At 51.3% G+C, this 55,016-nt stretch carries 59 protein-coding genes, 2 pseudogenes and 1 riboswitch (1 of these 62 only partly in view); of the genes and pseudogenes, 14 read left to right on the plus strand and 47 right to left on the minus strand.

Annotated elements, in window-relative coordinates:
* The 4 genes from Q3F21_RS13255 to Q3F21_RS13270 all read right to left on the minus strand — a co-directional run.
* Positions 1–250: the 5' end (the start) of a GTP pyrophosphokinase family protein gene (locus Q3F21_RS13255; protein WP_340253325.1), read on the minus strand. Its footprint begins 566 nt before the window's first position; 250 of the gene's 816 nt are visible here — the first part of the coding sequence; the start codon lies at positions 248–250; its stop codon lies beyond the left edge, outside the window.
* Between the two features lie 18 nt (positions 251–268).
* The gene (locus Q3F21_RS13260) at positions 269–1,141 is read right to left on the minus strand and encodes a M23 family metallopeptidase (protein WP_340253505.1); all 873 of its coding nucleotides are present in this window, start codon (positions 1,139–1,141) and stop codon (positions 269–271) included.
* Between the two features lie 82 nt (positions 1,142–1,223).
* A complete protein-coding gene (locus Q3F21_RS13265) occupies positions 1,224–1,490 on the minus strand; it encodes a hypothetical protein (protein WP_340253328.1) in 267 nt (88 codons plus the stop codon).
* A gap of 195 nt (positions 1,491–1,685) precedes the next feature.
* Positions 1,686–1,892, minus strand: coding sequence for a small, acid-soluble spore protein, alpha/beta type (locus tag Q3F21_RS13270; protein WP_340253331.1), 207 nt, complete (start codon positions 1,890–1,892; stop codon positions 1,686–1,688).
* A gap of 250 nt (positions 1,893–2,142) precedes the next feature.
* Here Q3F21_RS13270 and Q3F21_RS13275 point away from each other — a divergent pair, with 250 nt between their 5' ends.
* Together Q3F21_RS13275 and Q3F21_RS13280 are read left to right on the plus strand one after the other, a co-directional pair.
* Positions 2,143–3,021 carry a 5'-3' exonuclease gene (locus Q3F21_RS13275; RefSeq protein WP_340253334.1) on the plus strand — a complete coding sequence of 293 codons (879 nt, stop codon included), beginning with the start codon at positions 2,143–2,145 and terminating at the stop codon, positions 3,019–3,021.
* Between the two features lie 15 nt (positions 3,022–3,036).
* Entirely contained in the window at positions 3,037–3,168 is a 132-nt protein-coding gene (locus Q3F21_RS13280) for a hypothetical protein (RefSeq protein WP_340253337.1), read from the plus strand.
* A gap of 129 nt (positions 3,169–3,297) precedes the next feature.
* Here the strand turns inward: Q3F21_RS13280 and Q3F21_RS13285 are convergent, their stop codons facing one another.
* A complete protein-coding gene (locus Q3F21_RS13285; RefSeq protein ID WP_340253340.1) occupies positions 3,298–5,022 on the minus strand; it encodes a hypothetical protein in 1,725 nt (574 codons plus the stop codon).
* A gap of 17 nt (positions 5,023–5,039) precedes the next feature.
* Positions 5,040–6,341, minus strand: coding sequence for an AAA family ATPase (locus Q3F21_RS13290; RefSeq protein ID WP_340253343.1), 1,302 nt, complete (start codon positions 6,339–6,341; stop codon positions 5,040–5,042).
* A gap of 190 nt (positions 6,342–6,531) precedes the next feature.
* Here Q3F21_RS13290 and Q3F21_RS13295 point away from each other — a divergent pair, with 190 nt between their 5' ends.
* The 3 genes from Q3F21_RS13295 to Q3F21_RS13305 all read left to right on the plus strand — a co-directional run bounded on the left by Q3F21_RS13295 (position 6,532) and on the right by Q3F21_RS13305 (position 9,421).
* Positions 6,532–6,678, plus strand: coding sequence for a hypothetical protein (locus Q3F21_RS13295; protein ID WP_340253346.1), 147 nt, complete (start codon positions 6,532–6,534; stop codon positions 6,676–6,678).
* An 88-nt stretch (positions 6,679–6,766) separates the two neighbouring features.
* On the plus strand, positions 6,767–8,164 hold the full coding sequence (locus Q3F21_RS13300) for a hypothetical protein (RefSeq protein WP_340253349.1): 1,398 nt from the start codon (positions 6,767–6,769) through the stop codon (positions 8,162–8,164).
* A gap of 222 nt (positions 8,165–8,386) precedes the next feature.
* Positions 8,387–9,421, plus strand: coding sequence for a hypothetical protein (locus Q3F21_RS13305; RefSeq protein ID WP_340253352.1), 1,035 nt, complete (start codon positions 8,387–8,389; stop codon positions 9,419–9,421).
* A 45-nt stretch (positions 9,422–9,466) separates the two neighbouring features.
* On the opposite strand, the gene Q3F21_RS13310 is transcribed toward Q3F21_RS13305, so the two are convergent.
* The 4 genes from Q3F21_RS13310 to Q3F21_RS13325 form a co-directional block, all read right to left on the minus strand.
* A complete protein-coding gene (locus Q3F21_RS13310) occupies positions 9,467–10,942 on the minus strand; it encodes a protein adenylyltransferase SelO (protein WP_340253355.1) in 1,476 nt (491 codons plus the stop codon).
* A gap of 278 nt (positions 10,943–11,220) precedes the next feature.
* Positions 11,221–11,463 (minus strand): YoaP domain-containing protein, encoded by a 243-nt coding sequence (locus Q3F21_RS13315; RefSeq protein ID WP_340253358.1) that lies wholly within the window; start codon positions 11,461–11,463, stop codon positions 11,221–11,223.
* A 122-nt stretch (positions 11,464–11,585) separates the two neighbouring features.
* Positions 11,586–12,257, minus strand: coding sequence for a helix-turn-helix transcriptional regulator (locus tag Q3F21_RS13320; RefSeq protein WP_340253361.1), 672 nt, complete (start codon positions 12,255–12,257; stop codon positions 11,586–11,588).
* A 12-nt stretch (positions 12,258–12,269) separates the two neighbouring features.
* Positions 12,270–12,884, minus strand: a complete 615-nt coding sequence (locus Q3F21_RS13325) for a superoxide dismutase (protein WP_340253364.1) — start codon at positions 12,882–12,884, stop codon at positions 12,270–12,272.
* A gap of 313 nt (positions 12,885–13,197) precedes the next feature.
* Between Q3F21_RS13325 and Q3F21_RS13330 the strand changes: the two genes are divergently transcribed.
* Positions 13,198–13,926, plus strand: a complete 729-nt coding sequence (locus Q3F21_RS13330) for an EAL domain-containing protein (RefSeq protein ID WP_340253367.1) — start codon at positions 13,198–13,200, stop codon at positions 13,924–13,926.
* A gap of 125 nt (positions 13,927–14,051) precedes the next feature.
* Here Q3F21_RS13330 and Q3F21_RS13335 read toward each other — a convergent pair whose 3' ends face one another.
* The 4 genes from Q3F21_RS13335 to Q3F21_RS13350 all read right to left on the minus strand — a co-directional run bounded on the left by Q3F21_RS13335 (position 14,052) and on the right by Q3F21_RS13350 (position 17,479).
* Complete coding sequence (locus Q3F21_RS13335; RefSeq protein ID WP_340253370.1) at positions 14,052–14,789, minus strand: MBL fold metallo-hydrolase; 738 nt, start codon at positions 14,787–14,789, stop codon at positions 14,052–14,054.
* Positions 14,790–14,851: 62 nt separating this feature from the next.
* On the minus strand, positions 14,852–15,583 hold the full coding sequence (locus tag Q3F21_RS13340; RefSeq protein ID WP_340253373.1) for a class I SAM-dependent methyltransferase: 732 nt from the start codon (positions 15,581–15,583) through the stop codon (positions 14,852–14,854).
* Positions 15,584–15,742: 159 nt separating this feature from the next.
* The gene (locus Q3F21_RS13345) at positions 15,743–16,018 is read right to left on the minus strand and encodes a CD3324 family protein (protein WP_340253376.1); all 276 of its coding nucleotides are present in this window, start codon (positions 16,016–16,018) and stop codon (positions 15,743–15,745) included.
* Positions 16,019–16,318: 300 nt separating this feature from the next.
* Positions 16,319–17,479, minus strand: a complete 1,161-nt coding sequence (locus Q3F21_RS13350) for an MFS transporter (protein WP_340253508.1) — start codon at positions 17,477–17,479, stop codon at positions 16,319–16,321.
* Positions 17,480–17,778: 299 nt separating this feature from the next.
* On the opposite strand from Q3F21_RS13350, the gene Q3F21_RS13355 reads away from it, so the two are divergent.
* The 4 genes and pseudogenes from Q3F21_RS13355 to Q3F21_RS13370 form a co-directional block, all read left to right on the plus strand.
* On the plus strand, positions 17,779–18,360 hold the full coding sequence (locus tag Q3F21_RS13355) for a TetR/AcrR family transcriptional regulator (protein ID WP_340253379.1): 582 nt from the start codon (positions 17,779–17,781) through the stop codon (positions 18,358–18,360).
* Positions 18,361–18,456: 96 nt separating this feature from the next.
* Positions 18,457–19,344, plus strand: a complete 888-nt coding sequence (locus Q3F21_RS13360; RefSeq protein ID WP_340253382.1) for a YwqG family protein — start codon at positions 18,457–18,459, stop codon at positions 19,342–19,344.
* Between the two features lie 56 nt (positions 19,345–19,400).
* Positions 19,401–19,598: a hypothetical protein gene (locus Q3F21_RS13365; RefSeq protein WP_340253385.1), complete on the plus strand. Its 198-nt coding sequence runs from the start codon at positions 19,401–19,403 to the stop codon at positions 19,596–19,598.
* Between the two features lie 142 nt (positions 19,599–19,740).
* Positions 19,741–19,878 (plus strand): annotated as a pseudogene (locus Q3F21_RS13370) (DUF6138 family protein); the annotation flags it as partial.
* A 37-nt stretch (positions 19,879–19,915) separates the two neighbouring features.
* On the opposite strand, the pseudogene Q3F21_RS13375 reads toward Q3F21_RS13370, so the two are convergent.
* The 9 genes and pseudogenes from Q3F21_RS13375 to Q3F21_RS13415 all read right to left on the minus strand — a co-directional run.
* Positions 19,916–19,978: pseudogene (locus Q3F21_RS13375) on the minus strand (hypothetical protein); the annotation flags it as partial.
* Positions 19,975–20,943: a helix-turn-helix transcriptional regulator gene (locus tag Q3F21_RS13380; RefSeq protein ID WP_340253388.1), complete on the minus strand. Its 969-nt coding sequence runs from the start codon at positions 20,941–20,943 to the stop codon at positions 19,975–19,977. The pseudogene Q3F21_RS13375 and the gene Q3F21_RS13380, both read right to left, overlap by 4 nt.
* A 408-nt stretch (positions 20,944–21,351) precedes the next feature.
* Positions 21,352–22,563, minus strand: coding sequence for an MFS transporter (locus Q3F21_RS13385; RefSeq protein ID WP_340253391.1), 1,212 nt, complete (start codon positions 22,561–22,563; stop codon positions 21,352–21,354).
* Positions 22,564–22,798: 235 nt separating this feature from the next.
* Complete coding sequence (locus Q3F21_RS13390) at positions 22,799–23,131, minus strand: metalloregulator ArsR/SmtB family transcription factor (protein ID WP_340253394.1); 333 nt, start codon at positions 23,129–23,131, stop codon at positions 22,799–22,801.
* Positions 23,131–23,565, minus strand: coding sequence for an SRPBCC family protein (locus tag Q3F21_RS13395; protein WP_340253397.1), 435 nt, complete (start codon positions 23,563–23,565; stop codon positions 23,131–23,133). Before Q3F21_RS13395 ends, Q3F21_RS13390 begins: the two co-directional genes overlap by 1 nt.
* A gap of 301 nt (positions 23,566–23,866) precedes the next feature.
* Positions 23,867–24,061, minus strand: a complete 195-nt coding sequence (locus tag Q3F21_RS13400) for a hypothetical protein (RefSeq protein ID WP_340253400.1) — start codon at positions 24,059–24,061, stop codon at positions 23,867–23,869.
* Positions 24,062–24,546: 485 nt separating this feature from the next.
* Positions 24,547–25,434, minus strand: a complete 888-nt coding sequence (locus Q3F21_RS13405; protein WP_340253403.1) for a putative RNA methyltransferase — start codon at positions 25,432–25,434, stop codon at positions 24,547–24,549.
* A gap of 753 nt (positions 25,435–26,187) precedes the next feature.
* Positions 26,188–27,606 carry an amidase gene (locus tag Q3F21_RS13410; RefSeq protein WP_340253406.1) on the minus strand — a complete coding sequence of 473 codons (1,419 nt, stop codon included), beginning with the start codon at positions 27,604–27,606 and terminating at the stop codon, positions 26,188–26,190.
* The gene (locus tag Q3F21_RS13415; protein ID WP_340253409.1) at positions 27,599–27,781 is read right to left on the minus strand and encodes a hypothetical protein; all 183 of its coding nucleotides are present in this window, start codon (positions 27,779–27,781) and stop codon (positions 27,599–27,601) included. The genes Q3F21_RS13410 and Q3F21_RS13415 overlap by 8 nt, the downstream gene beginning before the upstream one ends.
* 269 nt (positions 27,782–28,050) lie before the next feature.
* Here Q3F21_RS13415 and Q3F21_RS13420 point away from each other — a divergent pair, with 269 nt between their 5' ends.
* Positions 28,051–30,348, plus strand: coding sequence for a transporter substrate-binding protein (locus Q3F21_RS13420; RefSeq protein ID WP_340253412.1), 2,298 nt, complete (start codon positions 28,051–28,053; stop codon positions 30,346–30,348).
* 72 nt (positions 30,349–30,420) lie between these two features.
* On the opposite strand, the gene Q3F21_RS13425 is transcribed toward Q3F21_RS13420, so the two are convergent.
* The 6 genes from Q3F21_RS13425 to Q3F21_RS13450 all read right to left on the minus strand — a co-directional run bounded on the left by Q3F21_RS13425 (position 30,421) and on the right by Q3F21_RS13450 (position 35,379).
* Positions 30,421–31,539, minus strand: coding sequence for a PAS domain S-box protein (locus tag Q3F21_RS13425; RefSeq protein ID WP_340253414.1), 1,119 nt, complete (start codon positions 31,537–31,539; stop codon positions 30,421–30,423).
* A 110-nt stretch (positions 31,540–31,649) separates the two neighbouring features.
* A complete protein-coding gene (locus Q3F21_RS13430; protein ID WP_340253416.1) occupies positions 31,650–32,342 on the minus strand; it encodes a DUF2294 domain-containing protein in 693 nt (230 codons plus the stop codon).
* 120 nt (positions 32,343–32,462) lie between these two features.
* Complete coding sequence (locus tag Q3F21_RS13435; protein WP_340253419.1) at positions 32,463–33,164, minus strand: Na-translocating system protein MpsC family protein; 702 nt, start codon at positions 33,162–33,164, stop codon at positions 32,463–32,465.
* A gap of 194 nt (positions 33,165–33,358) precedes the next feature.
* Positions 33,359–34,282, minus strand: a complete 924-nt coding sequence (locus Q3F21_RS13440) for an aminoglycoside phosphotransferase family protein (RefSeq protein ID WP_340253422.1) — start codon at positions 34,280–34,282, stop codon at positions 33,359–33,361.
* Positions 34,283–34,488: 206 nt separating this feature from the next.
* On the minus strand, positions 34,489–34,692 hold the full coding sequence (locus Q3F21_RS13445) for a cold-shock protein (protein WP_340253425.1): 204 nt from the start codon (positions 34,690–34,692) through the stop codon (positions 34,489–34,491).
* 498 nt (positions 34,693–35,190) lie between these two features.
* Complete coding sequence (locus Q3F21_RS13450) at positions 35,191–35,379, minus strand: hypothetical protein (protein ID WP_340253428.1); 189 nt, start codon at positions 35,377–35,379, stop codon at positions 35,191–35,193.
* Positions 35,380–35,610: 231 nt separating this feature from the next.
* Here Q3F21_RS13450 and Q3F21_RS13455 point away from each other — a divergent pair, with 231 nt between their 5' ends.
* Complete coding sequence (locus tag Q3F21_RS13455) at positions 35,611–35,946, plus strand: rhodanese-like domain-containing protein (protein ID WP_340253431.1); 336 nt, start codon at positions 35,611–35,613, stop codon at positions 35,944–35,946.
* 126 nt (positions 35,947–36,072) lie between these two features.
* On the opposite strand, the gene Q3F21_RS13460 is transcribed toward Q3F21_RS13455, so the two are convergent.
* Positions 36,073–36,726: a helix-turn-helix transcriptional regulator gene (locus Q3F21_RS13460; RefSeq protein ID WP_340253434.1), complete on the minus strand. Its 654-nt coding sequence runs from the start codon at positions 36,724–36,726 to the stop codon at positions 36,073–36,075.
* Positions 36,727–36,861: 135 nt separating this feature from the next.
* On the minus strand, positions 36,862–37,569 hold the full coding sequence (locus tag Q3F21_RS13465; RefSeq protein WP_340253437.1) for a threonine ammonia-lyase: 708 nt from the start codon (positions 37,567–37,569) through the stop codon (positions 36,862–36,864).
* 102 nt (positions 37,570–37,671) lie between these two features.
* Positions 37,672–37,827: riboswitch (cyclic di-AMP (ydaO/yuaA leader) on the plus strand.
* A gap of 7 nt (positions 37,828–37,834) precedes the next feature.
* On the opposite strand from Q3F21_RS13465, the gene Q3F21_RS13470 reads away from it, so the two are divergent.
* Positions 37,835–38,611, plus strand: coding sequence for a CAP domain-containing protein (locus Q3F21_RS13470; protein ID WP_340253444.1), 777 nt, complete (start codon positions 37,835–37,837; stop codon positions 38,609–38,611).
* A 294-nt stretch (positions 38,612–38,905) separates the two neighbouring features.
* Here the strand turns inward: Q3F21_RS13470 and Q3F21_RS13475 are convergent, their stop codons facing one another.
* From Q3F21_RS13475 to def, 3 genes are all read right to left on the minus strand, one after another.
* The gene (locus Q3F21_RS13475; RefSeq protein ID WP_340253447.1) at positions 38,906–39,049 is read right to left on the minus strand and encodes a hypothetical protein; all 144 of its coding nucleotides are present in this window, start codon (positions 39,047–39,049) and stop codon (positions 38,906–38,908) included.
* Positions 39,050–39,139: 90 nt separating this feature from the next.
* The gene (locus Q3F21_RS13480; protein WP_340253450.1) at positions 39,140–40,156 is read right to left on the minus strand and encodes a homoserine dehydrogenase; all 1,017 of its coding nucleotides are present in this window, start codon (positions 40,154–40,156) and stop codon (positions 39,140–39,142) included.
* 58 nt (positions 40,157–40,214) lie between these two features.
* The gene (def, locus tag Q3F21_RS13485; protein ID WP_340253453.1) at positions 40,215–40,739 is read right to left on the minus strand and encodes a peptide deformylase; all 525 of its coding nucleotides are present in this window, start codon (positions 40,737–40,739) and stop codon (positions 40,215–40,217) included.
* Positions 40,740–40,906: 167 nt separating this feature from the next.
* On the opposite strand from def, the gene Q3F21_RS13490 reads away from it, so the two are divergent.
* On the plus strand, positions 40,907–42,202 hold the full coding sequence (locus Q3F21_RS13490) for an aminotransferase class I/II-fold pyridoxal phosphate-dependent enzyme (RefSeq protein WP_340253456.1): 1,296 nt from the start codon (positions 40,907–40,909) through the stop codon (positions 42,200–42,202).
* Between the two features lie 137 nt (positions 42,203–42,339).
* On the opposite strand, the gene Q3F21_RS13495 is transcribed toward Q3F21_RS13490, so the two are convergent.
* The 13 genes from Q3F21_RS13495 to Q3F21_RS13555 form a co-directional block, all read right to left on the minus strand.
* Positions 42,340–43,035: a membrane protein gene (locus Q3F21_RS13495; protein ID WP_340253458.1), complete on the minus strand. Its 696-nt coding sequence runs from the start codon at positions 43,033–43,035 to the stop codon at positions 42,340–42,342.
* 261 nt (positions 43,036–43,296) lie between these two features.
* Positions 43,297–44,196, minus strand: coding sequence for a DMT family transporter (locus Q3F21_RS13500; protein WP_340253461.1), 900 nt, complete (start codon positions 44,194–44,196; stop codon positions 43,297–43,299).
* 189 nt (positions 44,197–44,385) lie between these two features.
* A complete protein-coding gene (locus Q3F21_RS13505; protein ID WP_340253464.1) occupies positions 44,386–45,564 on the minus strand; it encodes an acyltransferase in 1,179 nt (392 codons plus the stop codon).
* A gap of 233 nt (positions 45,565–45,797) precedes the next feature.
* Complete coding sequence (locus tag Q3F21_RS13510) at positions 45,798–46,982, minus strand: DUF418 domain-containing protein (RefSeq protein ID WP_340253467.1); 1,185 nt, start codon at positions 46,980–46,982, stop codon at positions 45,798–45,800.
* Between the two features lie 223 nt (positions 46,983–47,205).
* A complete protein-coding gene (locus tag Q3F21_RS13515; RefSeq protein WP_340253470.1) occupies positions 47,206–47,586 on the minus strand; it encodes a hypothetical protein in 381 nt (126 codons plus the stop codon).
* Positions 47,587–47,656: 70 nt separating this feature from the next.
* Entirely contained in the window at positions 47,657–48,967 is a 1,311-nt protein-coding gene (brnQ, locus tag Q3F21_RS13520; protein WP_340253473.1) for a branched-chain amino acid transport system II carrier protein, read from the minus strand.
* A gap of 241 nt (positions 48,968–49,208) precedes the next feature.
* A complete protein-coding gene (locus tag Q3F21_RS13525; protein WP_340253476.1) occupies positions 49,209–49,979 on the minus strand; it encodes a 5-oxoprolinase subunit PxpA in 771 nt (256 codons plus the stop codon).
* Between the two features lie 13 nt (positions 49,980–49,992).
* The gene (locus Q3F21_RS13530) at positions 49,993–51,000 is read right to left on the minus strand and encodes a 5-oxoprolinase/urea amidolyase family protein (protein ID WP_340253479.1); all 1,008 of its coding nucleotides are present in this window, start codon (positions 50,998–51,000) and stop codon (positions 49,993–49,995) included.
* Entirely contained in the window at positions 50,997–51,734 is a 738-nt protein-coding gene (gene pxpB, locus Q3F21_RS13535) for a 5-oxoprolinase subunit PxpB (protein ID WP_340253482.1), read from the minus strand. Before pxpB ends, Q3F21_RS13530 begins: the two co-directional genes overlap by 4 nt.
* Positions 51,731–52,519, minus strand: a complete 789-nt coding sequence (locus Q3F21_RS13540) for an IclR family transcriptional regulator (protein ID WP_340253485.1) — start codon at positions 52,517–52,519, stop codon at positions 51,731–51,733. The genes pxpB and Q3F21_RS13540 overlap by 4 nt, the downstream gene beginning before the upstream one ends.
* Positions 52,520–52,669: 150 nt before the next feature.
* Positions 52,670–53,491 (minus strand): YheC/YheD family protein, encoded by an 822-nt coding sequence (locus Q3F21_RS13545; RefSeq protein WP_340253511.1) that lies wholly within the window; start codon positions 53,489–53,491, stop codon positions 52,670–52,672.
* The gene (gene panD, locus Q3F21_RS13550) at positions 53,398–53,790 is read right to left on the minus strand and encodes an aspartate 1-decarboxylase (RefSeq protein WP_340253488.1); all 393 of its coding nucleotides are present in this window, start codon (positions 53,788–53,790) and stop codon (positions 53,398–53,400) included. Before panD ends, Q3F21_RS13545 begins: the two co-directional genes overlap by 94 nt.
* A gap of 58 nt (positions 53,791–53,848) precedes the next feature.
* A complete protein-coding gene (locus tag Q3F21_RS13555; RefSeq protein WP_340253491.1) occupies positions 53,849–54,910 on the minus strand; it encodes an Ldh family oxidoreductase in 1,062 nt (353 codons plus the stop codon).
* Between the last annotated feature and the right edge of the window lie 106 nt (positions 54,911–55,016).

A 55,016-nucleotide genomic window follows, 5' to 3' on the forward strand; every position in this document is an offset into this window, starting at 1 on the left:
CGCGAGCGAGATCTTCTTCCCAATCGTTCCGCGTAAAGTCTATCCCTTTTTCTTGAGCCTTTTTTATCAGGCTGTCCACTTTTTTGACGCGACCTACCACAAACTCGATCGGGGAATAGCGCCCCCGCTTCATAAAGCCGTATTTAATTCCTTTTAGCTTTAATTTCAATTCATCAACAGCTTGTTCATAAGGTGCCAAAAAATGAACAAGGTTATTTAATACTCGATTTGGTACTTGTGTGCTTTTCATTCAAAAAACACCTCCATGTCACTCCCAGAGGAAAGGTGATGCATCCAGAAATGGTTGCGGATTGACATACGTATTTCCAATCAACATGCCAAAGTGAAGATGCGGCCCGGTAGAGAAACCCGTGCTGCCGATGCGGCCGATTTGCTGTCCGGCTTTCACCAGATCGCCTGTTTTCACATCAATCTTGGACATGTGTGCATAGATGGAAAATACCTGGAGGCCGTGGTCAATGATAACCGTGTTACCGGTCAAATACAAAGACTCCGCCAGAACGACTTTCCCGTGGTTGGTTGCCGCGATCGGCGTGCCTGTTTTGCCTGCGATATCTATAGCTGCATGTCGATTGGCCGGTACTCCGTTAACCACTCGTTGATATCCGTATGGGGTTGTAATGCGGCCTTGTGCAGGCCATTGAAATTTGTCGGTGAAATACGCCGTCTCCGCTGACTTCGACCGGGCAGCGTTGATTTTTTTCTGATCGGCATCAATCCTGGCCGAGTCTTGTCTCATCTGGTTCAGCTGCTTGGAAACGGTCAGCTTGTCCACCGCGAACTGTTTTGGTACGATCGTCAATTCAGCTTTCAGTTTATTATCTATTGTTTGAACAGTATAGGTCATTGGCTTTGCGTCAAAGGGAACCGGAATAAACCGGATGTACTCGCCGTTTGAAGGCTGCAACCGGTAGGTTTTCTGAAAAAGGGTTACTGACGTAGCCTGCTTGCTCTTCACCAGAACGGCGTCGCCCGGACTCGCATGAGCGGGTGTGATCGCCAATTGCGGTTGTTCAAGCACAGTCTGGGCGCTCTCTTTTACCTCCTTGCCCAGACTGCTGGTCCCTGCAGAAAAGACCAGAGCGGCTATTAGCATCAGACTGGAAAGCTGCTGGATCATCACGTATTCCCTCCCATTTTCCAGTATAACAAATCATAGCGGGAATTGAAAAAGAAAAAGAAGGCTAAAATTCATCAGCCTTCTACTGTTTTTCCTGTTTTTTACTATATTCCGACATCATTTCCATGAATGATTGCACATTGGTCAGCATTTCGCTGGCCTTTTTCGTTTTCTCTGTAATGTTTTCAAAGTCGATCTTCCCTTTTTTTCTGTCACTCCAACGCTTGAACAATTGGCTGGCAGCTGCCGGGTTGGCGCGGATCGATTCAATACGGGATGCGTCCTGCCTGAGCCATGCCTCAAAATCGGGATTGGTTTTAAACAAACGTTTAAGCTCCTTCTTTTTCACGGCCGGCCGTCACTCCTCTCCATCGCAAACAAGAATGGGTTGCTGTCGTCACACTACACCATATGACTAGTCCGCTCATGTGGATTGTGCATTCGCACACTTGGAAAAAAAAGGGCGAACGTTTAGAGACAAGAAGAAGACCCCTGCATAAAGGGGTCCTCCGCCATTCACATATTTACTTGTAGCTGCACGGAATTAACCGCGGCCTGCCAGTTGTTGTTCAGCAAAGCTAACCAGACGTTTCGTAATTTCTCCTCCGACGGAACCGTTTTGGCGGGAGGTCGTATCAGCGCCCAGATTTACACCGAATTCTGCAGCAATTTCATACTTCAGCTGGTCCAGGGCCGCATTTGCTTGAGGAACTAACAGATTGTTGGTACCACCTTGGTTGTTGTTCGCCATGTGTGATTCCTCCTATCGCTTTTTTCTCCCGGGACGGAATCGAACCGCCAGCTAAAAGCTCCTCTCCAGTGAGACCGAGAGACGTTGGGAAAAGAGGCTTGCTGACCTCTTGTGATAGTATCTTCCCTCCGGCGTTTGCGTCCCATTCGCAATTCGGCGATGTAAAATCTGACAGGCGCAGCGAAAAGAACTCGACCTTTTTTGTGTTATAATGAAGCGAATAGTTTGGATGATGAGAGGAGCCGCCAATTTGAACGAGCCGCAAAAAATTTTGCTCATTGACGGAATGAGCTTTCTGTTTCGAGCGTTTTTCGCTTCCGCCTGGGCGGGGGGATACCGTCAAACGTCTCAGGGCGTATACACGAATGCCGTCCATGGATTTACCAAAATGATGCTCGACTACGTCGATCTGATCCAGCCCACACACGTGGCTGTCGGGTGGGATGTCGCAGCCAGAGAAACGCTTATCCGCAGTCAGTGGTACGACGGCTATAAAGCAAATCGCAATGCTCCTCCCGAGGAGTTAATCCCGCAGTTTGATCTCGTCAAGGAGGTCACCGAAGCATTTTCTGTGCCGAATATAGGATGCCCCGGATATGAGGGGGATGATGTACTCGGGACACTCAGCTCCATGCTGGCTGCTAACGGACATGAAGTGGTGATTGCAACAGGCGATTACGACAGCCTTCAGCTCGTGTCAGATAAAGTCAGCGTAAAAATATTGAAAAACGGCGGCAAACACGAGCATTACACCCCCGCCAGTCTGCTTCATCTGCGCGGGATTACCGCGGAGCAGGTTATCGACGTGAAGGCCCTGATGGGCGATGCTTCCGATTGCATTCCCGGATGTCCCGGCATTGGCGAGAAGACCGCTCACAAGCTGATCTGTGAGCATCAAAGCCTGGACAATCTGTACAGCCGTCTGGAGGCCTGCACGCCCAAAATGAGAGTCAAGCTGGAAGAAAACCGCGAGCAGGTGTATTTAAGCAAAAAATTGGCGACGATCATCCGCGATGTCCCGATCACCTTTGATCCGAATGAAGCGAGATGGGCATACGAAAGCGCTCGGGTACGTGAAAAATTTGACGAACTCGAATTTGGCCGAAGTCTGTTGAGCCGTGTCAACTAGAGGAGGAATAACACCATGGGAGAACGAAACGGCAAGCTTCCGCTCAAGGAAGGCCATCAAGCGCTGGTGCTCCATTTCCCTGAGGGTTTTGAAGCAGAACTGCTTCGGCTCCCGGAAAAAACGGTTGAACGGCTTTCAGCGGCTTAATAAAAAATGGGTAAAAGTCGGAGTGACGAATTGCCTATGCGAAGAACGGGAGATAATAAAAAGACCATCTGTTGGCATTCCATTGCCTGGATGGTCTTTTCGCCATTTTTGCGGGATAGGCTTAGACAATTACGGCTGTTTGTTCGCTGAGAAGACGTCGAGCAACAATCCCGTCTGCTCCTCCCCCTTGCTCTCCCAGGTGGAGGCAAACCTCACTCGATGAGAGACGCCGAGGATATCGTACTCTTGCACGAGATGCTGCCTGGCGGAGCCTACGATCAAGGTGTGCAGCCGGACCTGTTTTTTCTCGGCCAAATGAGCGAGCATATCCCGAACGTAAACAGAAAGCCCCCCGACGCCATCCGTCGCCATCACGAGATCGGCACCTTGAAAACGGCTGTTCTCCTCCAGTATCGCGATCGCACGCTTCATTGGAGAATCAAAGTGGGTACCTCCGCCAAAAGCAGTCTGCGCCAAGGAGTAGAACCCGGGCCAATCCGGTCTGCGATGATACAGCGCCCGCTCCAGGACTTCGCCTTTGGCGCCGAACAACAGCAGGATGAAATCCCGCTTTTCCAGCAGGCAAAGAGCCGCGAATGTCATGACAAACACCTGCGCGAGCCGCAGCTTTCCTCCCCTCATCGAATGAGAGGTGTCCAGCATGCAGATGACAGGCCCTTTGGGCGGCTCCTCATACCAGCCTGCCGTATCGTAGGTCATCAGCTTTTGTTCCAGCCATTTCAGCAGAAAATAGCTTTCGTACTCGGGATCAGCAAGCAGAACCGCTTCGCTCGGCAGCATATGCCCGATATCTCCCGATTGCCTGAGGTTATCGTATTCTTCCGGTATCAGGCGCGTCCGCTTCTCCTTCTTTTTCATCCGGAAATGATGGACATTGCGCCCCACTTCCTCCAAAAAGGAGAGCAAATCGGGATGCCGCTTGAGCTTGTCCACCCACTTCAGGTACTGGTCGAGCGTTTGCCTGCGAAGCTTGCCCAGGTCGCTTCCCCAGCGGCGATTCGCAAAACGCTGGCTGGCCTCAAGGAGCTCGCGAACAAACAGAGTGTCGACCTCCTCATCGGCAAGCGTCTCTTTCAACGACCGATCCAGCCAATGGCCCAGCTCCTGCTCGAACCGCTCGATGGCTTCCCGCTCCTGACGCGAGAGGCGCTCATGCTGTTTTTCCCGTTGCGACAGCTCGTCCTCCAGCTTTTTTACCTTTTGCTGGAGTTTCGAACGCTTTGTAAATTGCACGCGCATTTCCTCCCGCAACTCCACGATTCGGTTCTTCAGCGACTGGATTTCCGCTTCTACCAATGGGCGGGAGTCGATCGCCTCCTGCTTTTCTTCCACGAGCCGTTTTCCCTGCTGCAAGGTATACCCGACTAATTGAAGCTTTGAAATCTGTTTCTCTGTCAAAAATTCGGAGAGCTTGGCCTGCTCATTTCCCTCGCCGTCCTGCTTTTGATTCAGTCCAGCCACCAGCGGCGTGATTTGCTGCTCGCGTTCACGCTTCCTTACCTCTTCCGAGAAGCTCTCGGTCAACCACATCAGAGCCTTGATCGCTGTTTTGAACGATGGGCTCTCCTGACCGACGGTACGCGGATGTATCGTTTGGTAAAAGTACTGCTTGCGGAGCGTCTGAACCATCCAGCGGTGGAACGGTGTCGCTTCCCGCGTTTGGTCGATCTCGGGTGCCGGGAGAAAGAAGCTGAGAAAAAAGTCGGCCAAAAGCTCGCGGGAAAACCACGGCGCCCGTTGCCTCGCTTCCTCCATCCATTCCGTTGCCGTACGCGATGAGTAGCAGAGTCCGTCAAAAACATAGCGATCAACCCTGCTGGCGCGAATGATCATGATGTCCCGCAGCCTCCTCAAAGGGTGTAATCATATTCGGCACCTGCAATTTCGCGATCGAACACCGTTCGATATACCCCTTGGATCATCTGTAGAATCCGTTCACCCTCGACCCGCAGATGAACGTATTTTACCGCGTACTTCTCTACTTGATCGATGAGCCTGTTTTTCTCATGGATGTAGGGGTTCAAGTTTTTCTCCTGCTGCTGAAAGGCGAGCAAGCGATTGCGCAGATCGCGGCCTGTTTCCTCAAGCTCCATCCGGCATTCTTCCAGCAAGGAGCGATACTCCTCCGCTTTTGCCGCCCCCATTTTGTGTCCAATTTCCTTTTTGAACTGGAAAGCGTGCAGCTCCGATTCCTTTTCCAGCCAACGCTGAGCGACCTGCTGGAATCTCCGCAAAGGCAGCTCTGCTTCCAGCTCCACTTTTACTTGCTCTGTAAACCTCTTCTCAAACAGCTCCCGCAGCACAGGCAAATCCTCCGGCACCTCCCAGAGCATATGAGGGGTAAAGACGGTATCCCAAATCGACACGTGATTCCGGCCGTTGATCACTGCGGATGTTTTCCAGATCCGGACGATCTTGTTCCACCTTCTGTCGGAGATGACAAACTCCTTTTCCTCCAGGTCCTTTTTCAGACTGTACAAAAAGTAGATGAAGCCTTCTGAGATGCCTGCCTCTTTGGCGGCGGTCTGAACGTCTTTCACATCGTACAAGGAGAAGACCACCGGTATTTCTTTCGCCGGCGGATCGAACATCTTCTCATAGCTGGAGGCATGCTGCAGATACCTTACCTCGTAGCGGATGAGAAACCGGTCGTACAGGGCGGTCAGCTGCTCTTCTTCATCCGGCAGTTCATTGGAAGCGGCCACGAGAAATAGCAGCGGCACTTCTTCTTTTTCTCTTCCGTTAAAGTAAATCCGTTCATGCAGGATCGACAACAAGGAGTTTAAAATCGCGCTGTTGGCTTTGAAAATCTCATCGAGAAAGGCGAACTGAGCCGACGGCAAATAACCGGCTGTCTTACGCACGTATTGGTCTTGCTTTAGCTGTTGGAGTGAAACCGGCCCGAAAATCTCATCCGGCGTCGTAAAACGGGTGAGCAAATAATCAAACCAATGCTCCGCACCAAACAGCTTGGAGACGGAACGGGCCAGCTGAGATTTGGCCGTTCCCGGCGGACCGACCAGCAGCGCGTTCTCGCCGCTCATGATCCCGAGAATCAGCAGCCTGATCAGCTCGCTTCGCTCTAAAAACCGGCGCTCCAGTACTTCGATCGCTTGATCTATTTTTTGTTGAAGCTGTGCAGTATTCAGCATGGTAAATGGCGCAGGCAGGCGCCGGTCCCCCCTCTTGGCCTTACTTGGTGAAAAAAATGCTTCCTTCCTATCCTCGCATAAATAGCCGGGCATTTCCAGTTATCCGGCACCCCGTGATAGACCAGGTCGGTATACCGGCCGTAAAAATTGGGATAAAATGGTTATCAACGACACTGAGAGGAAGATTGGGATGCCCCAGGTACAATTGACTGAAGAGGAATACGAGCAGCTCATGGAACGCATTTACAAAATTCTGAACCGGACCGAAGAGCTTGATCACGTCACCCATCACTGGATGTGGGAAGTCTGGAGAACGATCCGCTACAACAAATTGTAAGCCCCATTCCACCTTCACCCATGCCTGTTCCTTTGCATAGTGTGTCAGCAGAGGCATTCTCCTGACCCGATCAAGGAGGGGGATTGGCATGGGTGTAGAACTGTTCTGGATTCACGGCGTCTATGTTTTGTTTGTCATCGTCATTATCGTGACGATGGTGATGAGACGCGACACAAGTCTTCTTTGCATGATCGGAATCGCCGCGCTTGGAATGACGGCTACGGGCTCGGTCACAGCAGCGGTAGGGGGATTGTTCGGTAGTTTTGTATTCGCCATTACCGAGCTGTTGCCGACGATTCTCGTCATTTCCATTATCGTCGCGATGAGCCAGGTCTTGTCCGAGACCGGCATTAACGAAACCATGATCAAACCCGTTTCTTCTCTCATCCGTACACCTGCGCTGGCGTTTTGGGTGATTGGGCTCGCGATGATGACCATCTCCTGGTTTTTCTGGCCTTCCCCTGCCGTTGCGCTGATCGGAGCCGTTCTCCTCCCTGCCGCCATCCGCGTAGGACTTCCCGCGATCGGTGCAGCCGTCGCGATGAACCTGTTCGGACATGGCATTGCCTTGTCCGGCGATTTTATTATTCAGGGTGCACCCACACTGACAGCGAAAGCGGCCGGCCTGCCGGTTGCAGACGTCATTTCGGCGAGTGTTCCGCTCGTTATCGTTATGGGATTGGTGACGACGGTTACCGCATTTTGGTATTTGCGAAAGGATATGCAGAACGGTCTTGCTGCTGAGTCTATCCAAGAGACCGAAAATTCGGACTTAAATCCAAAAAACGCGTTTGCACCACTCCCCGCTGGCCTGCGCAATTGGCTGGCTGCAGCTGTGATCCTGCTTTTTCTCCTCGATGTATGCGCGATGTTCCTCCTTCAATTAAAAGGAGGAGATGCCACTGCGCTTGTTGGAGGGACCGCTCTGTTCATCCTCGTAGCCGTCACATTGATCGCTCACAAGCAGGCAGGTCTGGAGAAGGTAACGAACCACCTGATTCACGGCTTTCAATTCGGTTTTAAAGTATTTGGTCCGGTCATTCCAATCGCTGCCTTCTTTTACATGGGGGACAGCGGTTTTCTCAAAGTCTTTGGAGAGACGCTACCCGCCGGCTCGCAAGGTATTGTAAATGACTTGGGAGTTGCCTTGGCCCATACGATTCCGTTAAGCAAGGAAGTGGCCGCTCTCGCCTTGACATCCATCGGTGTCATTACGGGTCTGGATGGTTCCGGCTTCTCCGGAATTACCCTCGCAGGCTCGCTTGCCCAATTGTTCGCCACTGCTCTCGGAACGGGGGCAGCCACATTGACGGCATTGGGTCAGGTCTCGGCGATTTGGGTCGGGGGCGGCACCATTATCCCGTGGGCGTTGATTCCTGCCGCAGCCATTTGCCGCGTTGACCCATTCGAGCTGGCGAGACGCAATCTTTATCCGGTCGTCATCGGGCTTTTGGTAACGACACTTGTCGCGATGCTTCTCATTTGACATGGACAGCTTTTCTGCTGTCCTGCAAAATCAGCGGAACCCCTTTGAGACGCGTTTTGTCAAAAACGAAAATCCTCCGAGCATGATCGAAAACCATGTCAGGAGGATTTTTTGGCGCTTTGCGCTGCGCCTTTCTTCATCATCGCTTCTTTTTTCTTCTGATTTTGACCAAGCCTCCATAAAATGGTAAAAGCAAGCTGGAGGAAAGGTCGGGCATCGTTTATGAGACTGTGGATCAAAAGTGTGCAGGTGGCTGCCACCTTCGTCGGAACCATTGTCGGGGCCGGGTTTGCCAGCGGCCAGGAAATTGTTGCTTTTTTCACTGCTTACGGCCATGCGGGGACTTGGGGCATCTGGATATCGACCGGCCTGTTCATGTGGCTCGGTTACCGCCTAATGGTTCTGGCCCATCAACTTGGAACGCCCTCTTATGAATCGTTTAATCGTCAGCTATTCGGTTCCATCCCGGGACGAATCATTAACCTATTGGTATTTTTGACCTTGCTAGGAGTCACCACTGTCATGCTGGCCGGAGCGGGCTCGGTGTTGGAAGAGCAATTCGATTTTCCGTACTTCTTCGGGATCCTCGCCACAGCTGTAGCCGCTGCTCTTTTGCTCCGGAAAGGCTTGGAGCGGCTGCTTGCGATCAACTCCATCGTTGTGCCCTCGATGCTTCTCTTTGCCTTCTTGATCCTCATGGATGGCGACGTCGTCTCCCCGATCCCCGAAACTCCGCCGGATTCGCTCGAATTTTTGTGGCAGGCGGTCTTGTACGTCTCGTTTAATCTGGCGATGGCCCAAGCCGTACTCGTTCCGATCGGACATTCCATTAAGGAACCCATCGTCTTGAAACGGGCCGGGATTATCGGCGGCGGCAGTCTGGGTTTCCTGATGCTGAGCTCCCATATCGCCATGCTCGCCAACTGGGAGCAGATTCGCTATATGGAAGTGCCGATCATTTTCATCACGGGACAGTGGAATGACTGGCTGCAGCTGTTTTTTGTCTTCGTCCTCTACTCCGAAATCTTCACTACCCTCATCTCGAACGTCTTTGGAATCGGGCAGCAAATCCGCGAGCTTGTCAACATCCCGGTGACGAGTGTCTATTTTGCCTTGTTTACAGCAAGCTCCTTGCTCTGCTTTATCGGATACTCCGACCTGCTGTTATTTCTGTACCCTCTGTTCGGGTATCTCGGCCTCGCTACGTTTATCAAAATCATGCTGCCAAAACGGTCAATATCCGCTCTCTGGAAGTAAAGGTGGAACAGCCTCTCTTGGCATGGTGCGAATCCGCTCATCCAATCAGGTCCCGCAATAGGTTACGTAAGGACGGTCCGATTGGGGAGGCGGTGCGCAGTATTCTTCCTGCTCGGGGCTGTGAGCGAAAGGTTTGGAAAGTACATCGAGCAGCCGCTCCATCACGCTGTAGTCCCCCCGGCTCGCCGCCGCTTCCAATGCCTCTTCCACCAGATGGTTGCGCGGAATTACCGCTGGATTGCTGCTGCGCATCAACTGCTGCGAAACGTCCATTGCCACCTGCTGCCGGTCCAGTCTCGCCTGCCACCGCTCATGCCACGGAGCAAATTCCGGCGTCCCAAACAAGGCCGTATCCTCCGGCTTTCCAAGCGTGAATGCCCGGAAGGTGCTGGTATAGTCCGCTTGATATTTCTGCATCATAGTAAGGAGGTCTGCAATCAGCTCTTCATCCTCCTTTTCTTCATTGCTGATGCCGAGTTTTGCTCTCATTCCCGCAAGCCAATTTTTGTGATATAGCTTCAAGTATTTGGAAATTTCATCCTGAGCGAGCTGGACAGCCTGGTCTTGGTCCTCGTGCAGCAGTGGCAATAAGGCTTCGGCAAATCTCGCGAGATTCCATCCGCCAATATACGGCTGATTGCCATAGGCATAGCGGCCTTGCACGTCGATGGAGCTGAAAACCGTCGCGGGATCGTATGTATCCATAAAAGCGCAAGGGCCGTAGTCGATCGTTTCGCCGCTGATCGCCATGTTGTCGGTGTTCATGACCCCGTGGATAAAGCCGACCAATTGCCATTTTGAAATGAGCGCCGCCTGACGCATGATTACTTGCCGAAGCAGCGACAAGTATCGGTTCTCTTCCGCCTCTGCAGCTGGAAAATGACGGTGGATGGCATAGTCGGCCAGAGCCTTGAGCTGCTCGACGGTACCCCAATTTGCCGCATACTGAAAAGTGCCGACACGCAGATGGCTGGACGCCACCCGAGTGAGAATAGCGCCAGGCAGGTCGGTCTCCCGGATCACTGGCTCGCCGGTCGCGACTACAGCCAGACTGCGGGTGGTCGCAATCCCGAGTGCATGCATGGCTTCGCTGATGATGTATTCCCGCAGCATCGGCCCGAGTGCCGCCCGACCATCGCCTCCGCGGGAGAATGGGGTCCTTCCCGAACCCTTGAGCTGAATATCGACCCGTTCTCCCTGAGGAGTGATCTGCTCTCCAATAAGCAGCGCCCGGCCGTCTCCCAGCATGGTAAAATGGCCGAATTGATGCCCCGCATAGGCTTGGGCTAGCGGCGAAGCGCCTTCGGGAATCCGGTTGCCCGCAAACACCTCTACGCCGTCCTCGCTTCGGAGCTCTTGAACATTCAACCCTAGTTCGGTTGCCAGCGACTCATTGAGAATGATCAGCTTCGGCGAGCGAACAGGGGTCGGTGTGAGGCTGGCATAAAAAAAATCCGGCAGCCGCGCATAGCTGTTGTCCAGGTTCCATCCTGTATCCTTTCTTGCCGATTCCTTTGTCATTGTATCTCCTTTTTTGCTTCATGAGATTTTTTTATCCAAATTCCAGCATTGCTTGGTCAAGCTCCTTGACCCATCCGGTCCGGAACAATGCATGGGCAGGGCCTTTTTAGTGTCTGCTTCTGCCATTTTATTATACTCTTTCCACTCCAAGATGGGGTCTTTTTAGCGATGCCGGTGTGCAATACAGAAGTACCGGTTTCCTGGATAGCAGGGTACGGAAAGTCAGCCCAGACGTACGACAGGCCCGTTTTTCCTTTGATTGCCGTCTCAAACGGATGCTACTCTCCCGATTTTTTTAAAAGGGCATCAAATTTTTTCATGTTCAGTATTTCGTGCGTTAAAAATTTTCCGTTAAAGAAGGCGCTATATGTCGTAAAAGCGGTGGGAGCATTTTGAGCCTCTTCCTTCGTCGTGATTTTTCTCCTTTCCACGGAAATCTGGAATTCTTTTTGAATTTCATCGAGTTCATCGTTTACATAAATGTGACCAGGATCGCGAAACAAACTGGCGCCGTGCAGCATGCCAGCGCCAGATAATTACGCAATGATGTTTTCCATGTCCGCTTATTCGCAGGGGACCATTTGGTCAGCTTGGTGGAATGTTTTGAATCCCATACGGAATCTTTTCGTTGCGATAGGTTGAACTAAGGTCTTCCGAGTCCGTCTGTTTCCCCCATTTTTTCCCTTACGAGATAGCGGCATTTCCTGTTTCCATCGGCTATGCACTCCGTCCTCTCTACATGGGCGTCAAGCAAAGCCGCAAACATGATCAGCTCGCATCGACAGGCCTGGCGATATCGAACAGCTATGTGGGAAATGGGGCAATTCGCTTCCTCCAGCAAATACAAGCCGTCCTTTCTTTTTTCTACCTTGACCATGTACCCGTCCTCATCCTGAAGTTTTGCCAAAGTCAGCAAACGCTCTTCAAACTCTTTCCCTGCCATCTCCTTTCGGTACTTTTGAGCGCTCCTCTCCATTCTTCGCTCAAAGAGCTTGTCGACGAACGAGTTGCCGAAGAGGCAGTCGATATCATCCATCATTTCAATGGCCAACCCGTCGTAATGACTCGGGAAAAACTTGTCGGCCGCAGGAGTCAGACGGTAGACAAAAGTCGGTCTCCCCATTTGCTTGCGGCGGATATTGGCGTCAATATACCGGTCTTTTTGCAATACATCTAAATGCTTGCGGATGGCGGCTTTTGTTATCCCGAAATATTCTGCCAACTCCAAAACACTGATGGAGCCTCGTTTCTTGAGCAACCACAATATTTCGAGTCGTCTTGCCTGTTCCCGGCGAGGAGCTCCCTGTTTGTCCATGGATAAACTTCCTCAGAGAATCGCCTCGTTGTACAGGCGATTGACTTCTTCCCAGTTGACGACATTCCACCAGGAAGAGACAAAGTCCGGTCGCTTGTTTTGATACTTGAGGTAATACGCATGCTCCCAAACATCGACAACCAGGATCGGCGTTTTCTTCTCCATAAAAGGCGTATCTTGATTGGCGGTGCTGGTCACTTCCAATTTGTCCCCATTGACAACGAGCCATCCCCATCCGGAGCCGAAGCGGCTGACAGCCGCTTTTGTCAACTCTTCCTTCATCTCCTCGAAGCTGCCGAAGTGCTTGTCAATCGATTTGGCGATGTCCCCGTACGGTTTTCCACCCCCGGTCGGACTCATGATCGACCAATACAAGCTGTGACTGTAGTGCCCGCCCCCGTGATTCCGGACAGCGGTGCGAATATCTTCCGGAACATCATCCAAATGGCTGATCAGTTCTTCGATCGGAGCGTGATGGAACTGGGGGTATTGTTCCAACGCTTTATTCAAGTTTGCCACATAGGTTGCATGATGCTTCCCGTGATGGATTTCCATTGTTCTGGCATCGAGGTACGGTTCCAGCTCATCGTATCCATACGGCAATCTTGGTAAAGAAAATGGTTCCATTTGAATCTCCTCCTATCTTGATTGAATATAAGCCCAGTGTACAGGATAAAAAAAGTTTTGTACATATACAACTTTGTTTCCTTTGGCAAACTTATCTTCTTGCTGCTCTCCTGTATACAATCTGAATGCCTTATTGTGACTGGCGAGAGGAAATTGCTATAACGTCTTGTTTGTTGTAAAATGTCGACAATTCATTTTTTCTGCAGGAAACAATTTTTCCTGCATCAAATTTTCTTGTCCACTCAAGAGCATCATAGCTCTGGATAAGTGGAGAATAAACAAGGCTGCTCGATCAAAAGGGATTTTAATGACGATGAACGACTTGATGCAAAAGGAATGGTATTATCCCGTATTTCAGCCTCTCGTACAGTTGTCAACGGGACGTTTTGTCGGGTACGAAGCACTTCTTCGCTCAACGGCGAATCTATCTCCTGAAACGATCTTTCTAACCGCTCGTACAGAGAATCGCCTGTTCGAATTGGATACATTCTCGATGAAAGGGGCGATTGCCTCATACTTTTCGGAAACGCCCTCTGCATCCGTGGCTCCGCTGCTGTTCATTAACGTGTTTCCTTCCACTTTATTGAACCCTGCTTTTCACGACTTTCTACATGGCGAACTGCGGGAGTACCAATCGCTGAGCGGGCGGATTGTTCTGGAAATAAACGAGGCCAACGAGGAAGATAAAATGTGGGAGATACGGCTTTTGGGGCAGAAAATTCGCAAGCTGCGTCAATACGGCTTTCTGATTGCGCTTGATGATGTCGGCTCGGGGGCCGCTTCTTTAAAGAAGATCGTGGAGTATGAACCGGACATCATCAAGCTTGACCGTTATTTTGGCAGCCGTCTGGCTTCAAGCGGGTACAAGCAAAAACTCGTCTCCCTGTTCGTCGACTTTTGCATAGGCCAAATCCGCCTTGTACTGGAAGGCTTGGAAGAGCCGGAGGATTTAGCCATCGCAGAATCGTTAGGCGTTCCGATCGGACAGGGGTTTCTATTGGGGAGGCCGGATTCACTGCACAAGACATGGGATAACGGTTGACGGCAACGTCCTTCTCCGGAAAGCGGGAACACCAACGCAAAACCCGCCTCGCAGAACTGAGACGGGTCAGACTGATGATATCTTGGACTCCAATCTTATATGGAACCACACTTCACAGCCGGGAATTACGGCTTATATTGCCGAAGGAGATCCATGAGCGCTTCCTTTGCATTTCCGGAAAATAGGCCTCCATGGTAGCAGATCAACTGTTCCATGTCGTAATCGAGCAACCGCTGAACGGAGCCGATAGCCTCGTCCAAGTCCAATGTATACTGAGGATTTGCGATATTCAGCTTTCCCTGTTCGATGACGACCGCATCTCCCGCGATCAGTGTCTTGGCCGAAGCCAGATACAGGGAGATATGGCCTGGCATATGTCCCGGTGTATGGACGATGTCAATACCGCCGCACCATGGCAGCCTCTCGCCACTAGAGACCGTGCGATCAACCGGAACCGGCTCCATTGACCGCAAGAAGCGAATAAACTGTTCCGCGTGTGGTTTCGCTTCATCCGGCAGCTTATCAAACGTTGACTCTGCCTGTTCAAGCCGCAACGACTTCTTTGTTCCGTCGATGTGAGGGACTTCCCGTTCATGGGCAATGATTTCGATCTGAGGGTACTTCCGCTTCAGCTCTGCCAGCGAACCGATATGGTCCATATCGTGATGCGTCACGATCAGCCTGGTGATCGAATCAAACGTGACGCCATTTTGAAGAAGCGCTTTTTCAAGAAGCGGCGTAAAATCTGGATAGCCGCAATCGACGAGAACCGTTTCCCGCTCATCTTGAAGCAGAACAGGCGTGATGCTCTGTATTTGTCCGTTATACGCAAACTCGATGTCGAGCAGATGACAGTGATTCATTGACATGATCTCCATTCTTCTATTGGCGATTTTTCCAGACATAACGTTTGGAGTGCGATAGATTAGGCTTTCCCGGCCGAAATCAGCAAAAACATGGGACGATGAAGCTCTTCTTCCCACTCGGGATGAGCGTCAAGCTGTTCTTTGGAGGGCCCCCACTCTACAACGCGGGTTATCGAAAAACCAAGCCCGATCAACAAATTCAGGTATGTGCCAATCGTTCGATGCTGCTTGACCACTCCTTCGACCAGCCAATTCGTTTTTCGTGCCCCCTCGTGGTGATAGTTGTCGACAGGCCAGGCCCTGTGGCCGTCAGGATGCTCGATCCATCCCGGCCCGCTGGAAGCTGTATAGATCGGATGCTCAACCGAGCATACTAGACTTCCACCCGGTTTGAGAGATTTGTACACTTCCTTCATCAGGCCAGGCAAGTTTTCAACATAGTGGAAAGCGAGCGAACTGTACACCAGGTCATATGATCCTTCCTGCAATTCGAGGTTTTCCATGTCCGCTCTCAAATAGGCAATCTTTGAATCTCTCGTTTCCCTTTTCCCCCTTGCCAGCATGTTCTCGGAAACGTCGATTCCGACTACACTTGCCGCTCCATTTTGACTGGCCCAGCGGCAGAACCATCCGAATCCGCAGCCCAGATCAAGCACGCGGGCACCATACAAATCAGGGAGCAGCGCTCGCAGCGCAGGCCATTCCGGCGCACCATCCAGCCCCAGGACAGAACGGCTCAATTGACTGTAGCCTTTGAAGAACTCTTCGTTGTCGTATATGTTTTGAGTCAACTCTTGTCCCTCCTTGTTCAGTCAGTGTTTGCTACCAAACTTACCATCTGCTCGAACGCTTCTCAAGCTCATGAACGCTTCTGAATGAAACAGGATCGTAAGCCAGCAAAAAGCGACATCAGAAGTATCGCAATGGATATCTTCCCATGTCGCCCCAAGCTACCCTTTTTTCTTTTCTTCCCGAATGATTCTTCGGATCGATTGCTCCGTCAAATGATGCCGCTGTGAAAGCTCACTAATGGAATCGCCCTTCAGGAAGCTTTTATAGATGTGCTGATTGCGGATTTTCAGATCGGTCTTGGCGCCGGTCAACTCTCCCCACGCCTTGCGGTTCTCAGACTTTCTGGGTATATAAACATACGTACCGTCGATATACTGCTGAATGAATTCAACTACGTGCTTCGGCAAAATATTTTGTGCTTTTTCGTGTTTCATCTTCGCCTCTCCTATCTACATTTTTCCGTGCAAATAGTGAGCAAAGCCCGCACAAGATATATCAGCCTTTATGGTATAGAGGTCGGCTCCGAACAAAAAGCATTGTCCTATATCTCCGTGCTGGTTTGCCCGGAGCCCGACGCATCCACTTGAACCGTTGTGCTTCTTTCCTTTGACATGCGTTTCACCTCGCCTGAAAAAACTTGAAAGCCATTCAGATCTATTATAACGGATGAGTGGCGGCAGAGAGTCATTCTTCTGGCGAAAACGTCCCCATTTCTCAGAAGCTGGACCGCGCCCTCATCCTGAAACCTGCCGCCGCGTGAACGCCCACAACAGGAGAGCCGTCGCGCTGACAGCTGCTCCAAGCAAGCATACGCCACTCCAGCCTGCATACGCGTATGTGCTGGTCGAAGCGATCGAACCGGTTGCGCTGCCGACGGAATAGAAAACCATGTAGCCGGCAGTTAGTCGACTGCGCGCGTCGGGGCGTACCGCAAAGATCATGGTCTGGTTGGTGACATGAACGGCTTGCACCGCCAGGTCCAGAGTAATCACGCCAACAATCAAAGCGAGGAGCGACTGTTCGGTAAAGGAGATCGGCAGCCATGACACAATCAGCAAGGCGAGCGCGATACCGGTGGTACGCTCGCCGAAGCCTCGATCCGCAAGCCGTCCTGCTCTGGCTGCCGCCAACGCTCCGGAAACTCCGGCGAAGCCGAACGCCCCGATGGCGGTATGCGACAGAGAAAGCGGCGGCGAACCGAGGGGCAGCACGAGTGAAGTCCACAATATGCTGAATGCGGCAAAGATCAACAGGGCAAGCGCGGCCCGCATCCGCAAAATCCGTTCCTGCGCGAATAGGTCAAAGACGGAGCGCAATAGCTGCATGTACGTCATCGGCGCTTTTTCGCGTTCGTCGCGAGGCAGCACCCTCGCTAACGCGGCGACCATGAACAGCATCAGTGCTGCGGAGACGAGATAGACCGAGCGCCATCCGGCCAGGTCGGTCAGTATGCCCGCAAACGTTCTCGCCAGCAAAATGCCGATGACGACCCCGCTCGTGACCAAACCGACGACTCGTCCCCGTTGGGAGGGGGCAGCCAAAATCGAGGCGTATGCGACGAGCGTCTGCGTCACGACGGCCAATAGTCCGACGGCAGCCATGCCTGTCAGGAGGACCGCGCCAGTGGGAGCAGTTCCTACCACGGTTACAGCAAGTACAGACAGCAGCATGTGGCCCAAAATAAGTCGGCGTCGGTCCAACAAGTCGCCGAGCGGCACAAGTAAAACAAGCCCCAGCGCATAACAAAGTTGCGTAACGGTAATGACAATGCCAATCGTAGACTGGCTGAGTCCGAATTCGCCAGACAGAGAGTCAAGCAGCGGCTGAGCGAAGTAGATGCTGGCTACAGCCATCCCGCAGGCAGCCGCGAACAAAAGAGCAACAGAGCAGGACATCGAGGAATCCGGCGTGCACGAGGCTTTCGCGAGCTTTATTTCCCCTGCGCTCGCTATCGCTTCGCGTTTCTGATCAACAGCCAGTTCTGCTTCATGTGAGAGTACCCCTCTTTTCAACGTGCACCCTTCCCTATTCAAAGCAAGCCACCTCTTTTCATACTGATCGGTACAAAATTTCCTTTCATAATTTATACAACTTCTGAACTTAAAATGTCAATACATCACTCTCCCATTTGACACTTTCCCAGCAAAAACATAAAATAATATCATACCGTTCGATACGAAAAGGGGTTGTTGTTATGGCTCGCACACGTGAATTCGATGAGGAAAAAGCATTGGACGCAGCGATGCAAGTTTTTTGGACAAAGGGGTACGAAGCGACGTCGCTCAGCGATTTGACGGCTGAAATGGGCATTCAGCGGCCAAGCATCTACTCAGCCTTCGGGGACAAAAAGGAATTGTTCGAAGCTGCGCTGAGGAAATATACGCGCTCTCACGCTTCCCGGGTACGGGCCGTGCTTCAAAAGCATCCGTCTGTAAGAGATTCGTTTCGGTCTTTTTTTGAAAGCCTGGCTTCTGCAGATTATCACCAGCATCCAAGCCGGGGATGCTTTTGCATCAATACAATGGTCGAGCTTGCGCCACATGATGAGAAATTTGAAGTGCTTACAAGAGAGCATCAGATGTATCTTTCCGCTATTTTTCAGGAAACGCTTGAACGGGGGATAAAAACGGGAGAACTGCAAACGGATATGAACGCGAAAGCTCTGGCGCAAACGCTTGTCGTGTCGGTCATCGGCCTTACTGTCATGATGAAATCCCGTCCGGACCGCTCCTTTATCGATCATGCCGTCGAGGTAACTCTCTCATTGATCAAATAGGGTAGAAAGTACGGTTTCAGGTTAAAAGTATTATGGAAGCCGCTGGAAGGAGCTTATATAATAGGACTGTCGCTTCGAAATCGAAGGAGGGTTATCGTGAACCTGAGTGCACCGAATCGTACGAAACTGGAAAGCCTGATTCTGGAACACCAGTTTACACATGCGTCACAGTATTTGCTGGAAAACACGCAGCAAGGAATAAGATGCGCAAAAGCCAAACCGGAAGACTACAATACCCTGTGCGCTTCCAGAATCGGAGGAGATCCTGATCTTCCGCCGCATATCGAATGGCCCTTGACGACTGACGGCATTCCCATGACTTTTCTCGTTCAACTGAATCTGAAAGATTTGGCCAAGCATGACGAATCGTCGCTTCTCCCAACGAGCGGCATGCTTTATTTTTTTGTGGGAATTGACGAGCCGGCCTATCATATCGAACATCGCGTAATCTTTTTGAAAGACGATGAGCTCGGCTCGGTTCAACGTCGCTCATCTCCTGACGTCACTGGGTTGAAAGAGCAGTTTCACGGATATCAGCTGGAAGCCAGAGCATCTCTGGAACCCCCGAATTATGCTTATGTCGACGATGATCAGATCGAAAATGACGAGGTTGGTTACGAGGAGTACGAAGATTTGTGTTTTTCCATTAGCGACAGCATGAGTGATGATGTTGTCCGGTTGTTTGGTTACCCTACCGGCCAGCATGATGATTCCGAACTGGAAGCAGCCCTGATGATACTGACTGGCGCCCATTACAATTACAACGAAAGAGAGGCGTTGCAGCAAATAACCGATCATTTTGCTGGGGACGAGGAAAAAACCATGGAAGAAATCAAGGATACTCTGATGCTCCTTGAGATTGAATCGGATAACGATGTCGGATTCCGCTGGTGGGATGCAGGCGTGCTGCATTTTTTCATTCGCAAACAGGATTTGCTGGCAGGCCGTTTTGACTGTACATATTGCTCGCTGTATTCCAGCTGAAATTCGCGGGACCCAATCATAGAATGAATGGCTTTGGCCAAGGAGGAAAATCGGATATGCAGGATGTTCTGGATCAGGAGAAAGACTTTGGGTTTGCGCGGGTTTATGCGGTGGAACTGAAATACAGGCAGCAGCCAAAACTGGATCGGGCTCTGCTGTATGAGAAAATGGAGCGTTACACAGGGAAATTCGGACAGCCAAATCAGGAGAAAGCGGATGACCCTGCCCTTCATCGCCAGTTCAAGCCCATTTAAAAAAGATATGTACATAGTACTTGAACTATTGGAAAAAATCGACACCATTACCTATAATCGATGGGACAGGCAGGGTTTGCTTCTGCAATGCTCAGAATCATTTTCTAGACTGCGTTTTTAAATCCCTGTTGAAACAAGCGCCAAGCAGTTTTTGCCCATCAAAGGATTGGCGAAGTCGGCAACCCATCGGTTCTTTGCCAACGCCCTGGAATATCCGAATTTGCACCCGCTGCTCGCTGAATATGCCCGCGAGGCAATGGAAGAATTCGAATGGTACAAGGCAGGGCATCCCCGTCATCATCGTAAGCAGACTCAACAAACTCCTGCAGCTCTTCCTCCGAGGAGAAGCTTGCTCCCCAAATCGTGACGATGTGTTTCATCCTTGTACCTCCTTTGTTCTTACGAATTCACTAGGGTTATACCCGAAGGTTTTTCGGAATAAGGAAGCAAAATGGCTGAGATTGTGATAGCCGACCATCGTAGCGGCTTCGCTGACATTGGCCTCTCCTTGCTCCAGTATTTTACGCGCTTCGTTCATTCGCAGTCCGCGGACATAGCCGAAGACGGTCGTGCCGAACAATTCTTTAAAGCCGAGCTTGAGCTTGTAGTCATTAAGGCCGACGAGTCTGGCAAGCTCCAGCAAACCGGGAGGCTCCTTCCACGTACGGGACAAAATCTCTCTCGCCTGGTGAAGACATTGGATATCATCCGCCTTCAGCTTGGATGCCGCTCTGATCCGCTCTTCTTCCTTTTCCGCCGCATCCAATTGACAAGCCAGCAGCTCATACGCTTTTCCTTCCAAGTAAAGCTTCTGGAGCCTACCGGAATAGGGGCACTGTTTCATTTGCTCGACGATGTGGGAAATGTGGGGCGAGCCGGCTGTTTGTCTGCAAAAAAATGGTTCATTCGACATCCGGGCGAGCTCGGGCAGCAGTTCGCTAAAATACCGAACGTCGACGCGCAGCTCCATGTGAACGGATCTCTCCTGGGGCAGCAGCTCGACGCGCAGCTTCGTATCCTGAATATAGACAAGATTGGAAACGCCAGGCGCTAAATGGTAGCTCCGGGGGGAGCCAGCCGTTTCCCAGCAGCCTTGCCCTGAAAGCGTATAGCTGATTTCCAGGTGAGGATATCGGACGCCGACATCCAAGGTCACGGGCTCGAGAAATTTTCCTTCATACAAGTTGATTTCCATGCCTTTACGGAGCAGAATCCGCTGCATCTGAGCAGTTCCTCCCAGTATCGGAATGGATTGCTGCCGTTGTTCACGCTCTGGAGACACTGCGATATCGCTTAACTCCTCAATCATGCACCCCAGGTCATGGGTATCCAGTTGGAGCTTCAAAACAGTTCCCCTCTCTTCCGTGTTTGCTAAGAGCCAATGAATACGCTTCACTTTGAATGCATGGTGTATCCGCGGGAAACGCGCAAAGTCATTATTACCAGTTTAAATAATAATGAGAATCATTGTCAAATAACATCGTAAAATAGCCTTCGTCAAAACCATTTCAGAACATACCGGCATGCATGGGCACCAACCCGCACCATCACAAACAACATGAAAAATGCCGTCTCCCCGCCGTTTCCTGGAACGATCACGCGTGAAAAAAATGAGGCTCCTGAAGAGGGTGAAACAGCGCCGCCTGCAATCACACAAAAAAAGCCACCAAACAAAGCTTGATGGCTAGAAATGGAATGTATTTCGTTTGATCGCGAGTCGACGCAAACAGCAAAGCAACGAGTGCGGAATTTGCTACTTGCTTGAGTCTTGATTTGCTGCCATCGACGCGCCTGCCGCCGGCTTGTTTTGGATGGAAAGCAGCGTAATAGCCATCACGATCACGAATGCGGCGATAACGACAAAGGGAAGATGTTTATCGAGTTGGTACAGACTCGTGCTGAGAATCGGGGCGATTACAGCAGATATGCCTTGCACCGACCCCACAAGGCCCGCAACCCCCCCCTGCTGCTCGCGGGAAACTGCAAGCGAGGCTCCCGTCATAAATCCCGGCATCATCAGCCCGGTTCCGATTCCGAACAGGAAAAAGGCCACATAGAAACCGGGCAAGCTGACAACCAGCAAAAACAGCGCCATGCTGATCACAAGCAGCAGCGAGCCGACCAGAATCAGCGGTTTGGGCTGCCATTTCGGTTTTTTCATTTGCATCCCTTGCGTAATGATCATCGCAACGCCGCTGAGCATCAGTCCCATGGAGATCATTCTCGCGGTTTCCTGGGTAGACAAGGCTAATTGATCCTGAAAATAAAAACCGCCGACCACTTGCAAGGTGATAATGCTGAGCATCGTAGCCAATCCGGCAAACAAATACAGGCGGACGCCTTTTTGAAGCGGGTTCACCTTCGGCGGCTTTTCCCGAATCACCGGTTTTTGGGCCGGGATCATCAGCAGGACTACGACAAGTGCCACGAAAGGCAATAGCGAGCCGATATAGAGCGGCCAAATCAGACCGATGAGCGCAAACGCCCCGGCAATCGCCGGGCCGAGTACAAGTCCCATTCCATTGGCCGCGCCGATCAGGGCCATCCCTGCCGAACGGCCTTTTTCATCGGTGATATCCGCCATATACGCTTGCGCTGCCGACGGAACGGCAGGAATAAACAAACCGACCAGGCCGCGCGCCACCACTAGCATCACGACCAATAGTCCGCCGCTGACCAGCCCCGCCAGTCCGACATACATCGTCGCCGTGAACAGCACATAGCTTACCAGCATCCCCAAAAACCCGATCAATATAACAGGCTTTCTGCCTTTTGCATCGCTCCAGTTTCCCCATACCGGCGCCATTGCCGCCATCGCGATGGAGCCGAGCGAAATGATCAAGCCCGAGTGGGTTTCGCTCAGCCCCAGCTCGCGTATAAGCGGAGGCATAACGGGAGCGATGATCATCAAACCTACCATCGCGACAAACACGCTTAAAAATATACTGAATCGAATGCGAGACATCTGCATATCCTTCTCCTTTCGCAAACAGCCTCAATTGACGCCTGTTTGCTTACGATGGTAAGAGAAAAACAGAGCGGCTGCCACCACGATAAGGATCGTTTATACGGCAAAACGGATTTTTTGTCTCGCATCGAAAAAAACGCATGGTGTTGGTAAAATGGAAACTGTTCATAAAAATCGAGGAGCAGGCAAATCCATTGAAATAAAAAAAGACACCAGCCATGCTGGCGTCGATTCACTCCTCATTCTTCGCTTGAGACTCGACCACATGTTTAAGGATCGACAACCTGTTCGTCCAAAACTGTTCATAGTACGAAAGCCATTCATGCAATTCACTTAAAGGCTCGGGGTGCAGCCGGAAACGCTTTTCCCTCCCAACCTTTCGTCCGCGAACCAGTTCGGCCTCTGAAAGGATATGCAGATGTTTCGCAACGGCTGTGCGACTCATCGGAAAGTGCGATGTAATTTCGGAAATGGGCAATTCTTTTTCTGAAAGCAATTTTAGAATTTCTCTGCGAGTCGGGTCGGCAATCGCCTGAAAGACGTCGTGTTTTTGTGCCGCTGACATTAACCCTCAACTGCTTGGCGAAGCCTGTCATGTACAATCGACTGCCATCCGTTGTTCATGCGTTCGCGGATCACCGCAGCTTCCTCGTTGGCCTTTGGCACAGTTGCGTCCGGCTGTTTCCATCCGCTATGAACAAGCGTAAACTCCGTCTTGTCGCCCAACTCTTTTAACGTAAATGAAACGACCCAACCATCTGTGTCCCATGTAAAAGAAAGGCGGTGAGGCTCATCGATTTCAATGACTTTGCACGGCGAAGGGCCAAAAGGGGATTGCACATGGAACTCATGCCCCACTGCAGGCTGAAAGTCATTCGGCATAAACCAGGATGCAATGCCTTCAGAAGTGGATACCGTATTCCATACCTTTTGAATCGGAGCGTCAAGTACAACCGTATGTGTAATGTCTTGTACGGTATTTGTTTGGTTCGTGTCCATGGTGAATTCTCCTTTTTTCCTGCTCGTTTATAAAACCGTTTGGTTTCGCTTTTAAGTATATAAAACCTTTTGGTTTCATGTCAATGATGCCTCATCAAGCAATGTACCGGGCTTTCCTCAACGGGCCAAATGCGCCCTGTTTCGTCTGGTGCATAAAACAGGGCGCGCTCTCTCGCTCTGTGTATAAGTCTGTCAACCTTCCTGCACGATTATGTATGGAGTCCCTTCTTTTTCCCAAATGACTGCAGCCTAGCCGCCTCCAGCATTTCCCCCAGGTTCCTTTTTCCGATCCATCCCCCCTCTACAGCTTGCCTCCTTCTTCTCTTTCTTTGTTCCGGAGTTCGTCACGAATTTCCGTTAAAAGCTTCTCAAGTTCAGCTGCTTTCTTTGATTCATCGAACCCGTTTCTCACCGCTGCCTTAATGACCAAGTAAGCAATATAGAATACAAAACCCCATACGACTAAAACGACTAACAAACCAAACGCGTCACGCAAAATGTCTCTCCTCCCTCTTCACTCTTCCCTAACTAGTGCAAATAGATAATTTGCCCATTTTTTTCCTTCGCTTGTCGTTTGTATCCCACGTCGTGATTGACAGTACTTTTTCCCCTTCGATACACAGCTATTTCAGCCCGTTGTAAAATGCATCTATTCATTACTTTACCATTTTTTCCTAGCGAAAAACATTTCGAAAACGACAAGAATAGTGCTTTCAGCCGTCTCCCTTTACTCTGGAGCGTGCGCAGGACTGGATCAAGAAAAAACATCGGCCGTTATTGCCCCGGGACGGATTTGTCCCCTAAATACGGCCGCCGACCACTTCGTATCCGCTCAGGCAGCAGAAAAAAGCGGGGTGAAGTGAAAAACACCGTACAGAGAAAAAGGCTGTCGATTTTCTCGACAGCCTCAGGACGCTTGCCCAAGCATTTCTTATTCTCTTCAGGGCTGCGTCTGGAAACGCGTCAGGCTATGCAAAAAACTTATTTTTTCTTTCCGTACAAGATGCGCAGATCAACCGTGATCTCGGCAAGGTTCATACCGAGCACCCTTTGCACTCCCTCTTCCGTGCTTCCCCACGTAAGCGGAGTCATCCGCACGAGCGGCTCGACAAGCGCTTCCTCAAGTGCCCATTTGTATCGCAAACGTTCACTTTCGACAAGTTCGAATGCTTCTGAAAATCTCGCCAGGGTATTGTCGTTTGAGTAGACGCGATGATCGCCTTGCCCATAAAAAATGGCCCGAAGCTCTTGCAGATACCCGCTTTCGGGGATCACCTTGATCACCATTCCATCGTCGGCAAGCATACGCTGGCACTCCGCGTAATTTGAGGGTGACAGGATGGCAAGAATAAAATGAAATTGTTTGCTGGCAAATGGGCAATTGGCAATATCGGCCACACACCAGATCATATTCGGGTAGTCTCTGGCAGCGAGATAGATGCCCTCCTTGGCAATATCTACGCCCACTCCCAAAAAGTCATGGGCCAGGCTTTGGATCACCTTTTCGCGGATGCCAGATAAATGAGAGCCCTCTCCGCATCCGGCATCCAATAGTTTCAACGGTGTCCGTGCCGATTCGTGCGTACGGATGATCTTTCCGCTGATCTGATCAATCAGCGGTTGAAAGGCACCGCTTTTGTAAAGCAGCCTTCTCGATTCGAACATTTGTTTATCGTATTTCGTTTTCAGGCCATGGGACAATACATTCACATACCCCTGTCTGGACAGGTCAAAACTATGATGACTTGCACATTGCAAGCTGGTTTCTTGATTAAGCTCCATTTCCCCGGAGCAAATCGGACAGCGAAACAGGCCTTTATTTGCCGTAAGAAGGCCCGCAAATTTGATCTTCTTGCTGTTTTTGGACACAAAAAAGCACCCCATTCATTCGGTTTTCGGTGAATGAAAAAAGGCACAGACAAATAAACCCAGCCATTTTGACTGAGATTACATAATCTGCACCTCACATTACCGGAAACGAATGAATTGGATGATCATGATGGAAACCACTCCCAAAACAAATTCCAACAAGGGTGTATTGTCCTTGCTAGAGTAGTATAACACTTCTGTTTCGGAAAAAGAAGATTGCTCCTTACAATAACCCTTTGCCAATAAAGTTTGCTGATACCGGCTGCAGACCCAATTCTCTCGCCAAATGTTTGCAATTTTCCCACTCCTATCCGAAATGCGATGAATTCGAAACTTGCCTACCCATAGCAAAAAGTATCAATATCTGCCTGATTTATGCCTGGGCATTTTTCATCCTGTAAAGCTCGCCCGTTTAGACCAACTGAGAGGTTTCGAGATATCCACCTCCCGAAATCCCTCCAGATTGACCGCGTGGCTCCGGCCGATGGTTCTCCCGGTTTGAGTCCTCATGCAGAAAGCTCATCGGCCCGGACGACTTTTTAATCCGAGGCGTGAATATGCATTTGCCCCCGGATTTTATTGAGTGTGTTTTGCAAAAAAGTTTAGTGACCGAAGAAAAGCCCTTGAGATCGAACTTGCATCCCAAGGGCTTCGAAAAGAACATCGCCCGCTGATAAAATACCCATGCCGGCAGAATGTCCGCTAAGTCCAGACCTGTTGAACATTCATTATTCATTATTCCTTTTTCCTTATCTACATCGCCCCGACCAGCTCCGGCTTTTTGCCTTTCATCGGGCTCGTCTTTTCCACGGCATACCCGACATTCAGCACCAGGCCTTCCTGGAAGGCAGGGCCTATGATCTGGAGGCCAACCGGCATTCCATCCTTGAGACCGCATGGAACTGTCAAAGCAGGCAAACCGGTCAGGTTGCTCGGTCCCGTAAAACGGATGATGTTGTCGATCAGGTCCGCCTTTTCACCGTTCAAATCGCAAGCATGGTCCCCGACGGCAGGTACGATGATCGGCAAAGTCGGCGCCAGCAAAACGTGCACCTCTTCAAAAGCCTTCTGGAAATCGCGCTTCAATTGTCTGCGCAGCTGTTGCGCCTGCAAGTAGTCGACCGCGGAGGGGAGCTCGCCCAATTCGAACAAAAGGCGGATGTCCGAGCCGAAATCATCAGGGCGCTGCAGCAAATTGCGGTGATGGATGGCCGCCGCCTCTGACAGAATCGTGATCATCTCCGCATACTCGGCATATTTCAATGCCGGGATGCTGACTTCCTTTACCTGTGCCCCCTGATCTGCGAGGGACTGAATGGCAGCTCGCACCAGCAGCTCTACTCCGGCATCCACATTTTTGAAGAAATACTCTTCATTTATGCCGATCACGAGGTTTCGCACGTCGCCAGACAGCTCGTCAGTGTATGCGGCAACAGGTGCATTCACGGAAGTAGGGTCGTTTGGATCGTAGCCCGCAATGATTTCGAGCAGCCCTGCCGCATCCTTGACGGTTTTGGTCATCGGCCCGATATGGTCGAGGGACCAGGAAAGCGGAAAGCATCCGTATTTGCTCACGCGGCCGTGCGTCGGCTTCAACCCTACGATGCCGCATGCAGAGGACGGGATCCGGATGGAGCCGGCTGTATCCGTGCCGAGTGAAGCCATGCACATATCTGCCGCTACTGCCGCGCCCGAGCCTCCGCTAGAGCCTCCGGGTATTTTCGCCAGGTTCCATGGATTGCGACAGGCGCCGTAATGGGGATTGTTGTTCGTGATGCCCCAAGCGTACTCATGCATATTCAGCTTTCCTGTAAAAACAACACCGGCTTCCCGAAGCCTGGCAATGATCGTCGCGTCATAATCAGAGACAAAGTTTTGATGAATCCTGGATGCCATCGTGGTGATTTCGTTCTTGAAATACAGGTTATCTTTAATTCCCATGGGAACGCCATGATACATTCCCCGATAGTGCCCGGCGGCAATTTCCTCATCCGCTTGCTTCGCCGCTTCTTCAGCGGTGGCTCTAGCGATCGAAAGATAAGCGTTGATCGCCGGGTTCAATGATTCGGCATGGTCCAATACGGCACGCGTCACTTCCAAGGAGGAGGCCTCCCTCTTCTGGAGCAGGGGAGCCAGTTCTTCTACAGACTTGCCAATAAGCTCCTTACTCAAAATGATCACCCCCCGGGATATGGCGCAACGCAATATCGTTATCGTCCAGCAAAGCATCCGCCGTCTTTTTTTTCAAGCCGAGCAGCGCCTGCCAGCGAGCGTCCAACTCAGTGAGGTGCTCCCTCGGCACCGTCACGCCTTTTGCTTCCAAAGTATCGAGAATGAATGCTTTCAATGCAAGTCCCCCTCTTCAATTAGATGAGCAAACCGTTCGTATCCTTTTGTGCAGACAGAGAAATCCTCCTTTCTGCCCCTCTTCTCTCCGCAACTCTCATGCCAATCTCTCAATTCATGCAGGACAAGCTCGCGTTACGCAGAATTGTTTCATTGCCAGACGTTATTTCCGAATCTTCTGATAGTTATGCCTTCCATTTCGTCACAATTTGGACATTGTCCGAAAATGAGACAGTTTTCTCAAAACTAGACACGAAACGGGGGATTTATGTGCGCATCAAAATAGGCTTACTCTTTTCATTGACGGGTACTACATCGATCACAGAGAAAGGACAGTGCGATGCGGCCAGATTCGCGACCTGGGAATACAACCGCGGGCCTTGCAAGATAGAGGCGGTCGTCCGGGATATTTGTTCGGATCCGCAAAAGGCAGCAAGGGAAGCCGAGGCGCTTGCTCAAAAGGGCATCCGCATTTTTGTCGGATGCTACACGTCTGCTTGCAGAAAGGCCATTCTCCCTGTGCTGGAAGCGTACAATTGCTTGCTAGTCTATCCTACTTTGTATGAAGGCCGGGAAAGCCACCCCCATGTCATTTATACCGGGGAATTGCCCAACCAGCAGATTCATACGCTGCTTGAATACATGACCCGGCAATACGGAAAGCGCGTCTACTGTATCGGGACGGACTATCTGTATCCACGGGAAACGAACCGGCAAGTGCATACCTTTTTAAACGAACGCAGCGGCGCCGTTGTAAAAGAGCACTATGTGCCGTTCGGACACCAGCATTTTCAAGATATCTTGGCGGACATTATAGCTCAGGAGCCCGACGCCATCTTTTCCACCTTGGTTGGAAAGAGCATCGTCTCTTTTTATCGTGATTTTCATCGCCTCGGTCTCTATCGCAAAAGGCTGCCTATTTTCAGCCCGATCACGAAAGAGACAGAACTTGCCGAAATCGAAGAAGAATATCGGGCAGGCCATTACAGTTCGGCCAGCTATTTTCAATCCTTGCCGTCGGATGAAAACAAAGCGTTCATCAAGGGCTTCCAGCGTTTCATGGGTAAAGAGCTCCCGATCTCCTCCGTTATGTTCAACACGTATTTGGGAACCAAAATGGTTCTGGACTCTCTCCTTGAGGCAAAGAGCATCAACCATCAGAAAATCATCGAGCGGATCGGAGGACGAACCTTTTCGACAGCCTGCGGAACCATGACTGTGGATGTCTCTCACCGCCATTTGTCCAGACCGGTCAAAATCGGCAAGTCGATGGCCAATGGGCAATTTGAAATTGTCTGGGATTCAAGCCGCAGCATTTCGCCAAATCCCTATCTTTCAAACCCCGAGTCTGCTCATTCCCCGCATGAAGCGATTTTACAGGAATGGGGTCAAATTAGCGACGAAGCTCTGATCGTACTTTCCGCAGAGGGGATTGTCATGTATATGAGCCAGCAGGCTTCCAAGCTGACTGAGCTTCGTATGGGCCAAACGATCACGAGTGAAAAAGCGAACAGCTTTTACCGCAGCTTCGATGTAACCCGACATGAAAAACCGCCGTACCTTTTTTATCTCCTCAAGCCCAAGTGGGATGCTCCCCCTTGTCTTGCCGAGACATCGGTTCGATTTGGTCGGGTCATGACGGTCCAGTCCGCGTACAAAGATGAGCTGAAGGTAGCTCAACTGGCGGCGCAGTCCCAAGCGAATGTGTTAATCCTCGGGGAGACCGGGACAGGTAAGGAAGTGTTGGCAGAATCCATCCACCGGGAAAGCGATCAGCGACACGGACCTTTTGTTGCCGTGAATACCGCTACGCTGCCTCGGGACCTGATTGCGAGCGAGCTGTTCGGGTTTGTCGACGGCGCTTTTACCGGGGCTAGAAAAGGCGGGGCCATCGGCAAATTCGAAGCGGCCCACGATGGAACGATCTTTCTTGATGAGATCGGTGATATGCCGCTCGACTTGCAGGTCGCGTTGCTCCGTGTCATTGAATCCAAAAAAATCGTGCGCCTTGGAGACACAAAGGAACGCCCGGTGAATGTGCGAATCATAGCTGCCACCAATCGCAACCTTGAGGAGGCTGTTTCGCTTGGCGAGACCTTCCGTTCCGATCTTTTTTATCGCCTGAATGTTTTGTCATTGACGATTCCCCCATTGCGTGAACGGATTGAGGATATCGAACACCTCTCGCGACAATTTCTGCACGAATTTCGCTCGGCGTATGAGCACGGCCCTCTCGCTATCGAGAAGAACGCTTGGCAAGCGATGACGGCCTATTCGTGGCCGGGAAATATCCGTGAATTGCGGAATGTTTTGGAACGTGCCTTTCTGCTGGCCAGGAGTGAACACACAAATATCCGACTGGAGCATCTGCCCCGCCAGCTTCGCCATGATCAGCGGCAGCAGGCTTCTGCCCCTATCTCGTTGAAGAACCTGGAACGGCAGGTCATCGAACAGACGTTGCAAAAAACGAGAAGCGTCGGCGAGGCCGCCCAGCTTCTCGGGATTGCCCGAAGCACCCTGTATCGCAAAATAAAGGAGCTTCAGTTGTTGTCCTATTCCGATGATTGACTTTGCCATAGCTTTGGCCGCCAAAAGCGGATATGCGTCTCCGGGCCTCTTTGTTCACATTGCCTTCCCGGTTTAATGAAACGCGGGATGCAGACGGGTCGGGGTATAAATCGGCAGACTGACCGTAAATGTCGATCCCACTCCGACTTCGCTTGCAACGTCGATGTTTCCGCGGTGGTTCTCGATGATGTTGTAGCTGACCATGAGGCCCAGTCCGTTTCCGTCCTCTTTGGTGGAATAAAACGGAGAGCCGATTTGTTTCAGCTTTTCCTTTGGAATCCCGTGCCCTTGATCGATAAAACGGATGACGGCAAGCTCCCGTTTTTTCTTGACCTCGATCAGGAGCTTGCCACCGCCCGGCATTGATTCGATCGCATTTTTCATAAGATTGATGAACACTTGTTTCATTTGGTTTTCATCGCAGTAGATGGTGACACCGGGAGTAAACGCGGTCAATATCTGTACATTATGGATAAGGGCCTGCGTCTCCAATAATGTGATCACGTTCTGCAGCAGCGCTTTTACATCCTTCTCCTCGTACTTGCAATCAGTTGGCTTGGCCAGCAGCAAAAGCTCGTTCACGATGACTTCGATGCGATCCAGTTCGGTTTCCATGATGTCCAGATATTCTGTTTTATAGTCAGGCCCCTTTTTGATGAGCTGTAAAAATCCTTTTAGCGATGTCAATGGATTTCGAATTTCATGTGCGATTCCCGCTGCAAGCTGGCCGGCAATCGTCAGCTTTTCCGAATTTCGCAACAGCTCCTCGGTCAACTTTCGCTCGCTTTCGATCAGCAGACTCTCCGATCTTTTCAGAGCGGTAATATCCTGTACTTGGGAAAGAAAATAAAGCGGGCGTCTGTAGTCGTCCCTGATCAAGGAGACATTCAGCAGCACCCAAACCACACGGCCCTGTTTCAGGATGTAACGCTTCCTCATCTGATAGGATTCGATTTTTCCTTCGAGCAGTTGTTGCATGTAATCACGTTCTGCCTCAAGATCTTCGGGATGGGTAAGATCCCGGAAGGTTCTGGACAAGAGCTCATCCTCTGTGTAGCCGATCAGGTCGCAAAAGGATTGATTTACCTTCATCCATTGTCCGTCCAGGGAAACCAAAGCCATTCCAATTGAAGAATATGTAAATGTCTGTAAAAACAGTGATTTGCTCTCCACATCAGCATCGAACTTCATCGAATATCGCTCCTTCCAAAATCGTTTGTGGCTACCAGTTTGCACGTTCCCTTTCCTGATCAGTCCGGAGTTTTCGGGATGGCCCCAGCAAAATCTTCCTTTTGTCCGCCTTACGAGGCACCCAGTGAAAACACGATAATACCCTTGTCTTCACTTGCATTGGATGCGACGAACAGCTCGATGATCTTTTTGTTCAGCACCCTTTCGATATGGCAGTTTTTATTGAGAAACTGCTTCTCCACATTTTTCTTCGCCAAAAGTACGATCTCCTCGTGTCCAAGCCGAATCAATTCTTTTTCGATCTGGACGAAAACGCCTTGCTGTATGAGTAGAATCAATCTCGAATGCAATTGGTAGGAAACAAGGCTCTCCGGCCTTCTCTGCACTTGCTCGTTATGTAGGAAAATCTCGCGATGCAAAGCTTCCTTTCCGTCATAATGCTCGGAAAAGGCAGGATTATATGAAAAAGGTGTGGAAGTAATCCCCAAAAAAAGCCCTGACCTTCGATGGAAATTCCAGTCGTAATAAAACTCGGTAATTTCTCTCTCCGTTATCTTGTTTATGTACGCTTTTATCTCCGGCAACAACTTTTGCATGAGCGAGTCACGAATACTGTTGACAGTGGTTTCTCGGCCTTGTTCCAACAAAACATGTTCGATAGGAGACAAGAAGTTTTTGATATAGACGGTAATAAAAGTATGTCCGATCGACACAAAAATGGATTCCGGTCCCTTCCCAAAGTTGTCCCGAAGGATTTTTCCAATATAGCTGCTGATCTCTGTTTGCTGCACTACGCTTTCCATCGTTTCATTCCTTTTAAAAGGGTAGTTTTCAATGAAAAAAGAGCCGGAACAGTCAGCTTGGCAGCTGCCATTCCGGCTCATGTCTAGCTCATTTACCATGTCTAGTCCATTTCCACCGAATTATGAGGTTGGATTGACGATAAATACGATGACACTTTTATCCCTGCCGAAATCCCAGTCTACAAATAAATCGACAATCTTTGTCCCAAGTATCGACTCAAAATGGAGATCATTATGAAGGATCCCTTTTTCCAATTGTCTTTTGGCTATCCGCAGCGATTCCATATATCCGAGTCGGATGAACTCCTTTTCGATCGCCACCAAAATACCATTGCGAATAACGAGAATGGTCCTTGCGTTTAGTTTATACGAGATCATCTCTTCTGGAATCTTTTCCACTTGGGTGCTTATTTTTGCGATTTCCTCATGAAGCTGCTCTTTTCCCGAAAACGCTTCCGCAAATTCCCCTGCAAGTGATGTCGGCTCCGAGGTAATCGCGACAATGATTCCCGATCTGTTATGTAAGCTCCAATCGTAGTACACTTCCTGAATATCCACGCCCGTGGCAATTTTTAAATAAGCAGTGATCTCTGGAATCAATTTTTTCATGAGCAAATCTCTCGTCTGCAGGATCGTCACGATCTGATCCTGTTCAAGCAGGACACGCTCCATTGGCGAAAGGAAATTCCGCAAATAGCAAGTGATAAAGGTATGTCCAAGGGTGACAAAAACAGATTCGGGGCCTTTCCCAAAGTGATCGCGTAGAACCCGTCCGATATAACTGCTCAGGTCTGCTTGTACGTTAGTCTCCACATGATCCATCCTCTTGTAAGGAAAAGGCGTTCTTTCCTTTCCCCCATTTTACTATAACATAGACAAGGTAAATTTTCGGCATAAACCGTGAAACTTATACGTCCATTTTTTCCTTTATAAACTTTACCTCGTTTCGGGGGAATCGAAACATATGGGCCAAAACATGTTATGCACCAAACTTCGTGCCGTCCCAGCCAGACAAGTCAGCATTCCTTGTGCCAGACAGGCTTGCAAGTCTCGAAATAACGATGGTCTTCGCAAATGCCGTGCAATCGTTCTGCCATTTCGTCAACCTTCCCAGGGGTTACGCGGACCGTCCAGACAATGGCGGAAAAGACGCTCATGGCCGCATATACCGCGTACAGCGTCCAAAAGTTGGCCGGAATGCCCCTTCCGTGGAAATACCCAGCTATTTGTCCGGCTGAAAACGGGATGCTGCATTCCTTGCTGAAAAGCGCCAGTTTATAGAAGTCGTGAATCGGATCGCCCCAATCGAATCTGTTGAAATCAATGACGCCCGCATACCGCTTTTCATCGACGATAATGTTTCCAACATGAAAGTCGTCGTGTTGAAACTTGTTTGGACGGTCTCTCAGGAGGTTCTCGTGCTCTTCGATAAAGCGGATGATTCTGCTGTCATTTTCAATTTTTACGCCGCAAGACTTGTACTCCTCCACGTATGCATGGTGCTTTCTCATGGCGCGCTCATGCCAGGGAGAAATCGCGTTTGGCGCCGGATGCTGATGCAATTTTGCGAGGTCCTGCCCGGCATCCCACCCGATCCGGTACTGCTCCTCCGGTTTGCATTCGGGAACTGCCTTTCTTGCATCTTCGCCGTCGATATAGCTAAGCAGGTAATAGCACAGGTCTGATTGCTCCAGCTTCCCGATCGCTATCGGCTGGGGACTTTTCGCTCCGTACTTCCGGATTGTTTCCATGATCTCGTATTCCGTGCATTTCCGCTCGTATTTCTCCAAGTCCGCTGTTCGCAGCAGCATCTTTGTTCCGTCTTCGCAAAAGACTGCGTATTTTTGATCGGGCGAAAACCCTTCGGCAATACGGCGGATGTCCCTCGCATGAGCGAGTGCGGGAATCCTCTCCCGCAAGGCTTGCAGCATGTCGTTCATCTCAGTGCTCCCTCCCCAGTCATAATGTGGAAGAGTATTTTACCACAGGTTGTTTGGATTTGTTCAATTTTTTTACAATGATCTTCGCTTTCTTTCACTGGCGTCAAGACATCGGTAAGCCGTTGTTTGCTTGCCCGGTTTGCCGTGGGAAACCAAAAGCAAAAAAGCAACTGCCGCGATGACAGTTGCTTTTTTGGATGGGGCTATTATAATTTCACTACATTTTCAGCCTGAGGTCCGCGACTACCTTGGGTAATGGTAAATTGAACCCGCTGACCTTCATCCAGGGTCTTGAACCCTTCTCCCTGGATCGCGCTGTAATGTACGAAAACATCTTCCCCGCCTTCTACTTGAATAAACCCGAAACCTTTTTCCGCATTAAACCATTTTACTGTTCCAATTGTCTCCATCGTTATAACCAACCTCCAACAGTATTATATGCCAATCCCATTTCTTTCATGTAAATAAAAATTCACATGCAAGTAGGGAAAATGAAGAAAGCGAATCCCTACAACAGGTGAATGACAGCCTTCATTTCTATGTTTGGTGCAAAAGGTCTCGTCCATTGATCAAACGTCCAAAACGACGAAAGCCCTACCTCTCTTCCATCCTTGCGGCTCCGTAGACCGCGCCAGTGTGAATCAGAAATTCGAAGAGGCTTACTCAAGTCTCTTCATTTTAACGGAACTGGAATGAAAAAGCAAATTTTCGCAGCAAAAAGTTAGAGCAAATACATCGAGAAAGCCCTTAGAACCAAAATGGACAAAAGTTCTAAGGGTTTTCTTCAGGTGGTCAATCAATTCCATCATCTGATCTGGCTATTCACCCAAATCGAAGAGATATGCCAATATCCCCATTATGCTCTTTGCGTTGGTCTCAGGAAACGGTCGTCTCAAATTTTTTCGGTTTCAATGAAATGAACGCATTGCCATTCCCAACAGGGCAATGACAGCCTCAATGGAGAGAGCAGTGTGAATCACCCCGTTTACATCTGCCGGTTGAAGGGTTTCCAGCGTGGCGTTCGCGCCCAAACCTGCCGAGATGATCGCCAAGCCGAGTGACAAGCCAATTCCGCCCATGGAGGCCCAAATTGCCATTGCACGGTTGCGCTCTTTCCCCTCTTCAAAATTAGAAACGATGAGTGACAGTGCTGCCGGAGGACTAGTTTGTCCCGTTTTTATCCCTTTCCCCTTTGGCCCAGTGTTTTCCTGGACGAATCCCGGAATACAAATGAGTGAAACACGCAAAAAACTCCTGCCTCCATGGTAAAATGAAACGGACAAGAGCTTTATGCCAAAAACTGCAAACATGGGACAGGTGATCGATTTATGGAACAAAACATCCAGGTCCGGGATCTGCTTGACCGCATCGCCAAAAAAGAGAAGTTGTTCTTGCTCGATGTTCGCGACGAAGACAAGTACCTTACGGGAAGCTTGGACGAATACGGCGTACAGACGAAGAACTTGCCGTATCTGAAGATGATCGACCCGGACGATGCCGTCATTGAAAAAATGGAGAGCCTGCCAAAAGACAGGCCGATCATTACCTTATGCACCAGCGGAAACAAGGCCCGCAAAGCAGCTGAGCTCTTGCGTGAAAAAGGCTGCGACGCCATTCCGCTAGAAGGCGGGCTGACTGCCTGGAAACAGCATCACGAAGCATGACCTGCAAGAACAACCAGCGGACTTTGGCTTCTCGCTGGTTGTTCTATCTCTTTAGAAGAAAGAATCAGAAAGCGGCGACGATCACGGGAAATATGGATGACATCCGGCAATTTGTTGCCAGCCCGTTCACGAAGTCTGCTTTCCCGTTTTCTCCACGTAGTTGTAGATCGTGTACTTGGAAACATCCAGCAGGTCGGCTACGTGCTGCACAGCGCCTTTGATCAAAAACAGCCCCATTTCATCGAGCATGCCAATAAAGGCGATTTTCTCCTCCTTCTGCATAAAGGGGATAGGCTTTCCGATTTTGCGGATGCACTCCTCAATCATTTGGTCCATCAACTCGGAGATGGTGGGAGCAAACCGTTCTTCCGTTTTTTCTTCATCCGGTTCCTGTTGAAACGAAGTCATTCCCTTCAGGATTGACTCGGCCATCACGAGGTTGGTGACGTCCAAATTGATACAAAGACAGCCGATAATGGTTTTCTGCTCATCCCTGATAAAAATTGTGCTGGATTTAATGATTTTGTCTTTGATTCCTTCGTGCTTGTAGTTGAGAATAAAGTCATGCCCTTGTTCGCCCTGACGGTGCAGCTTCAGACCGAGGTTGGTCACGGGACTGCCCGTTTTTCTGCCGCTTACGTGACTGTTGTAAATGGCTACGATAGAAGCCTCGGGGCTGGTCATATCGTGCAAGGCGACTTCGCAATGGTCGCCCATTGTTCGAGCGATGCCCTCCGCGACGGGCAGATAACTGGCCAAAATCGGATGCAGTTCTTTCATTTGTGAAACCTCATTTCCTTGCGTGTTAATTTGGGCAGGATTCGGCTCCGTTGTTTACCTGTGGTGTACGCAAAGCATGACGCCTTTATACACCTGCTGTACTTGCTTGAGAGACCCCGTTTCAACCGGGACGCGTTACGTGTACTTTTCTACCAGCTCAGCGAGGAGTTTCATGTTTACATTACCGCCCGAAGCGAGCACCACTGCCTTTTCCCACTTGATAGCGGTCCGTTGATGGATCATTGCGGCCAAGGCGGCTGCGCCGGACGGCTCGACCACCATTTTGGCCCGTTCGGCAAGACTGACCACCGTCCTTGCAATCTCTTCTTCCGATACGAGTACCATCTCGTCGACGTATTTTTTCGTGTGAGCATACGTGAGCTCTCCCGGCTTTTTGGCCATCAAACCATCCGCAATCGTATCTACCTTTTCCACCTCAAACGGGTACCCGTGCCGGAGCGATTCATACATGGCCATGGCTCCTTCGCTATTCACGCCGATGACGCGTATGGCTGGCTTCGTCTCTTTCAAAGCAGCCGCCACGCCGGAAATCAGCCCTCCGCCGCTGACTGGAACAATGACCGTGTCGACATCAGGCAGCTCCTCTATAATCTCCAGGCCGATCGTACCTTGGCCTGCGATAATCTGCATGTCTTCGAACGGATGGATCAGGACAAGACCCTCGGCACGGTGCAGTTCCAAAGCCTTTTCGTACATCGTGATGGAGGTGCTGCCTCCATCTACGACTTTGGCCCCATAATGGAGGATGGCATTTTGTAGAAATACAATAGACAAGCCGCTCCTGGCAATGCGGTCTTCCACGTCGACTATTATGTTTAGCATGCTGTGTAAACAAGCTGGCCATTCCCATTCCGACAAGCTTCAAAAAAATCTACCATTATTTACAGGTTCCATTCTCTCAAGTCTATTTGTTATCCTAGTGAAGCAAAAAACAAGCCGAAACTTCCCGTGAAGCGGAAGTGCGGGGGACTTCTTTTTGCAGGGGTAGCCGCTCTGCATTGGGGTGAATCACAGATGTGAAGGGTTGTATCCTCAGCCCGAACCCGACAACTAACCTCGTAGGCGAAAAAAAGGAGACGATGAGAACATGAAACCATTCGGCAAGTCTATCATCGCTATTGCTATGGGATTGGCTGTTACCACTATGTCTACTTCGGCATTTGCTGCCACATGCCCGGTAAAAAACATTGCAGGTCAAGGGCAATGGTTCCCATCTTTCATGAATTCCCAACCTTTGCAACAGTCCCAACAGTCTAACCAAGCAAATCCGTGGAATTGCAAATTCCCAGCGAACTTTATGCAGTGGGTAGAGCTTCCGACACAACAGCCGGTACAAAAATCTGCTGAACAGCCGGTTCAACAACCGATCCAATGGCCGGTTCAAGTACCTGTCCAGCAACCGGTGCAAAAACCGGTTCCACAGCCGGTGCAAAAACCAGTTCAACAGCCAGTACAAAAGCCGGTACAAGCTCCAGCGAACAAAACCGTTAACGCTTCCTCCGAGTTTGCCCGTGAAGTGGCAAATCTGGTAAATCAGGAGCGCGCCAAGGCTGGACTGTCCCCGCTCGCTTACGATGCGACACTGGAAAAAGTGGCGCTGGCCAAAGCGGCAGACATGGATCAAAACCACTACTTTGATCACAACAGCCCGACCTACGGTTCCCCGTTTGACATGATGAAGAGCTTCGGCGTTTCTTACATGACTGCAGGTGAAAACATCGCCATGGGTCAGCGCAGCGCCAAAGAAGTCATGCAGCAATGGATGAACAGCGAAGGCCACCGCAAAAACATCATGAACCCGAACTTCACCAAGATCGGTGTAGGCTATCAAAACGGTTACTGGGTACAAGAGTTTATCGGATAACCTTGATAGCTGACGAGAAGAACCGGGCTGCTCACAAGAGCGGCTCGGTTTTTTGTTGTGCTCATTTCCTGTTGACAAAAAACCATGCCAGCCTGGAGCTCGTGGGCATAGTTTCTAGTGTGAATTCCAGATCAGCCGGAACCTATCTGGCACACCAGCCACCGTCTTGACCATCTCCAGACCGGTCACAAACGATGACCCGTCAGAACCAAGGCAAAGCGCACCGTAGGACATAGCGAAAAACCGGAACGATTCGCTCCGGCTTTTCCATCTGCGGGATGGCACTTTGACAGGCTAGCTCTCTGTGGAACAGCAGTCACACTCCTGTTCCTCCAGCAAAGGCACCTTTTTCTCGTCCATCTTCTGTTTGGTCGGGTATGCCCCCACCTGCTGCAACTCTACATTGACATCTTGGTCATTGTTTTGTTGTCGTTCCATGGGAAGCCTCCTCGCTGAGTACGACCTGTAACTAGTATTCGCCGTCTGGATGAAGGTATACGCCCGTTTCAAGGAACGTTCTATACGTCCTTATCCACTTTGTCGCAGGATATGCTCCAGATCCTTCAGCGCTGCTGCAGCGGCTGCCACCGGGTCCGATTTGCCTCCGACGATCAACAGCTCCCCCATCGTATCTGTTTCGACACGAATCGCTTTGGTCGTACCTCGGACTTGGGCGAAAGGGTGGGCCCCATCCAGCAGCTGCACGTCTACCCTCGCCCGGAACGTATCTCCTGCCTTACGCAGACTGCCTACCAGCTTGGGTACAAGACCTTCTGCTTTCCATTGCCGCACGAGTTCCGGCGTAATGTCTTGGATGCCTTTCCGTACCACATCCGACAGGCGAATACCTGCATGAAAAGCCGTATTGGCGATAATCGTCAGTTTGCAAGCCGTATCCCAGCCTTCCAGATCAAAGCGGGGATCAGGTTCCGCGATCCCCGTTTTCTGTGCCCGGCTAATCGCCTCCGTACTGGAGATGCCCTCTTCCATCATGGCGGTCAGCACAAAGTTGGCCGTCCCTGTAAAGATTCCTTCGATCAGCGCTACTTCGCATCCGGCCAGATTGTACTCCAGCAAATCAATCGTAGGCAATGCGGCAGCGGTTGCACCGCTTACTTTGAGGATGGCTCCGCGCTCTCTGGCCGCTGCAAAGAGCCCCTCGCAATCAGCGACAAGCGCCCCTTTGGAGATCGCGACCACATGCTTGCCGCGTGACAAGGCTGTCCGCATATAGGAGAGAGCCATGCCGCCTGTAACAATATCAGATGGACCGGATTCGATCAGGACGTCAAAGGGACAGGCGGACAAAAAACCGACGCCCGTCTTATCCTTTTCTCCCAGCCTCTTGTCTTCGGAAAACGCCTGAACCTGGTCAAGCGTCAATCCCTCTTTGGAGTAGCATCCTGCCGTCGAACGCATGACGCTCACGAGCCTTACATCGGCATCATAGACGTCCAGGTACCTTTTCTTGCGTTCTTCAAGCAACCTCGCTACCTGTCTGCCTACGGAACCGAATCCGGAAATAACGACGTTGTACCGTCTCATTGCGAGCTCCTCCTTGTTGCTGTGTCCCATTTTGTGCCCTCCATCCTCAGCGACGCCATCAGCGCGGAAGGCGAATCCGATAAGCGAGGATCGGGCTGGCGTCTGCCGGCTTCAATCTCTTTCCCTTTCGGTCATCGTACAATTCGTTTACATAATCGATATAGAGGATGCCATGCAAATGATCGATTTCATGCTGCATGCAGCGCGCCATAAATCCGTCCGCCTCCAGGAAGACTTCTTCCCCCGCACGGGTCAGCGTCTTCACCTTCACGTATTGAGCACGCTTGACAACGCCGACAACTCCGGGAATAGACAGGCACGCTTCCGTTCCTTTTTGCTCGCCATGGCTTTCCACGATTACCGGGTTGATGAGCTCGATTAACCCGGTGGCGCAATCCATCACGGCCAGCTGCTTCGGGATCCCGATCTGGATCGCAGAGAGACCGGCCCTCCCTTCAGCCGCGTAGATCGTATCTGCCATGTCATTCAGAATCTTGCGGACATTTTGTGTAATGGAGGCCACCGGTTTGGATCGCTCCCGCAGTATCGGGTCCCCCAGCTGCACGATCATTCGTTCAGCCATCTCGCTGCTCCTCTCTAACTCGAGTTCATTTGCATTCAACGTAACAAAAGCGGCCGGGTTTCGTCAAACGCTGTGCCGAACGCTTGTTTTTTCATCGACAAATACGCTTATATACGCTATCTTAAATGGTAAACATGATGTTGATGGAAACGAAGAGGGAGGAAACCATGCATCCACTTGCTTCTCAGCTCAACGAGACGATTCAACGCGAGAATCCGCACTTTTTTGACATGCTTTCCGAATTGGGCAGGCTGATCTACTTCCCAAAGGAAGGCATCCTCAGCCAATCCGCCGAAGCAAAGGCGAAAGCCAAGAAATACAACGCTACGATCGGGATTGCTTTGGAAGACGGCCAACCCATGCATTTGAAATCCATTCAAGACACGTTGTCCGCCTATGCACCGAAAGATCTTTACGAATACGCTCCACCTGCCGGCAAGCCAGAGCTGCGGGCCGCCTGGCGAAAAAAAATGCTGGAGGAGCATCCATCTCTGGCAAATAAAACCTTCAGCAATCCGATCGTCACCAATGCACTGACGCACGGTCTGAGCGTCGTAGCCGATTTGTTCGCGGGCCCGGGAGACAGCGTGATTATCCCTGACAAAAACTGGGAGAATTACGAATTGACATTCTCCATTCGCCGCGGTGCGGAGATGGTTTATTATCCGCTCTATAGCGATCGGATGACCTTCAACGCCGAAGGTCTGCGGGATGCGATTCTGGCTCAAAAAGAGAAAGGCAAAGCAATCGTCGTCCTCAACTTTCCGAACAACCCGACCGGATACACGCCAGGGCAAAAAGAGGCCAGGGAAATTATCGAGGCGCTGAAGGCAGGTGCAGAAGCGGGGATCAACATCGTCGCGGTTACCGATGACGCCTACTTCAGTCTTTTCTTTGAAGATTCCTTGCAAGAGTCTCTGTTCGGTGCCCTTTGCAACCTGCATCCGCGCATTCTGCCTGTAAAGGTGGACGGCGCAACCAAAGAAGAGTACGTCTGGGGATTCCGTGTAGGCTTTATCACCTACGGCGGACAAAGCGAGGCACTGCTGGCAGCCTTGGAACAAAAGACGCTCGGCATTATCCGCGCCACCATTTCCAGCGGCCCGCACCCATCCCAGACCTTTATCCTGCACGCGCTCAATTCGCCGACGTTCCATAAAGAAAAGCAAGAAAAGTTTGAGATCATGAAACGCCGTGCGAATCGTGTCAAACAGCTCCTGGACAGCGGCAAGTTTGATGACGTTTGGACATACTATCCATTCAACTCGGGATACTTTATGTGTCTCAAGCTAAAAAGTGTCGACGCGGAAACACTGCGCACTCATCTGCTTGATCAATACGGTGTGGGCACGATCGCTCTGGGCAAAACCGATTTGCGCATCGCTTTCTCTTGCATCGAAGAGGAAAACATCGAGGACCTGTTCTCGCTTATTTATCAGGGTGTGCTCGATCTGCAGCAATAATGAAACAAAAAAAGCGTTTTGGACAAAAAAAGCTCCAAAACGCTTTTTGCATTTCTGAGGTCGTACCATGGAAATAGATCAAAGGAATGAAGCTTTCCGCCCTCTTCCACAGTCTTCTGGTACGAAGAATTGCTACATTACGACACTTTCTCAGCCAATTGGGATGTCTGCTCCGGCCGCTCTACAGCGATAACTGGCAGGAGCGACCGTTCCCAGCGTCTGACCTGCGCCGTCCAGAAACGAAGCGATGCCTGCATAACAGGTCCGACCAAAAACACAGACAAAAATGTCCCAAAAGAGATCGGCCCTCCCGCGATCCAGCCTAAAAATAGGGCTGTTCCTTCCAGGCAGGTGCGGACCAGACGGACGGATTTTCCTGTAAGACGAACGAGCGTCAGCGTGATACCATCGCGGGGGCCAGCCCCCAGACCGGACGCTACGTACATCCCCGACCCGACACCCATCAGCACAATCCCGGCGACCAATTCCGCAAATCGGGCCCACTGGGCGGATACGCTAGGAATGATGCTGCTCGCGAGAAAAATATTGACAAAAAAGCCGATCAGCACGATGTTGGCTATACTCCCGATCTTGGGCAAACGCCGATCCAGAATGCAAGCGATTCCGATCATCAGAATACCTACGATCTGCACCCAAATCCCTACCGACAAACCGCTCAATCCAGACAAGCCGATGTGCAGGACATCCCATGAAGAGGCCCCCAAAGCCGCCTTCATCATGCTTACGGCTCCCATAGCCAAAACGACCAAACCCAGTATAAACAATACCAGTTTGGCCGCAAACAACGGAATTTTTCCTTTTACTCTGTTCAACAGTATGTTCTCCTCTCCTGACAGCCTGCTGATCTATTTATATCTGGCTTTTCGCATTTGGTTACTTAGCTAAGTATATTAGGGGACGCTAATCTTGTCAAGGCATGAGCAGCATTCCCCAATAAAAAAGCCTGCGATGAAATATCGCAGACCGCAACAAGCGCAGTGAGCCGTTTGGAAAGCTCTCCATTGACATCGGTCAGCTAGGCCCGTTAGCACTTCAACCCATTCCAACACAAATCCTCTCTGCCCTGCTTTCCTTTATCGATCCACCGTGACTGTTTTCTCCAGGCCACCCCTCGTCCCCGCTACTACGGCACCCAATACAAACAGCATGCCAATGCCGTGCGCCCACGTGAATTGTTCACCTAAAAAGAGTACGGACACAAGCGCAGCGCTGATTGGCATAAACCCGGTGAACAAGCCAGCGGTCGAAGCGGCCGCCTTCGCTACACCCCTATACCAGAGAACAAAGGAAAGCACGCTCGCGGTCACGGCATAGTAGACCATCAACAGCCAGACCTTGGGTGGCACGGCTGTCAAGTCAGTCTTGATCAGATCGGCAATCGCAAAAGGAAGGAACAAAACGAGACTGATCACGTTGATCGCTGCTGTCATCTGAAAAGGAGTGATTTTCCCCGACAGGCGTTTGGCATAGATCGTAAAGAGCGCCTCGGAGATGACAGCGAGAAAGACGAGAAGATTGCCAAACATGGCCCCCCAGCCCACGCTTGCCGTTCCGCCGGTGAAAGTGATAAAGCCAATGCCGACGACTGAAAACAGAATGGAAATCAACTGGTGTGAGCGTATCTTTTCCTTGAGCAGAAGAAAAGAAAACAACGCGATGCATGCCGGCACGGTACTTGTGATGATGCCTGCCGAGGTCGCCGTTGTCCAGTGTACCCCGTAAAGCATGCAGATGCTGAATAAAAACACCCCAAAGAAAGACTGCCAGAACAGCGTCTTTCCCTCCCCCTTTCTCCACGAGCTCTTCCACTCGCCGCGCATGGACAACAAAGGGAGAAGAATCATTGCCGCAAGAATAAAGCGAAATTCGGAAAACAAGAAGACGGGCACATGCTCTACGATGGCTTTTCCCACGGAGATATTGATGCCGACAAAAGCCATTGATAATGCCAATTGAATGTAAGAAGCGATCATTTTCGGCGTTCCACTCCTTTTTTACTTGAGATAACGAATACCATTCTTGCCAGTTTAACTCCTGCACGAAACCCGAACATTCGGAACATTTATACACGATCGAAAAACTTTTGGAACAAGCCCAGGTACAAAAAAGCCTCCCTTCGGACAATCTCCAGGGAAGCTGCGTGTTTGCCATGGCAAATCGTTTTACATTGCACGTTTAAATCCCGGCTCCGTCGATACCGCCGAGCCGTTTTTCTTTTTCTCGGCTGCCCCGACAAGCCACGCTCCAAACGGCAGTTTGGCCAGGCCATAGGACAATCCAAAGGAAAGCGCGGAGCAGAGGACAAACGCGATCAGACTGCCCGTGAATCCGCTAGCCGCCCACTCCCACCGATTGAGCAGCTTCATCACATACGTCAAGACGAGCGCGTGAATGAGATAGGCGCCGTAAGAATAATGACCAATCATCGTCAACCATTTTTTCCACTGCGACCTCGACTTGCCCACCCATACAGCCAGGAGATAGACGATGAGGAGCTGGGCAACCGTATAGAAAAACATCGACGGCTTTAACGAGGTGGCCACATTCAGATTGACGATCGGCCCCCCTGAATGTTTGACCAGCTCGTATCCGACGTAGGCGTAGGTCACACCAAAGGCAGCGAACAGCCAAAGCCATCTCTTCTGCAAAAAAACGCGGAATTGCGGTAGAGCCAGAGCTACCAGACCGCCCATGAAAAAGTAGAAAGAGTAATACAGGAAGTTGCGATCGCGGTATTTGATCAAATAAGCATCCAGCCACGCCAGGTCAAACCGGAAGGAATGAGCCGGGATGTAGCGGTAGGACAACCACATCAGAGCGGCATATGCAAGCGCCCCGGCCCCGACGACAAGCGCCCTGCCCCCTCGCCCCCGGACCGTTTGTCCTGTCCACCTGAACAGCTTTCGCAATAGCGGGTACAAGAGGTAAAACTGAAAGATCATGACCACGAACCACAGATGGTAAGAGGCCGTTCCCGTCATCCATTTTTTCAATACGAGCCACAGCGTCTCCAGATTGAATCCGGCCAGTTCGTGATACGTCGCCATGTACACCACTGACCAGATCGCGTAAGGAACCACGATCTCGGTAAACCTTTTTTGGATAAACCGGGGGTATTGCAAGCGGTCGCAATAGTTGTAAAAAAGCACAAGTCCCGTGACGAAAACAAAGGCAGGAACCGCAAATTTCAACAGATGAAACAACATCCCAAAAAGAAACGCCGTCTCCTCTCCAATTCCCGGCTTGCGAATGTATACGCCGATGACGTGCTGATACACGACAGCCAAAAAAGCAAACGATCGGACATAATCCAATTCGACAATTCGTTCTTTTCGGGCCATTTTATGAACTTCATACCTTTCCGCCTTAGTTCGTTCCGCCTTAGATATTGAAAACAACACTCCCCATCTTATCTGCCTGCCCCGCGAGAGGCAATAGGAATCATTGGGCAGTTTTCTCTAGCGCGACTGCAACCATTTGCACAAGGCCCAATAACCTGTCGTCAATATGGAGACAGCGATAATCGCCACCACAGTTTCTGGTCTCATCATTTCCTCCAAAATTCCTTGTCTTCTCATTTTTTCAGTTGCTGAACAGCCCCGTAGGTCAAACAGCGCCATACCCATTCCAGCGGTCCGTACCGGTATCGGGACAACCACCATTTGCTCCACGCCACCTGTACCGGGAAAATGAACAGACACAAGACAAAGCCTGCCCATAACGGAGTTGAACCGTACAGGTGAAAAAGTTTGACGATACTGACACACAACACCGTTTGGGAGAGGTAATTGGTCAGAGCCATTCGGCCAACAGGAGCTAGAAAAGAGAGCCTCTCTCGTCCTCGCTCTTTTCTCATCACTAGCAGAATCGACGTGAGATAAAATACGAACAGAGCAAGTCCGCTCCACTGAACCAAAACAAGCCGGGTGATGTCAAGCGAACCTGGAATCGGGACGATCCCGAAGTGAACCAGGGGAATCATGGCCGCCAGCGGAAATCCGATCAAAAGCGATCCCATCCAGTACCGTCTGATCGTCGCTTCATATCGGCCCAGCTCGTAAAATACCCCTTTCTTGGCCACATACAGTCCGAGCAGAAATAGCGGCAGCACAGTCAAAACCATCAGCCACTCATTTTGCACAAGCACCGGTAATTCGTTGTTCCACCGAAAGGACAGCCATTCCTCCCAACTTCCGTTTTGATAGGCGTCGATCGCCTGGCTGACCACTTGTTCCTTCTGCGCTCCTGTATTTTGTCCGTCATCGGGGACGAGCAGCGCAAGCCCCATCGGTATCTGGTAAATCGCGAGCAATGTTATCGCCCACCTTTTAATGACAACCTCTCGGCTGCGATAAAACAAATAAAGCAGGATACCGGCAAGCGCATACGTGTGCAGGATATCTCCGAACCAAAACACCAGGTGAACTGCGCCAAACAGGAACAACGCGAAAAGCCGCCTGAAATACTTCCCGCCAACCGCTACCCCTCTCTGTTCCAAACGGCTCATGAACAGGTAGAACCCCGCGCCGAACAAGAACGAGAAAATGGTGTAAAACTTGGTCTGGACAAACATGTCGAACATCATTCGCAGCCAAAAATCAGCGGCGCTCGCATGCTCGGGGATACGCTGCGTACTGAGAAACAGCTCCGGCTGCAAATATCCCGGCATATTCACCAAAAAAATCCCGAAGAGCGCAAATCCCCTGATGACGTCAAGTTCATTGATTCTCTCGCTTAATGGGGTTGGCGTTGTTTGCATGCATCTCAACCTTTCTATCGTGCACTTCCATAAACCCCCCATTGTTAAATACGACTGATCCGCCTAAAAAGTAACAAGCTTCTTCTCCATATCCCAAGCGTCTTTTCTCACAGCCTTTGCATGCGAAAACCCCCGTCTCCGCATACGGAGAAGACAGGGGTTAACCAAATGGCCAAACCTATTTTTCGTTCCTTGCATCCGCAGTCATTCAAACTGTTGCCGTTCAGGGCTGTTCGTCGATTACTATCAGATCGCAGCATTTTTCAGGATCGTACTTTACTTTGACAAACAGCGCGTCCGAATCTTTCCCTTGGACAAAGGTCGTTTTCAGCGTACTTTTCTTTTCTCCATGGCTTTCCTCGAGAATATAGGATACTGAGACATCCTTGTACCCCTTTACGGAATAGTACACATACCCTTCCATGTCGTACATCTGCACCGCTTCGGAGGATTGATCCGGACGCTGCAGCCATTGACGCACCTCAGTCTGGTGCTGCGGCTCTATCGATTCCTGCCCGAACGATACGGAAAATAGCGGCTTCTCCTCGCAACCGGTAAGAGCAAACAAAACAATTGCCGAGAAAATTGCCTTTTTTGGGTCCATCCCATCACTTCCAAATCAAGACAATATTTTCTCTATCTTAGCAAGGATGGATGGGGCGCACAAGTTGCATTCACCTTGCCCGCTTGAACAGCAGATCCAGCCCGAGACCGGCCATGATGCCGACAACAGCCGGCACAGCCCACCCGGCGCCTTCCCGATACAGCGGAAGCCCGGCCAGCAAGAAATCCATGCTGCGGGGAATCATCACCGTATTGACCAAATCGAAAATCCCGTACAGAACGACGAGCCCCACTGCCGTTACATACACGCAGGAACGCGGCGAGAGCAGCGGATCCGCAAGCGCAAAGACGATCAAAACGATCGCGACGGGATAGATGGAGCCCAAAATGGGCACGGAAATCTTCAGGATCAGTGTCAGGCCCATATTGGCGATCAGCATGCTGGCGATACAGAGCAGACCCACCCAACAGCGATAGGAAACGCGCGGAAACAGTCCGGAAAAATACTGGCTGCACGAGGTCACAAGTCCAATCGAAACGCAGAGGCAGGCAACCGTAAAGATGCCGCCGAGCAGGAGGATGCCAGAGGACCCGAATAAATGGCCCATCACATTGGTCAGAATTTGCGCGCCATTCTCCGCCCTGCCCAAAAATGCGTGGGACGAGCCGAGAATTCCCAGCATCAAGTAGATGACGGCAAGCAAAATTCCCGCTCCCATGCCCGCCGCCATCATATAACGGGACAGTTGGCCAGGCTCAGAGACACCTTTTGCCCGAAGCGTATTGGAGACGACGATGCCGAAGACAAGCGCTGCGAGCGCGTCCATCGTCAAATAGCCCTCTAGAAAACCCTGCAAAACGGGATGCGCGGCGTACGCACCTTCCGCCGGGATAAGCTCTCCTTTCGGATTCAACAAACTTCTCGCGAAGATCAGCAAGAGCAGGATCAGCAGCGCAGGGGTCATCAGCTTGCCAAAACGGTCAACCAGCTTCGAGGGGGACAGGCTAACCCAGAAGACCAGCGCGAAAAAAACAAGCGTATACAGGGCAAGTCCCCGCGGCACTGCCGCTGCGGTTTCCGACAAAAACGGCACCATGCCCATCTCATACGCAAGACTGCCTGCCCGCGGAATGGCTAGCGCCGGCCCGATCGAGACGTAAATAAGCAGCGGAAACAAGCGAGCAAAAGCAGGGTGAACCCGACTTGAAAGCTCATAAAAGCTCCCCGCCTTTGCGATGGCTGCCACGCCTAAAATCGGCAGTCCGACTGCCGACAATATAAAGCCGGCGAGAGAAAGCCATACCTGATCGCCGGCCGACTGTCCGAGAAAAGGCGGAAAGATGAGGTTGCCCGCGCCAAAAAACATGGAAAACAGCATGAAGCTTATGAGGACGATTTCTTTTTTGGACAACGCATTCATCTTTTTTTGTATGCTCCCTCCTAGAAGTATGGAGGGATTGTATCAGCTTTTTCACAGTGATGCCAGTAAAACGGGGGTATTCGTAATGTTAAATGAAGTATGTTGTTTCAACATATTCTGAACATTTATAAAGACGAGTTTTATCAACATAACGTGCCAGCAGGCTTGATGGGACGATTCGGCAGTCTGCTGGCATGTTTCCAAGCAGCGAAACCGGAGAAAAACAACGGTAACAGCGCTGTCAACCCTTAACGCCCATGGCCATGACCGCTATGCCCGACGCCTCCAGGGTCATGCGGATGCGCTTTGCAAACTCCACGGCATGCCGGCCGTCGCCGTGAATGCAGACTGTTTCGGCCACAATATCCTTGTCGACAGCTTGTCTCGTCGAAACCTTCCCTTCCTTGACCATGCGTATCACCTGGGAGACTGCCTTCTCCTCATCGGTGATGAGTGCTTCCGGCTGCGATCGCGGCGTGAGGGTTCCGTCGTGCTGGTACGTCCGATCGGCAAACACTTCATTTTTTACCCGCAATCCCGCCTGCAGACCTTTTTCGACGAGCTGGCTCCCTGCCAGTCCGACCAAGTACAGCTCGGGTTTGACCCGATAGACTGCCTCCGCGATCGCCTCCGCCAGTTTCGGGTCGACAGCAGCCATGTTGTACAGGGCACCATGCGGTTTTACATGCTGCATGACGCCGCCCTCAGCCTGGATAAACGCCTGCAGGGCACCGACCTGATAGACCACATACTCGTAGGCCTCTTCAGGAGAAATGGACATGTTCCGGCGGCCAAAGCCCATGAGGTCGGGCAAGCCGGGGTGCGCTCCCAATGCTACCTTTTGGGCCAGCGCCAACTCCACGGTTTTTCGCATGGTCGCCGGATCGCCGGCATGAAAGCCGCAAGCGATATTGGCCGAGGTGATATAGGGGAGGATCTCGTGATCATGACCGATGCTGTATGCCCCGAAGCTCTCTCCCATGTCACAGTTCAAGTCAATCCGAAACGTCATCTGCTCTGTCCTCCTACTCGTATTTAAGCTTCATGCCCAGCCGGACCTGTCGAAACAGCTGTTCCCGCTCAAGCAAAAGCCGCTCTGCCTCCTGATGGACAACTTCGCGAAAACGGATGACATCCCCCGGCTTTGTTTGGACGATCAACGGCAGATCGACACTGATAATCTGGGCAATTTTGGGGTAGCCTCCTGTTGTCTGCCGATCCGCCAGCAAAACAATCGGATTGCCTTCTGCCGGAACCTGCACGGTGCCAAACGTGACCGCCTCGGAAACCAGCTCCCGGCTCTTGTCGAGCTTCTCCAGACGGGGTCCTTCCAGCCGATAGCCCATGCGATCCGACTGCGGGCTTACTCGAAACTCTTGCCCAAAAAATGCGTTCCGGCTCTCCTCGGTAAACCAGTCGGATTGATTTCCTTTTACCACGCGGACGACGGGATGCCCGTGGTAGCGAGGCAAGTGATCTGCCGCAATTCTCCAGTCCGGCGCGTAAAAGGCCCCCCCCTTGGCTTGTTTTTGAAGCAGTTCCCCCAGCTTTTTGGACTGCCGGCCAGGCTCGTCTGCTTTCAGCTCGTCTCCCTTTTGCAAAGCACGCCCTTCATAGCCTCCTATCCCTGCCCTTGCGTACGTGGACCGGCTGTTCATGACGAGCGGGCATTGAACTCCTCCCGCCACAGCGATATACGTTCTGGCCCCGAGCTTGCTGACCCCGAAACGAATGACCGTACCGGCTCTGACCCATACCGGCTTCCATAGCGGCAGCGGTTTGTCGTCCGCCGCCGCCTCCATGTCAGCTCCGCAAATCGCCAGCACGGTATCCTCGGTCACTTCCCAGGTATCTCCCTTCATGGTCATTTCCACGGCGGCCTCTGTTCCCTTGTTGCCGACCAGCAGATTGGCCATTTTGTAAGCAAACGGGTCCATCACGCCGCCGACAATCACCCCATGCTTCTGAAAGCCGAATCTCCCTCTGTCCTGCACGGTTGTAAACAGTCCGGGACGAATGACTGTAAGACTCATGCCTTCCCCTCCTCGTACGATTGGTACTCCTCCGCCGAGATTGGGACGAAGCGCACGCGATCCCCCGCTTTCAGGATGCTTGGCGGATTCCGGTCCGGGCGGAACAAGCTGATCGGAGTCCGGCCGATAATCTGCCAGCCTCCCGGCGTTTCCAAGGAGTAGATGCCCGTTTGTTTGCCTGCGATCCCCACTGAGCCTTTCGGTATTTTTAGCCGGGGGCTTGTTTTACGCGGTGTGGCGATTGTTTCCGACAGTCCGCCGATGTAGGGAAATCCCGGAGCAAAACCGATCATGTATACGTGATACTCCCCCTCCGAGTGTATGCGGATCACTTCTCGCTCGCTCATCTGATGATAGGCGGCCACCTCGGCAAGATCGGGGCCCATTTCGCCTCCGTAGAGGACGGGAATTTCTACGGTATTTCCCGCTGCTGGCAGGTGGTCAGATAGTTGTGCGAGAGCTTCCCCGAGAACCATGCGCATCCTTTCATATGCCGAAAAGGATGGCTCGTTCAAAGTCAAGACAGATGTTTGCCTCACATAGAACGCTACCGGATCGTAAAAGACTGTCACCGTTGTAAAACCCGGGATGTATTCAATCATTCCCGGTACCGGATGCTGGTCGAGCCACGCGGAAAATTTCCTCACCTTTTCGTGAGTTTGCCGGTCGATTACTGTGCCGAAGCGAATGATGACAGCCTGTTCTCCCATCGGTTCGATTTGAAATGTTGTCATAGGACGGCTCCACCCCTGCCTCTGCGGTCATGCCAACCGATCTTTCTCGAAATTTCCTGTGCCGCTTGGATTACTTTTTGTGCCAGCAAATGGATCAGTCCGTCCTTGTACCTGCTGGTCGGCCCGACGATGCTGAGCCCTGCGATGACGTGGTCGCGGTGGTCGTAGATCGGAGCGGCTATCGCCGACGTATCGTTGTACAGCTCCGAGTGACTGACCGTATAGCCGTTTTGTCTCGACTCGGCAAGCACACGACGGAGCTCATCGATGTCGGTAATCGTGCGATCGGCGACAAGCCGCAGCTCTGCTTGCGACAAGTACGTTTCCTGTTCTTCTTCCGGCAAAAAAGCGAGCAGAATGCGCGGACAAGCTCCAGCATACAGCGGTGCCCGCCGCCCGATTGCCGTGTACACCCGTATCGGCTCTTTCGTATCCACCTTTTCTACATACATGGCTTCTTCTCCGTCCCGGATAATCAGGTTGACGGCTTCGCCTACTTCCTCATTTAACCGGACCATGACAGGCAAAGCCTCCCGGCGGATATCCATCCGCTCCGAAACAGCTTGTCCGTATTGCAGAAATCCTAGTCCCAGCTCAAATGTCCCCATGGAAGTGCGCCGCAGAAAGCCCCCCGCTTCCAAAGACGACAGCATCCGGTATACGGAAGTTTTCGGCTGTCCGGACAACTCTACTGCCTGCGGCAGCGTCAACTGGGGATGATCCAGAAATAATTGAAGCAATTCAATGGCTTTTAGGACCGTCTTATTGGTTTCAGACACACGCATCCCTCGTTCCGCATATCGGAATTACGTTCCGTTTTTATATGTACTTTTCATTATAACAATCTCCGGCGATCTGACAATCGTAATTTTCTGTTTATTTTACCTGCGAATAGAGCCAACCACTTGTCTGGTACCGCGACAAGTGGTTGGCTTCTACTTACTGCGGAATTTGACGATACGTCGATACGCGCGGAGGTCTGGAAGCTTCCGAAACAGCGACATCGACGGTCGAAAATTCGCTTCGATAATCCACGGTTTCCCGGTCGTATCAATCCCCAGATCGAGCCCGACCATACGCAGGGTGGGATATTTCTTGCCCAAACACTCGCCTGTCATCTGGGCCACATGCTTGATCTCCTCCAGCAGATCCAGAGGCACATCGACATTGGATCGCGCGAGAGCGAGCGTCAGCGGCAGCACTTTGCCCCTGCTGCGCGCGATGTTGGTGACGATAAATCCGGGTCCGGCCAGTTTGGCGAGAAAGCCCGTCACGACCCAAGGCTTCCCTTTGTACCGTTGTATCATCACCCTTACATCAAATGGACACCCGCCAATGCGACCCAGGGACAGATACGGCTGGATCAAGTATGGCTTCGGTATGAACAGGGAGCGTACGTATCTGACTGTTTCCTCCTTCCCGCTGACAATTTTGCGTCCGTTGCCGGCATGTACTTGGTAGCGCGAATCCTCCAAGGAAGTGACCTTGATAATCCCGGCCCCGCCGCCGCCTCCCGAAGGCTTTAGCATGACCGATCCGTATTTTTCCAGCTGCGTCCAAAGAGACTCTGGTTCAAACAGGACGGTTTCCGGCAAATATTCCTTCAGCCGTCTATCCCGGTCCATGACCAGGTGTTTGGTCCATTTTCCAACATTCGGCGCTTTTATGTGGCATTCTCTCCATTCGTAATAAGGTGATGTTCTTCGATCCTGGTGATGCGATTTTCCGCATCGACGAACACGACCCGGGGAATCAATTGACTGGCATCTTCCTCTGTATACATTCCCATGCTCAGGATGATCACAATGTCCCCCGGCGCAAACAGATGGGCGGGCGGCCCGTTCAAACAGATTTTGCCTGAGCCCTCGGGCGCTGGCAGTGCGTAGGTTTTCCAGCGGGTAGCGTTGCGCAGGCTCGTGATTTGCACGATCTCGTAAGGCAGGATGTTTGCTTCCTTCATGAGCAAGCTGTCAATCGTTATGCTGCCGACGTAGTCAAGCTCAGCTTGTGTAACGGTCGCTCGATGAATCTTCCCCTTGCACATATGTCTTAGCATCGGACCTCTCCTTTCCAGACACCGCTGCCATCAGTCTATGAGGCACCTTTTGTCCTTGTTATTGGAGGCGAGCGTCTTCCAGCTCGATTCCCAGGCGACTGCCGAGAGCGGAAAGCTCTGACGCGACTTTTTCGGGAAGCGTGACTCCGCTTGCACGCCTCTCCTTTGCCGTCCGCCACTCCATTTCGCCGGGAATGAGTATTTCCTCTCTGCCTGCCGCTCTGGGCTCCGCTTTGATCAGCTGAATGTATTCATCCATCCGCTGCTTGAAGAGCGGCAGCGGCATGAAGCTCTCGACTCGCAGCACCCAAAAAAAATGGCCGACATTTTGGGGATGCTGGTCGTTATCGTACAAGCTGTGCACGCTCGGACCGTAGCCCGCCCCTGTCAAAAGTCCGCACAGGATATCGACGAACATGGCAATGCCGTAGCCCTTGGCGCCGCCTATAGGCAGAAGCGCCCCTCGCAAGGCCCGCTCCGGTTCTGTCGTATCCTCCCCCTGTTCATCGATCGCCCACCCGCGCGGAATTGCCTCGCCTCTTTTCGCTGCCAGGGCGATTTTCCCGCGAGCCGCTACTGTCGTCGCCATATCGAGCAAGAACGGAGGGGCCGACCCCGTCGGGATGCCCGCAGCGATCGGATTGGAGCCAAAAAAAGGGCGAAGTCCTCCAGTCGGGGCCATCGTCTGCGGGGCGTTCGACATCACGAAGAGAATCATCCCTTTTTGAATCGCTTGTTCGGCATAGTAAGAGCAAGCTCCAAAGTGGTTGGAACACCTGACCCCGACCATGCCGGTTCCATTTTTTCCGGCTATCTCCATCGCTGTCTGCAGAGCAGCCTCTCCGACTACGGCTCCCAAGCAATTCTTCCCGTCAACGATAGCAGTAGCGCCGGCTTTATTCAGGACGACGGGAGCCTCTTTCACATCGATCAGCCCGGCCAAAATCCGCTCAACATAAACAGGCATGCGCGCCAGTCCGTGGGAGTGAACACCGCGCAGATCGGCGTGGACGAGCGAACGGGCGACAGTCTCCGCCTCCCGCGTGGAAACTCCCGCCCGAACAAAAACCGCTGTTGCAAACTTCTCTAGCCGCTTCCAATCGTATCGATTCGGACCCACCACTCGCACGTCCTCTCTTTGCTTCGGTTTTATCCTAGTCCTGCTCAGTCTGAATATAGATATGAAACCAAGCAGCGGCCGGGCACGGCATGGGCCTATTTGCGAC

Origin of the sequence: Brevibacillus borstelensis (assembly GCF_037834415.1) — a bacterium.
Lineage (GTDB): Bacteria > Bacillota > Bacilli > Brevibacillales > Brevibacillaceae > Brevibacillus > Brevibacillus borstelensis_A.

Coding starts and splice junctions, on each gene's coding strand:
- Q3F21_RS13260 (WP_340253505.1), bottom strand. CDS start 1,141: ATGATCCAGCAGCTTTCCAGTCTGATGCTAATAGCCGCTCTGGTCTTT.
- Q3F21_RS13270 (WP_340253331.1), bottom strand. CDS start 1,892: ATGGCGAACAACAACCAAGGTGGTACCAACAATCTGTTAGTTCCTCAA.
- Q3F21_RS13280 (WP_340253337.1), top strand. CDS start 3,037: ATGGGAGAACGAAACGGCAAGCTTCCGCTCAAGGAAGGCCATCAAGCG.
- Q3F21_RS13285 (WP_340253340.1), bottom strand. CDS start 5,022: ATGATCATTCGCGCCAGCAGGGTTGATCGCTATGTTTTTGACGGACTC.
- Q3F21_RS13290 (WP_340253343.1), bottom strand. CDS start 6,341: ATGCTGAATACTGCACAGCTTCAACAAAAAATAGATCAAGCGATCGAA.
- Q3F21_RS13295 (WP_340253346.1), top strand. CDS start 6,532: ATGCCCCAGGTACAATTGACTGAAGAGGAATACGAGCAGCTCATGGAA.
- Q3F21_RS13300 (WP_340253349.1), top strand. CDS start 6,767: ATGGGTGTAGAACTGTTCTGGATTCACGGCGTCTATGTTTTGTTTGTC.
- Q3F21_RS13305 (WP_340253352.1), top strand. CDS start 8,387: ATGAGACTGTGGATCAAAAGTGTGCAGGTGGCTGCCACCTTCGTCGGA.
- Q3F21_RS13310 (WP_340253355.1), bottom strand. CDS start 10,942: ATGACAAAGGAATCGGCAAGAAAGGATACAGGATGGAACCTGGACAAC.
- Q3F21_RS13315 (WP_340253358.1), bottom strand. CDS start 11,463: ATGCTGCACGGCGCCAGTTTGTTTCGCGATCCTGGTCACATTTATGTA.
- Q3F21_RS13320 (WP_340253361.1), bottom strand. CDS start 12,257: ATGGACAAACAGGGAGCTCCTCGCCGGGAACAGGCAAGACGACTCGAA.
- Q3F21_RS13325 (WP_340253364.1), bottom strand. CDS start 12,884: ATGGAACCATTTTCTTTACCAAGATTGCCGTATGGATACGATGAGCTG.
- Q3F21_RS13330 (WP_340253367.1), top strand. CDS start 13,198: ATGAACGACTTGATGCAAAAGGAATGGTATTATCCCGTATTTCAGCCT.
- Q3F21_RS13335 (WP_340253370.1), bottom strand. CDS start 14,789: ATGAATCACTGTCATCTGCTCGACATCGAGTTTGCGTATAACGGACAA.
- Q3F21_RS13345 (WP_340253376.1), bottom strand. CDS start 16,018: ATGAAACACGAAAAAGCACAAAATATTTTGCCGAAGCACGTAGTTGAA.
- Q3F21_RS13350 (WP_340253508.1), bottom strand. CDS start 17,479: ATGTCCTGCTCTGTTGCTCTTTTGTTCGCGGCTGCCTGCGGGATGGCT.
- Q3F21_RS13355 (WP_340253379.1), top strand. CDS start 17,779: ATGGCTCGCACACGTGAATTCGATGAGGAAAAAGCATTGGACGCAGCG.
- Q3F21_RS13365 (WP_340253385.1), top strand. CDS start 19,401: ATGCAGGATGTTCTGGATCAGGAGAAAGACTTTGGGTTTGCGCGGGTT.
- Q3F21_RS13385 (WP_340253391.1), bottom strand. CDS start 22,563: ATGTCTCGCATTCGATTCAGTATATTTTTAAGCGTGTTTGTCGCGATG.
- Q3F21_RS13390 (WP_340253394.1), bottom strand. CDS start 23,131: ATGTCAGCGGCACAAAAACACGACGTCTTTCAGGCGATTGCCGACCCG.
- Q3F21_RS13395 (WP_340253397.1), bottom strand. CDS start 23,565: ATGGACACGAACCAAACAAATACCGTACAAGACATTACACATACGGTT.
- Q3F21_RS13425 (WP_340253414.1), bottom strand. CDS start 31,539: ATGAAGTTCGATGCTGATGTGGAGAGCAAATCACTGTTTTTACAGACA.
- Q3F21_RS13430 (WP_340253416.1), bottom strand. CDS start 32,342: ATGGAAAGCGTAGTGCAGCAAACAGAGATCAGCAGCTATATTGGAAAA.
- Q3F21_RS13435 (WP_340253419.1), bottom strand. CDS start 33,164: ATGGATCATGTGGAGACTAACGTACAAGCAGACCTGAGCAGTTATATC.
- Q3F21_RS13440 (WP_340253422.1), bottom strand. CDS start 34,282: ATGAACGACATGCTGCAAGCCTTGCGGGAGAGGATTCCCGCACTCGCT.
- Q3F21_RS13445 (WP_340253425.1), bottom strand. CDS start 34,692: ATGGAGACAATTGGAACAGTAAAATGGTTTAATGCGGAAAAAGGTTTC.
- Q3F21_RS13450 (WP_340253428.1), bottom strand. CDS start 35,379: ATGGCAATTTGGGCCTCCATGGGCGGAATTGGCTTGTCACTCGGCTTG.
- Q3F21_RS13455 (WP_340253431.1), top strand. CDS start 35,611: ATGGAACAAAACATCCAGGTCCGGGATCTGCTTGACCGCATCGCCAAA.
- Q3F21_RS13460 (WP_340253434.1), bottom strand. CDS start 36,726: ATGAAAGAACTGCATCCGATTTTGGCCAGTTATCTGCCCGTCGCGGAG.
- Q3F21_RS13465 (WP_340253437.1), bottom strand. CDS start 37,569: ATGCTAAACATAATAGTCGACGTGGAAGACCGCATTGCCAGGAGCGGC.
- Q3F21_RS13470 (WP_340253444.1), top strand. CDS start 37,835: ATGAAACCATTCGGCAAGTCTATCATCGCTATTGCTATGGGATTGGCT.
- Q3F21_RS13475 (WP_340253447.1), bottom strand. CDS start 39,049: ATGGAACGACAACAAAACAATGACCAAGATGTCAATGTAGAGTTGCAG.
- Q3F21_RS13480 (WP_340253450.1), bottom strand. CDS start 40,156: ATGAGACGGTACAACGTCGTTATTTCCGGATTCGGTTCCGTAGGCAGA.
- def (WP_340253453.1), bottom strand. CDS start 40,739: ATGGCTGAACGAATGATCGTGCAGCTGGGGGACCCGATACTGCGGGAG.
- Q3F21_RS13490 (WP_340253456.1), top strand. CDS start 40,907: ATGCATCCACTTGCTTCTCAGCTCAACGAGACGATTCAACGCGAGAAT.
- Q3F21_RS13500 (WP_340253461.1), bottom strand. CDS start 44,196: ATGATCGCTTCTTACATTCAATTGGCATTATCAATGGCTTTTGTCGGC.
- Q3F21_RS13505 (WP_340253464.1), bottom strand. CDS start 45,564: ATGGCCCGAAAAGAACGAATTGTCGAATTGGATTATGTCCGATCGTTT.
- Q3F21_RS13510 (WP_340253467.1), bottom strand. CDS start 46,982: ATGCAAACAACGCCAACCCCATTAAGCGAGAGAATCAATGAACTTGAC.
- Q3F21_RS13515 (WP_340253470.1), bottom strand. CDS start 47,586: ATGGACCCAAAAAAGGCAATTTTCTCGGCAATTGTTTTGTTTGCTCTT.
- brnQ (WP_340253473.1), bottom strand. CDS start 48,967: ATGAATGCGTTGTCCAAAAAAGAAATCGTCCTCATAAGCTTCATGCTG.
- Q3F21_RS13525 (WP_340253476.1), bottom strand. CDS start 49,979: ATGACGTTTCGGATTGACTTGAACTGTGACATGGGAGAGAGCTTCGGG.
- Q3F21_RS13530 (WP_340253479.1), bottom strand. CDS start 51,000: ATGAGTCTTACAGTCATTCGTCCCGGACTGTTTACAACCGTGCAGGAC.
- pxpB (WP_340253482.1), bottom strand. CDS start 51,734: ATGACAACATTTCAAATCGAACCGATGGGAGAACAGGCTGTCATCATT.
- Q3F21_RS13540 (WP_340253485.1), bottom strand. CDS start 52,519: ATGCGTGTGTCTGAAACCAATAAGACGGTCCTAAAAGCCATTGAATTG.
- panD (WP_340253488.1), bottom strand. CDS start 53,790: ATGCTAAGACATATGTGCAAGGGGAAGATTCATCGAGCGACCGTTACA.